The 56,738-nt window shown below is 57.2% G+C and carries 55 protein-coding genes and 2 pseudogenes (2 of these 57 cut by a window edge); 15 read left to right on the top strand and 42 right to left on the bottom strand.

The genetic code is table 11. From position 1 onward, the window contains the following. From EL26_RS09035 to EL26_RS09000, 8 genes and pseudogenes are all read right to left on the bottom strand, one after another. A protein-coding gene (locus EL26_RS09035) for a DUF3109 family protein (protein ID WP_038087091.1) crosses the window boundary here: on the bottom strand, positions 1-393 show its beginning. The gene continues 417 nt to the left of window position 1, outside the view; only the first 393 of its 810 coding nucleotides appear in the window; it begins with the start codon at positions 391-393; its stop codon lies off the left edge, out of view. Beyond that, entirely contained in the window at positions 390-836 is a 447-nt protein-coding gene (locus EL26_RS09030; protein ID WP_038087089.1) for a hypothetical protein, read from the bottom strand. Before EL26_RS09030 ends, EL26_RS09035 begins: the two co-directional genes overlap by 4 nt. Before the next feature lie 196 nt (positions 837-1,032). After that, positions 1,033-1,314, bottom strand: a pseudogene (locus EL26_RS26175) (FGGY family carbohydrate kinase); the annotation flags it as partial. Positions 1,315-1,433: 119 nt separating this feature from the next. Further along, on the bottom strand, positions 1,434-2,138 hold the full coding sequence (locus EL26_RS09020; RefSeq protein ID WP_038087084.1) for an ABC transporter ATP-binding protein: 705 nt from the start codon (positions 2,136-2,138) through the stop codon (positions 1,434-1,436). Between the two features lie 3 nt (positions 2,139-2,141). Continuing rightward, entirely contained in the window at positions 2,142-2,918 is a 777-nt protein-coding gene (locus EL26_RS09015) for an ABC transporter ATP-binding protein (protein WP_038087083.1), read from the bottom strand. Further along, positions 2,893-3,843, bottom strand: coding sequence for a branched-chain amino acid ABC transporter permease (locus EL26_RS09010; RefSeq protein ID WP_038087081.1), 951 nt, complete (start codon positions 3,841-3,843; stop codon positions 2,893-2,895). The genes EL26_RS09015 and EL26_RS09010 overlap by 26 nt, the downstream gene beginning before the upstream one ends. A gap of 11 nt (positions 3,844-3,854) precedes the next feature. Further along, positions 3,855-4,742 (bottom strand): branched-chain amino acid ABC transporter permease, encoded by an 888-nt coding sequence (locus tag EL26_RS09005; protein ID WP_038087079.1) that lies wholly within the window; start codon positions 4,740-4,742, stop codon positions 3,855-3,857. 81 nt (positions 4,743-4,823) lie between these two features. Then, positions 4,824-6,002 carry an ABC transporter substrate-binding protein gene (locus EL26_RS09000; protein ID WP_420802059.1) on the bottom strand — a complete coding sequence of 393 codons (1,179 nt, stop codon included), beginning with the start codon at positions 6,000-6,002 and terminating at the stop codon, positions 4,824-4,826. Between the two features lie 360 nt (positions 6,003-6,362). On the opposite strand from EL26_RS09000, the gene EL26_RS08995 reads away from it, so the two are divergent. Together EL26_RS08995 and menA are read left to right on the top strand one after the other, a co-directional pair. Then, the gene (locus EL26_RS08995) at positions 6,363-6,758 is read left to right on the top strand and encodes a hypothetical protein (RefSeq protein ID WP_038087078.1); all 396 of its coding nucleotides are present in this window, start codon (positions 6,363-6,365) and stop codon (positions 6,756-6,758) included. Positions 6,759-6,785: 27 nt separating this feature from the next. After that, positions 6,786-7,703, top strand: a complete 918-nt coding sequence (menA, locus tag EL26_RS08990) for a 1,4-dihydroxy-2-naphthoate octaprenyltransferase (RefSeq protein ID WP_038087076.1) — start codon at positions 6,786-6,788, stop codon at positions 7,701-7,703. Positions 7,704-7,747: 44 nt separating this feature from the next. Here the strand turns inward: menA and EL26_RS08985 are convergent, their stop codons facing one another. The 3 genes from EL26_RS08985 to EL26_RS25910 form a co-directional block, all read right to left on the bottom strand. Beyond that, a complete protein-coding gene (locus EL26_RS08985; RefSeq protein ID WP_081857077.1) occupies positions 7,748-8,248 on the bottom strand; it encodes a phosphatase PAP2 family protein in 501 nt (166 codons plus the stop codon). A 64-nt stretch (positions 8,249-8,312) separates the two neighbouring features. After that, positions 8,313-9,605, bottom strand: coding sequence for a phenylacetate--CoA ligase family protein (locus EL26_RS08980; protein ID WP_038087075.1), 1,293 nt, complete (start codon positions 9,603-9,605; stop codon positions 8,313-8,315). A 170-nt stretch (positions 9,606-9,775) separates the two neighbouring features. Next, positions 9,776-10,984, bottom strand: coding sequence for a hypothetical protein (locus EL26_RS25910; protein ID WP_038087073.1), 1,209 nt, complete (start codon positions 10,982-10,984; stop codon positions 9,776-9,778). Between the two features lie 169 nt (positions 10,985-11,153). Between EL26_RS25910 and EL26_RS08970 the strand changes: the two genes are divergently transcribed. Further along, complete coding sequence (locus EL26_RS08970; RefSeq protein WP_038087071.1) at positions 11,154-12,404, top strand: MDR family MFS transporter; 1,251 nt, start codon at positions 11,154-11,156, stop codon at positions 12,402-12,404. Between the two features lie 132 nt (positions 12,405-12,536). On the opposite strand, the gene EL26_RS08965 is transcribed toward EL26_RS08970, so the two are convergent. From EL26_RS08965 to EL26_RS08955, 3 genes are read right to left on the bottom strand one after another with little or no spacing between them, the layout of a single operon-like run. Next, a complete protein-coding gene (locus EL26_RS08965) occupies positions 12,537-14,312 on the bottom strand; it encodes an acyl-CoA dehydrogenase family protein (protein ID WP_038087069.1) in 1,776 nt (591 codons plus the stop codon). 25 nt (positions 14,313-14,337) lie between these two features. After that, on the bottom strand, positions 14,338-15,519 hold the full coding sequence (locus EL26_RS08960) for an acetyl-CoA C-acetyltransferase (RefSeq protein WP_038087067.1): 1,182 nt from the start codon (positions 15,517-15,519) through the stop codon (positions 14,338-14,340). Positions 15,520-15,549: 30 nt separating this feature from the next. Further along, complete coding sequence (locus tag EL26_RS08955; protein ID WP_038087064.1) at positions 15,550-17,892, bottom strand: 3-hydroxyacyl-CoA dehydrogenase/enoyl-CoA hydratase family protein; 2,343 nt, start codon at positions 17,890-17,892, stop codon at positions 15,550-15,552. Between the two features lie 290 nt (positions 17,893-18,182). Here EL26_RS08955 and EL26_RS25420 point away from each other — a divergent pair, with 290 nt between their 5' ends. Next, positions 18,183-18,914: a 3D domain-containing protein gene (locus EL26_RS25420; protein ID WP_038087061.1), complete on the top strand. Its 732-nt coding sequence runs from the start codon at positions 18,183-18,185 to the stop codon at positions 18,912-18,914. A gap of 46 nt (positions 18,915-18,960) precedes the next feature. Here the strand turns inward: EL26_RS25420 and EL26_RS08945 are convergent, their stop codons facing one another. The 3 genes from EL26_RS08945 to EL26_RS08935 all read right to left on the bottom strand — a co-directional run bounded on the left by EL26_RS08945 (position 18,961) and on the right by EL26_RS08935 (position 20,554). Beyond that, the gene (locus EL26_RS08945) at positions 18,961-19,284 is read right to left on the bottom strand and encodes an AzlD domain-containing protein (RefSeq protein WP_038087058.1); all 324 of its coding nucleotides are present in this window, start codon (positions 19,282-19,284) and stop codon (positions 18,961-18,963) included. Next, positions 19,260-19,985, bottom strand: a complete 726-nt coding sequence (locus EL26_RS08940; protein WP_038087055.1) for an AzlC family ABC transporter permease — start codon at positions 19,983-19,985, stop codon at positions 19,260-19,262. Before EL26_RS08940 ends, EL26_RS08945 begins: the two co-directional genes overlap by 25 nt. Before the next feature lie 83 nt (positions 19,986-20,068). Next, positions 20,069-20,554, bottom strand: coding sequence for a hypothetical protein (locus EL26_RS08935; protein ID WP_152559217.1), 486 nt, complete (start codon positions 20,552-20,554; stop codon positions 20,069-20,071). Positions 20,555-20,712: 158 nt separating this feature from the next. On the opposite strand from EL26_RS08935, the gene EL26_RS08930 reads away from it, so the two are divergent. Continuing rightward, the gene (locus EL26_RS08930) at positions 20,713-21,162 is read left to right on the top strand and encodes an acyl-CoA thioesterase (protein ID WP_052036167.1); all 450 of its coding nucleotides are present in this window, start codon (positions 20,713-20,715) and stop codon (positions 21,160-21,162) included. A 195-nt stretch (positions 21,163-21,357) separates the two neighbouring features. Here the strand turns inward: EL26_RS08930 and speD are convergent, their stop codons facing one another. Further along, positions 21,358-21,735 carry an adenosylmethionine decarboxylase gene (gene speD / locus EL26_RS08925; protein WP_052036166.1) on the bottom strand — a complete coding sequence of 126 codons (378 nt, stop codon included), beginning with the start codon at positions 21,733-21,735 and terminating at the stop codon, positions 21,358-21,360. A 425-nt stretch (positions 21,736-22,160) separates the two neighbouring features. Between speD and EL26_RS08920 the strand changes: the two genes are divergently transcribed. Then, positions 22,161-22,433 (top strand): hypothetical protein, encoded by a 273-nt coding sequence (locus tag EL26_RS08920; RefSeq protein ID WP_038087050.1) that lies wholly within the window; start codon positions 22,161-22,163, stop codon positions 22,431-22,433. A gap of 68 nt (positions 22,434-22,501) precedes the next feature. Here EL26_RS08920 and EL26_RS23625 read toward each other — a convergent pair whose 3' ends face one another. From EL26_RS23625 to EL26_RS08900, 3 genes are all read right to left on the bottom strand, one after another. Next, a complete protein-coding gene (locus tag EL26_RS23625) occupies positions 22,502-23,308 on the bottom strand; it encodes a PRC-barrel domain-containing protein (protein WP_052036165.1) in 807 nt (268 codons plus the stop codon). Positions 23,309-23,314: 6 nt separating this feature from the next. Next, positions 23,315-24,037: a hypothetical protein gene (locus EL26_RS25415; protein WP_038087043.1), complete on the bottom strand. Its 723-nt coding sequence runs from the start codon at positions 24,035-24,037 to the stop codon at positions 23,315-23,317. 322 nt (positions 24,038-24,359) lie between these two features. After that, positions 24,360-24,767, bottom strand: a complete 408-nt coding sequence (locus tag EL26_RS08900; RefSeq protein WP_038087040.1) for a S1 RNA-binding domain-containing protein — start codon at positions 24,765-24,767, stop codon at positions 24,360-24,362. A gap of 159 nt (positions 24,768-24,926) precedes the next feature. On the opposite strand from EL26_RS08900, the gene EL26_RS08895 reads away from it, so the two are divergent. Continuing rightward, positions 24,927-25,124, top strand: a complete 198-nt coding sequence (locus EL26_RS08895) for a cold-shock protein (RefSeq protein ID WP_038087036.1) — start codon at positions 24,927-24,929, stop codon at positions 25,122-25,124. A 156-nt stretch (positions 25,125-25,280) separates the two neighbouring features. Here the strand turns inward: EL26_RS08895 and EL26_RS08890 are convergent, their stop codons facing one another. Then, entirely contained in the window at positions 25,281-26,012 is a 732-nt protein-coding gene (locus tag EL26_RS08890; RefSeq protein WP_038087034.1) for an ATP-binding cassette domain-containing protein, read from the bottom strand. Between the two features lie 345 nt (positions 26,013-26,357). On the opposite strand from EL26_RS08890, the gene EL26_RS08885 reads away from it, so the two are divergent. Continuing rightward, a complete protein-coding gene (locus tag EL26_RS08885; RefSeq protein WP_038087032.1) occupies positions 26,358-26,564 on the top strand; it encodes a hypothetical protein in 207 nt (68 codons plus the stop codon). A gap of 138 nt (positions 26,565-26,702) precedes the next feature. Then, positions 26,703-28,460, top strand: a complete 1,758-nt coding sequence (locus EL26_RS23620; protein WP_052036164.1) for an ATP-binding protein — start codon at positions 26,703-26,705, stop codon at positions 28,458-28,460. Positions 28,461-28,508: 48 nt separating this feature from the next. Here EL26_RS23620 and EL26_RS08875 read toward each other — a convergent pair whose 3' ends face one another. Beyond that, entirely contained in the window at positions 28,509-30,008 is a 1,500-nt protein-coding gene (locus tag EL26_RS08875) for a tetratricopeptide repeat protein (RefSeq protein WP_038087029.1), read from the bottom strand. A gap of 125 nt (positions 30,009-30,133) precedes the next feature. Between EL26_RS08875 and EL26_RS08870 the strand changes: the two genes are divergently transcribed. Both EL26_RS08870 and EL26_RS08865 read left to right on the top strand, forming a co-directional pair. Next, on the top strand, positions 30,134-33,841 hold the full coding sequence (locus EL26_RS08870) for a fibronectin type III domain-containing protein (RefSeq protein ID WP_038087026.1): 3,708 nt from the start codon (positions 30,134-30,136) through the stop codon (positions 33,839-33,841). Between the two features lie 16 nt (positions 33,842-33,857). Then, positions 33,858-35,522, top strand: coding sequence for an S-layer homology domain-containing protein (locus EL26_RS08865; protein ID WP_038087023.1), 1,665 nt, complete (start codon positions 33,858-33,860; stop codon positions 35,520-35,522). A 526-nt stretch (positions 35,523-36,048) separates the two neighbouring features. Here EL26_RS08865 and EL26_RS08860 read toward each other — a convergent pair. The 4 genes and pseudogenes from EL26_RS08860 to EL26_RS08845 form a co-directional block, all read right to left on the bottom strand. Next, a complete protein-coding gene (locus EL26_RS08860) occupies positions 36,049-37,677 on the bottom strand; it encodes a peptide ABC transporter substrate-binding protein (RefSeq protein ID WP_052036163.1) in 1,629 nt (542 codons plus the stop codon). A 179-nt stretch (positions 37,678-37,856) separates the two neighbouring features. Beyond that, positions 37,857-38,711, bottom strand: coding sequence for an alpha/beta fold hydrolase (locus tag EL26_RS23615; RefSeq protein ID WP_052036162.1), 855 nt, complete (start codon positions 38,709-38,711; stop codon positions 37,857-37,859). Between the two features lie 132 nt (positions 38,712-38,843). Further along, positions 38,844-39,182 (bottom strand): annotated as a pseudogene (gene queF / locus EL26_RS08850) (preQ(1) synthase); the annotation flags it as partial. 97 nt (positions 39,183-39,279) lie between these two features. After that, complete coding sequence (locus tag EL26_RS08845; RefSeq protein WP_038087016.1) at positions 39,280-39,609, bottom strand: hypothetical protein; 330 nt, start codon at positions 39,607-39,609, stop codon at positions 39,280-39,282. Positions 39,610-39,762: 153 nt separating this feature from the next. Between EL26_RS08845 and EL26_RS08840 the strand changes: the two genes are divergently transcribed. Continuing rightward, complete coding sequence (locus EL26_RS08840; protein ID WP_038087013.1) at positions 39,763-40,827, top strand: hypothetical protein; 1,065 nt, start codon at positions 39,763-39,765, stop codon at positions 40,825-40,827. Positions 40,828-40,905: 78 nt separating this feature from the next. Here EL26_RS08840 and EL26_RS08835 read toward each other — a convergent pair whose 3' ends face one another. After that, entirely contained in the window at positions 40,906-41,184 is a 279-nt protein-coding gene (locus EL26_RS08835) for a hypothetical protein (protein ID WP_038087010.1), read from the bottom strand. A 411-nt stretch (positions 41,185-41,595) separates the two neighbouring features. Between EL26_RS08835 and EL26_RS08830 the strand changes: the two genes are divergently transcribed. Continuing rightward, positions 41,596-42,435: a serine/threonine protein kinase gene (locus EL26_RS08830; protein WP_052036161.1), complete on the top strand. Its 840-nt coding sequence runs from the start codon at positions 41,596-41,598 to the stop codon at positions 42,433-42,435. 55 nt (positions 42,436-42,490) lie between these two features. On the opposite strand, the gene EL26_RS24920 is transcribed toward EL26_RS08830, so the two are convergent. Then, entirely contained in the window at positions 42,491-42,742 is a 252-nt protein-coding gene (locus EL26_RS24920) for a hypothetical protein (protein WP_038087006.1), read from the bottom strand. A 110-nt stretch (positions 42,743-42,852) separates the two neighbouring features. Further along, positions 42,853-43,314 carry a cupin domain-containing protein gene (locus EL26_RS08820; RefSeq protein WP_052036160.1) on the bottom strand — a complete coding sequence of 154 codons (462 nt, stop codon included), beginning with the start codon at positions 43,312-43,314 and terminating at the stop codon, positions 42,853-42,855. 152 nt (positions 43,315-43,466) lie between these two features. On the opposite strand from EL26_RS08820, the gene EL26_RS08815 reads away from it, so the two are divergent. Then, positions 43,467-44,567 (top strand): GGDEF domain-containing protein, encoded by a 1,101-nt coding sequence (locus EL26_RS08815; RefSeq protein WP_052036159.1) that lies wholly within the window; start codon positions 43,467-43,469, stop codon positions 44,565-44,567. A gap of 69 nt (positions 44,568-44,636) precedes the next feature. On the opposite strand, the gene EL26_RS08810 is transcribed toward EL26_RS08815, so the two are convergent. The 5 genes from EL26_RS08810 to EL26_RS08790 all read right to left on the bottom strand — a co-directional run bounded on the left by EL26_RS08810 (position 44,637) and on the right by EL26_RS08790 (position 48,836). Next, positions 44,637-45,695 (bottom strand): sulfate ABC transporter substrate-binding protein, encoded by a 1,059-nt coding sequence (locus tag EL26_RS08810; RefSeq protein ID WP_038087004.1) that lies wholly within the window; start codon positions 45,693-45,695, stop codon positions 44,637-44,639. Between the two features lie 23 nt (positions 45,696-45,718). Continuing rightward, entirely contained in the window at positions 45,719-46,786 is a 1,068-nt protein-coding gene (locus EL26_RS08805) for a sulfate/molybdate ABC transporter ATP-binding protein (RefSeq protein ID WP_038087002.1), read from the bottom strand. Positions 46,787-46,790: 4 nt separating this feature from the next. Next, positions 46,791-47,585: a sulfate ABC transporter permease subunit gene (locus tag EL26_RS08800; protein ID WP_038087000.1), complete on the bottom strand. Its 795-nt coding sequence runs from the start codon at positions 47,583-47,585 to the stop codon at positions 46,791-46,793. Beyond that, on the bottom strand, positions 47,582-48,391 hold the full coding sequence (gene cysT, locus EL26_RS08795; RefSeq protein ID WP_038086994.1) for a sulfate ABC transporter permease subunit CysT: 810 nt from the start codon (positions 48,389-48,391) through the stop codon (positions 47,582-47,584). Before cysT ends, EL26_RS08800 begins: the two co-directional genes overlap by 4 nt. 250 nt (positions 48,392-48,641) lie before the next feature. Further along, positions 48,642-48,836, bottom strand: a complete 195-nt coding sequence (locus EL26_RS08790; protein WP_038086991.1) for a YezD family protein — start codon at positions 48,834-48,836, stop codon at positions 48,642-48,644. A 321-nt stretch (positions 48,837-49,157) separates the two neighbouring features. Here EL26_RS08790 and EL26_RS08785 point away from each other — a divergent pair, with 321 nt between their 5' ends. Continuing rightward, positions 49,158-50,600, top strand: a complete 1,443-nt coding sequence (locus tag EL26_RS08785; protein ID WP_038086988.1) for an MATE family efflux transporter — start codon at positions 49,158-49,160, stop codon at positions 50,598-50,600. Positions 50,601-50,609: 9 nt separating this feature from the next. On the opposite strand, the gene EL26_RS08780 is transcribed toward EL26_RS08785, so the two are convergent. From EL26_RS08780 to EL26_RS08750, 7 genes are all read right to left on the bottom strand, one after another. Beyond that, positions 50,610-51,896, bottom strand: coding sequence for an APC family permease (locus EL26_RS08780; protein ID WP_238546082.1), 1,287 nt, complete (start codon positions 51,894-51,896; stop codon positions 50,610-50,612). A 4-nt stretch (positions 51,897-51,900) separates the two neighbouring features. Beyond that, a complete protein-coding gene (locus EL26_RS08775; protein ID WP_038086983.1) occupies positions 51,901-52,956 on the bottom strand; it encodes a M42 family metallopeptidase in 1,056 nt (351 codons plus the stop codon). Between the two features lie 100 nt (positions 52,957-53,056). Beyond that, on the bottom strand, positions 53,057-53,980 hold the full coding sequence (locus tag EL26_RS08770; protein ID WP_038086981.1) for a DNA-3-methyladenine glycosylase family protein: 924 nt from the start codon (positions 53,978-53,980) through the stop codon (positions 53,057-53,059). 91 nt (positions 53,981-54,071) lie between these two features. Continuing rightward, positions 54,072-55,259, bottom strand: coding sequence for an anti-sigma factor family protein (locus EL26_RS08765; protein WP_038086977.1), 1,188 nt, complete (start codon positions 55,257-55,259; stop codon positions 54,072-54,074). Continuing rightward, positions 55,256-55,777, bottom strand: a complete 522-nt coding sequence (locus tag EL26_RS08760) for an RNA polymerase sigma factor (RefSeq protein WP_038086974.1) — start codon at positions 55,775-55,777, stop codon at positions 55,256-55,258. Before EL26_RS08760 ends, EL26_RS08765 begins: the two co-directional genes overlap by 4 nt. Before the next feature lie 98 nt (positions 55,778-55,875). Then, positions 55,876-56,244 carry an amphi-Trp domain-containing protein gene (locus tag EL26_RS08755; RefSeq protein WP_038086972.1) on the bottom strand — a complete coding sequence of 123 codons (369 nt, stop codon included), beginning with the start codon at positions 56,242-56,244 and terminating at the stop codon, positions 55,876-55,878. 49 nt (positions 56,245-56,293) lie between these two features. Further along, positions 56,294-56,738, bottom strand: partial view of an ATP-binding protein gene (locus EL26_RS08750; protein WP_038086970.1) — the 3' end only. Its footprint extends 1,301 nt past the window's final position; the window shows 445 of its 1,746 coding nt (coding positions 1,302-1,746); its start codon lies beyond the right edge, outside the window — the gene reads right to left on this strand; it ends in the stop codon at positions 56,294-56,296.

Here is a 56,738-nt window from a genome sequence, read left to right as displayed (position 1 = left end):
GCAGTTCTCCTCATACGTGCCGATCGTGCGGTGACCGGCCGTTTCCAGATGCTGTTCGTACAGGCCGCGCTTCAACAGATCGCGGACGACCTCGCGCGGCAAGAGCTCGGCGATGCCGTCGAGATGCTCGTCCACTTGGAGCAACAACTCCTCCTCCGGCGGAAACGGGAATCCCCCTTCGCAACAGGAGGCGTGATGCGCCCGGTGGCAATGGGCGCATGCGAGTTGGACGAGCGCTTGCAGCGCGTCGACATCCGCGTCCACGTCAAAGCCGGCAAGCGGTTGAATCGTGCCCGCTTGCCGTCCTTTTTTCCAATATTTGCGGAGGTGGTACGCTTCTCCCTCGGTCAGCACGAGCGGGGTGCCGGTGAAGAGAAAGCTGTGCCGGGTCATTCCGGCTGCGGAACGGGGAAGAGTGTTTGGCCGACGTCGCGCAGGCCGATCATCTCTTCGACCGATTTGTCCGCGCCCATGATGATCGTGCGAAAGACGATGCAGTTGCGCCCTTGCATTTCCACCGCGTAGAGGTCCATGCAACGGCCGATCAAAACGAGCGATTCGTCGCCGATGTAGACCGAGTTGATCAGCTCCAAGATCGTCTCGATGATCTTCTCCGGGCCTTGGGCGCGCAGGTCTTCGTTCAGTTCGTCGAGGCGGCACAGCAAATCGACGATGCCGTAGGTTTGATCTTTGTATTCAAACGAATAGAGGCCGTCGACCGCGTACGGAATCAAGCGGGTCGGCTCCCACATCGCGGTCATCAGCGATTGGCCGAACTGCACCTGCCCGTTCTCCATCGTAACTTCCACCGTGATTTGATTTTGGTTGTCGCTCATGCAATTCACTCCGTTTTCGGCAAGGTGTCCCTATTATAGCATGTTCGGCTTCCAGCATGTTCGGCGAACGAAAAAACGGCCCTCCTCTCAATCGCGAGGGCCGCGGGGGTTGCAGGGCCAGATGTACCGGGGCGTTTTTTAGACGAGCACGTCGAGGATGAGGATCAGCACGAGGGAGACCCGCGAGAGGATCGTCTCCATCGCCGGTAAGCGCGATCAACGAGTGCATCGCCGCGCTGAATCCGATCGCCCGCACGTCGGACGCGCGCACTCCCGATTTGAGCACGGCATGGCGCACGCTTTCGATCACCGCTTGCAAGATCTCCTCCGGGTCTTGTTCCGCCCACGCCGGATGCGGCTGCAAAATCGGATAGTCGACCGCATGCGCGGCTATGACTCCACCACGAGGTCCGAACACGACCGCTTTGGTGGACGTCGTGCCGATATCAAGCCCCATCACCACTTGGTTGACTGTCATGTCATCCCCACCTTTTTCAACCTCTTCCGGATTAGTTTGCGTTTGCACCCGTGAATTATGAAATCAAAACAGCTCCCTCCCCGTCACGGATGGGAAGAGAGCTGTTTTGGAAAAAAGTCTTAGCCGCCGAGGTACGCTTTCTTGATTTCATCTGAAGAAGCGAGTTCTTGCGCGGCGCCGGCGAGCACGATCTTGCCGGTCTCGATGACGTAGGCGCGGTGCGCGATCGAGAGCGCCATGTTCGCGTTCTGCTCGACGAGCAGCACGGTGGTGCCGGACTTGTTGATCTCTTGCACGATGTTGAAGATCTCACGAACCAACAGCGGCGCGAGACCCATCGACGGTTCGTCCAGCAAGAGCAGCTTCGGGCGCGCCATCAGCGCACGGCCCATCGCGAGCATCTGCTGTTCGCCGCCGGAGAGGGTGCCCGCCATCTGCTTCGAGCGTTCGCGCAGACGGGGGAAGCGTACATAGACGCTCTCCAAGTCTTCGGCGATGCCCTTTTTGTCATTGCGCAAGAACGCGCCGAGTTCGAGGTTTTCTTCGACCGACATGTTCGCAAACACGCGGCGGCCTTCCGGACAGTGCGACATGCCGCGCTTGACGATCTCTTGCGCCACTTTGCCGTGAATCGGTTGACCCGCAAATTCGATGGTGCCCGATTTCGGCTTGAGCAAGCCGGAGATGGTTTTCAAGATCGTCGATTTGCCGGCACCGTTGGCACCGATCAGCGTGACGATCTCCCCCCCCTTGATCTCAAACGAGACCCCTTTGAGCGCGTGAATCGCGCCGTAGTACACGTTGATATCCTTGACAGACAACATGGGCTACACCTCCTGGCCCAGATAGGCTTCGATGACTTTCGGGTTGGTGCGAATCTGTTCCGGAGTGCCGGAAGCGATCATCTGCCCGCGGTCGAGCACGTAGATGCGCTCGCACACGCCCATGACCAAGCCCATGTCGTGCTCAATCAAGAGGATCGTGATCTTGAATTCGTCGCGAATCCAGCGGATCAAGTTCATCAGATCGGTCGTCTCTTGCGGGTTCATCCCGGCGGCCGGCTCGTCAAGCAACAACAGTTTCGGCTTGGCGGCGAGCGCACGGGCGATCTCCAGACGGCGTTGTTCGCCGTAGGGGAGGTTTTTGGCGATTTCGTCCTTCTTGCTTTCGAGGTTGAAGATCTTCAGAAACTCGATCGCTTTTTCGCGCATGTCCGCTTCGCCCTTGAAGTGCGTCGGCAGGCGCAGGATCGAAGAGAAGAGATTGTGCTGGGCGTGCATGTTGTACGCGACCATGACGTTTTCCAAAACGGTCATTTCACCGAAGAGGCGGATGTTTTGGAACGTCCGTGCAGCCCCGCGCTTCGTGATCTGGTAGGGCTTCAGGCCGTTGACGCGCGTACCGGAGAAGGTGATGTCGCCGTCGGACGGTTCGTACACGCCGGTCAGCAAGTTGAACAGGGTGGTCTTGCCCGCGCCGTTCGGGCCGATCAGCCCGACAAGTTCTCCGTCGTTGATCTCCAAGTTCACATCGGAGACGGCTTTCAAGCCGCCGAAGACGCGGGAGACTTTTTCTGCTTTAAGGAGTTGTTGTTGTGCCGCCATTTTTGGACGCGCCCCCTTTTTTGAAGAACTTCGTCACGTCGACATTCCCGAGCAGGCCCTTCGGACGGAAGATCATCGTCAAGATCAAGATCATGGAGTAGATGACCATGCGCCATTCCGGAATGTCTTGGAGGTACGTGAAGAGCAGCGTGAGGAGAATCGTGCCGATGATCGTGCCCGCCGTGCTGCCGAGGCCCCCGAGCACCACGAAGACGAGGATTTCAAACGACTTCATGAAGTTGTAGCTGGTCGGCGCGATGCCGTAGAAGTAGTGAGCGGAAAACGCTCCCGCCATCCCGGCGAAGAAAGCGCCGACGACAAACGCGATAACTTTGTACTTGGTGACGTTGATGCCCATCGCTTCTGCCGCGATCTCGTTTTCGCGAACGGAGATCATCGCGCGGCCGTGCGTGGACTTGACGATGTTTTGAATCACGACGACGGCCACCAAAACCCCGAAGAAAATCCACGACCAGTTCGTGACGCGCTCGATGCCGTTAAGACCGGCCGCGCCGCCGACATAGTCGTTGTTCAGCCACACGATGCGGATGATCTCCCCGAAGCCGAGCGTTGCGATGGCGAGGTAGTCGCCCTTGAGGCGCAGGGTCGGGAAGCCGATGATCAGACCGGCGACCGCCGCCGCGAGACAACCGCAGAGAAGTCCGAGCGGGAAGGAATATCCCAAGTTCGTGGTCATGATCGCCGAGACGTACGCCCCGATCGACATGAACCCGGCATGTCCGATCGAGAATTGGCCGGTGAAGCCGTTGATCAAGTTCAGTGAGACCGCCAAGATGATGTTGACGCCGAGCATCACGAGCGTATCAATGTAGAAGTCGTTGAGGATCTCGCCCGAGATCAGTGCTTGGACCACTCCATAGAAGACCAAGCTGATCGCAATACCGATGAAAAACCGCTTGTTCATTGAGTCTCCACCTACACTTTCTCGCGGACGTTTTTACCGAACAGGCCGGTCGGTTTGAAGATGAGGATGAGGATCAAGATGGCAAATGCCACGCCGTCGCGCCAGAGCGACATGCCCGGAATCGACTGCACGCCGGTCTCGACGACGCCAAGCAGCAGACCGCCGACCAGTGCGCCCGGGATGATCCCGATGCCGCCGAGCACAGCGGCTACGAACGCTTTCAAGCCCGGAATGACGCCCATCAACGGGTCGACGGACGGGTACATGATCGCAAACACGACGCCTGCCGCGCCCGCCAGCGCCGAACCGATCGCGAACGTTGCCGAGATCGTGGTGTCGACGTTGATGCCCATCAGGCGTGCCGCTTCCATATCGAAGGAGACGGCGCGCATCGCTTTGCCGATTTTGGTGCGGTGCACGACGTATTGCAGAACCGCCATCAACACGACGGTGACGACGAGGACGATGAGCTGGATGGAGTCGATCGTCACATCGCCCCACAGGGTGTACGTCGATTTGTTCACGATATCCGGGAAGCCCTGCGCTTGGGCGCCCAAGGTGACGATCCCGAGGTTTTCCAAGAGGAACGAGACGCCGATGGCGGTGATCAAGATGACGATGCGGGCCGCGTTGCGCAGCGGACGGTACGCCAGGCGCTCGATGATGACGCCAAGCAGCGCGCAGACCGCCATCGCGATGATCAAGGAGAGGATGAGACCGAGACCGGCTTTGGCGGTGAAGTAACCGGTGTACGCCCCGACGAAGAACACGTCGCCGTGCGCAAAGTTGATCAGTTTGATGATCCCGTAGACCATCGTGTAGCCCAACGCGATCAAAGCATAGATCGAACCGATCGAGATCCCGTTGATGAGCTGTTGAACGATGTAATCGAAAGTCATGGATACAACACCTCTCTTCGTTCAATTAAAAAGGGGAGCATCGTGTCTTTCGACACCGGCTCCCCTTCCAAAAAACACAACCTACGGTTGTACTTTGGTATTGAAAGTTTGCTTGCCGTCTTTGTACTCGAGGACAACGGCTGCCTTGACCGGGTCGTGGTTTTTATCGAGCGAGATTTTACCGGTTACACCTTCGAAGTTTTTGGTGTTTGCGAGTGCTTCTTTGATTTTTTCCTTGTCGGTGGAGCCTGCGCGCTTCACTGCGTCCGCGACCATGTAGGTTGCGTCGTAGCCGAGGACCGCCATCGCGTCCGGAACGGTGTTGTATTTCGCTTTGAACGCGTCGATGAACTTCCGGACTTTCGGGTCCGGATCTTCGGACGTGTAGTGGTTCGAGATGAAGGTGTTGTTCAGGTTTTCTTTGCCTGCGATGTCGACGAGCTGCGGAGCGTCCCAGCCGTCGCCGCCTTCGATCGCGGCGGTGATGCCCATTTCGCGGGCTTGCTTGACGATTTTGCCGACTTCTTCGTAGTAGCCCGGCACCCAGATAACTTCCGGGTTCAGGGTCTTGATGCGGGTCAGAACCGCTTTGAAGTCGGTGTCTTTGGTTTGGTAAGATTCTTCCGCCACGATCTTGCCGCCCTTGGATTCGAATTCCGATTTGAAGGATTTCGCCAAGCCTTTGGAATAGTCGGAAGAGTTGTCGGTATAGATGACCGCGTTCTTCGCTTTCAGGTTGTCAGCCGAGAAGTCCGCCATGACTTTCCCTTGGAAGGAGTCGATGAAGCAAGCGCGGAACACGTAGTCGTTGAGTTTGTTTTTCTTGTGGTCAAACGTGATGTCGTCGTTGGTCGCCGACGGGGTCAGCATCGGGATCTTCTTGTTGTTCGCCACTTCAACCGCTGCGAAGGTGTCGCCGGAGATCGCAGCGCCCATCAGCACGTCGACTTTGTCTTCGGTGATCAGTTTGGTCGCGGTGCGGGTGGATTCATCCTTTTTGGAAGCGTTGTCCGCCGAGACGACTTCAAGTTTCTTGCCGTTGACGCCGCCTGCGCTGTTGATCTCTTCCATCGCGAGTTTGATCCCGTTCAACTGAGAGGTGCCAAACGCTGCGACCGCACCCGTCAACTCCAGGTTCGCGCCGATTTTAATGGTGTCGCCGTTGCTCGAAGAGCTGCCGGTCGATTTCGAACCGCAACCCGCCAGTGCTGTCGTGGCCGTCAGAACTGCGGTTACGGCGATAAATTTCTTGCTCATCATCATCGAAAAAAGCCCCCTTTTACATGGTGAAACTTTGCATTTGTTTCTGTCTCTGAAAGATTAGCTCATAGATTGTAACAGTAGTGTAAAAGTTCAGAATTATCTATGGATTCATAGTACACGAAATATTTTGTGTCTTCACCTGCCATATCCCCCGATTTTTAATCGAATTCTCGAAAATTAAGGGTTTAGGATTCAATTGCGCTTGATTTCGTGCTCCTGTTCCGATTCTATGCGACGGATAAAGGGGAGATGCTAGGAAAGAACAGGATTCCAGCTCTCTCACATATTGTGAAGGGCTGGAATCTCATAGTATAGTTAGACCAGAGAGATCTGATCTCGCGAGGTGAATTTAAGAAAATGAGGATCGTCTATGAAACGCCGTGGTTGGACACAGGTTATTGGCTGCTGATCGTCGGCACGCCTCTGTTGTTGTTCATCGGCTATTTTCTCGCCAAGATCCTGTTTCGGGATCGGGAGTACGACGTGCCGGAAAACGTGGTCGTGATGCCGCAGGATTACAAATGGCGAAATTATACGAATGACTACCGTGTCATTATGGAAATTTCGCGCGCGGTGGTTCAAGTGCAATCGTTTCCTCCTGTCACCTATCAACAGATCTACATGCACCTGGTTTCCGAAGAAGCACACCGCGTGGCGCAGAACATCGGCACCTTTCACGTCTACCGCGAACAAGACATTCGCGCGTATCTGGACGAAGTGGACGCCATCCGCCAAAGCCAGTTTCGCGGTTGAGACCGCCGGTAGAAAGGAACGACCTCCATGCCCGCCTCTTCGATTGACAAACAACCTTCTCTTCTGCAAAAGTGGGTGCGGGCGTTTCGCCCGCCCGCTCTGATTGCAGCGATTTTTCCGGTGCTGCTCGGCGGAGGCTTGGCCCTCTTGGACCGAGGATTTGACGGCTGGACGTTCCTCGTGACGTTGATTGCCGTCTTGTTGATTCAAGCGGGCAGCAACTTGCTCAACGAATACTACGACGACATCCGCGGGGCCGACGCGCACGGCGTCTCCAACGGTGTTTTACACAAGGGCTGGCTGCTTCCGCAAAAGCTTTGGGTCAGCGCTTGGACTTGCTATATCCTCGCTTTGCTCCTTGGCGTTTACCTCGTCAAGGTCGGCGGCTGGCTGGTGCTCGTGCTCGGCATCATCGGGGTACTTGGCAGCATCCTCTATTCGGCGACGCGGTGGGCGCTTTCCTACCATGCGCTGGGCGAAGTGACGATGTTTGTTTTGAGCGGACCGCTGGTGACGCTCGGCACCTACTATGCGATGGTCAAAATCCCCTACGCGTACGTCTTGCTCTCCGGCGTGCCGTACGGGCTGCTGGCGATGGCGGTCACGCACGTGCACAATTTGCGCGACATTCGCCATGACCGCTTGATCGGCAAGCGCACGCTCGCGTCCGTTCTGCCGCAGCGCCCCGCCAATCGGCTGTTCTACATCTTGCTGCTGTTCGTCTACATCATTCCGGTGGTGCTCTGGGCGATGGAAGTCATCCCGACCCTCTCGCTGCTCCCCCTGCTGACGTTCCCGCTGGCGGTGCGCATCATTCGCACCGTCCGCCCGACGACCGATCCGGTGGAGTTGAACATGGCGTTCGGACTGACTTCGTTGTTGGAGCTGTTGTTCGGAATTCTGCAAGTGTTCGGCGTGTTTCTGTACTATTTCACGCATCTCTAAGCAAAAAGCCAACGCTCTTCTCCGGAAGAGCGTTGGCTTTTTGCTTAAAGCATTTTCAACAGCAGATGAACGCCCCACGCGACCAGCGAGCCGATGACAGCGCCGGCGGTGACGTCCAACGGGTAATGCACGCCGACATAGAGACGGCTGTACGCCATCACGGCGGCGAGCAGCAGCATCAGAGCGCCCAAGAGAGGATTGGCAAAACAGACAGCGACGGCGAGCGCAAACCCGCACGCGCTGTGGTTGCTGGGAAACGAGAAGCTCGGCTCGTGCTCGATGAGCGGCACGAAGCCCTCTTGCACGAACGGCCGGTCGCGATGGCGCGCGCGCCCGATCAGTTCGTTGACCCCGCGCGTCGCCGCAGCCGCGACGACCGCCTCCACGTCCGACCACAGCCCCGCCGCGCCGTTTGTCAGCACCAGCACCCCCATGACGAAAAACAGCCAGAGCGGCCCCTTGGCGGCCATGTGCGCCATCCAAGCGTCCACCCGCTTCCGGCGTCCGATGCCCCTGCGAATGTGTGCGAGAAGGTACTTGTCCATACCCCCATGATACCAAAAATACCAAAAAAGGAACCAACGCGCGCCGATTCCTTTTTGGGAGACGTTAGTTCCGTTTGTCGAGGATGCGAACCGCTTTGCCTTCGCTTCGTGGAAGCGTTTGCGGCGGGTGCACTTTCAACCCGATCGTGACGCCGAGCGCGTCTTTGAGCAGGTGGCCGACGCGCTTCGTGAGGCTGTCCGGCTCTGCGGTCGCCGCGAGCTCTTGGAGCACTTCGACGTGCAGTTCCACGTGGTCGAGCGCGCCTTCGCGCGTAAGCACCACTTGATAATGCGGAGCCAATTCTTCGACCGAAAGCAAGACCGCTTCCATCTCGCTCGGGAACACGTTGACGCCGCGGATGATCAGCATGTCGTCGAGGCGGCCCTTGATCCGCGCCATGCGGCGCGTGGTGCGCCCGCAGGAGCACGGCTGTGATGTCAACGCCGAGATATCGCCCGTGCGGTAGCGAATCACCGGGAACGCTTCCTTGGTCAGCGACGTGAACACCAACTCGCCGAATTCCCCCTCCGGCAGCGGCTGGAGCGTCTCCGGGTCGATGATTTCCGCGTAGAAATGGTCTTCGGCGATGTGCAGTCCGTTTTGCTCTTCGCAGCATTCGCACGCCACGCCCGGCCCCATCACTTCGCTGAGACCGTAGATGTCGATCGCTTTGATGCCCCACACTTGCTCCAGTGCGTAACGCATCTCTTCCGTCCAAGGTTCCGCCCCGAAGATGCCGTATTGAAGCGTTGTGGCCGCCGGATTCAGTCCTTGGCGCACCATCTCTTCCGCGATGTTCAGCGCGTAGGACGGCGTGCAGCAGATGCCGCGCGGTTCAAAGTCTTGAATCAACGTGATTTGACGGGACGTCTGCCCGCCGGAAACCGGCACGACGGTCGCGCCCATCGCTTCCGCTCCGGCATGCAAGCCGAGCCCGCCGGTGAACAGACCGTACCCGTATGCGTTATGGAACAAATCACCCGGCCGTCCTCCTGCGAGGCAGATGGCGCGGGCGACGATTTCAGCCCAGTTCTCCAAATCGCGCTTGGTATAGCCGACGACCGTCGGTTTGCCCTTGGTGCCGGACGAGCCGTGGATGCGCGCCACTTCATCGCGGTCGCACGCAAACAGACCGAACGGGTAATTGTCCCGCAGGTCTTTTTTAACCGTAAAAGGCAGTTGCGCGACATCCTCCAGCGAGCAGATCTCATGAGGGTTCACGCCCGCCGCTTCAAACTTCTCCCGGTAAAAAGGCACCCGTTCCGCGACGCGCTTCACCGTTGCACGCAGGCGTTCCACTTGCAACTCCTGTAAGCGCTTTCTTTCCATCGTTTCCATTCGCTCATTGAAGATCATCGCAGTTCTCCTCCTCAACCTTTGAAACTAGCAAAACCAAATCCCGCTTCAATCGTTTGATAGCTACGAATATTCTATTTCTTGATTGATACTGAAATTCCTCTCCGGAACGAAAAAAACCCCTCGACACGTAGGCGAGGGGTTTGACTTGTGGAGCTTTGCAAGGCCGATCAGCGGCCGGCTTCCACCCGGCCGGAGTTGCTGGCGAGGTCGACGGTGACCGAGATGCTCGAAGCCCCCGGATAGATGTTCGACCACGTGCTCGTCGACCCGTTGCGGGACGTCGGGTTCGCTTGGCTCATCCCCGCCATGCCGAGCAGATAGGTCTCGTAGTAGTTGCGGTCTTGACCCGGCGGGTTGAAATGGTCAAACCGCAGCGTGACATGGGTGGCTTTGTCTCCTGTCATCGTCACGTCGACGAACATCGAGCCCCGGTAGAACGAGAGCACGTTGCCGCTCTCTCCGAGCGATTGGTTATAGCGGAAGTAGTTTTGGACATCGGATTTGCTTGCGCCGAGCACGGACTTCAACAAACCTCCGTCGACCAACGTCCCCGCGACAGGCGGGGTCGGTGCAGGGGTCGGCGTCGGAGCTGGCGTCGGTTGCGGAGCGGGAGTCGGTGCCGGCGTCGGTGCCGGACTGGGTGCAGGCGACGGAGTCGGCTGGCTCGGCGTCTGTTGGGTCGGCGCCGGGCTGCCGCTGTTCTGGGAGCCGTTCGGTGTCGTCGACGCCTGCGTGGAGCCGTTGCCGGAATTAGCCCCCCCGGAATTGCCGGCATACGGTGCCTGCGGCACATAGCTTGCGGACGTTGCGCGCGGCGAAGTCTTGCCTTGGTCGCGGGCGATCGCCGTCAACTGGGTTGCCAACGGCTTGGAGATGCCCTGCGTCTGTCCGGAAGCCGCTTGCTGTTCGACAAGGCTCTTGCCGCCGTCGGGCAGCATCGCCAAGTACTCTTGCGGGATCGGTTGGCCGTCTTTGAGCGCTTGCATGACGGTCAACAGCCACGAGAGGTCTTCGCCCTCTGCCGGCGTGTTGTCGCCCTTGAACTCGCCGATGCCTTGGGTCTTGCCGGTCGCGCCGTCGGTTGCGGGCGAGGATGTTTTTTCAAGGTTCGTGAACGGGGAGGCCGGAGTCGTGCTGGAAGCGGCCTTCGCGGGTTCCTCGGTCTTGGCCAGTGCGGTCGGAGCAAATTTGTTGACTAAGAGCAAACCGCCCGCCAAGAGGATGCAAACTCCTCCGATGGACGCCCACAATCCGCCGTACTTGCCCTTGCCCAACACGTTGCCCATCATCATCACCACGGAGAGCACAGCAAAGATTCCGAAGAGAATCATGCCGATCGTGGTCAGAGAGATCTTATCGAGAATCGAAGCTGACACGGGTCTCACTCACCCCCAAAAGTACGCTTGTTTTTCGAACAACTTCGACATATCTCCTGAAAATCCTCTTTGCGTCATTTTATAAACATAAGTGTTTACAAAGTTAGATTATTGTCATATACTGGTGCCAAGAAGAATAACTTGGAAATGGGAACAGGTGGTGGTCAACATGATGAGCAGCCTGTTTGGCGGCTTTGACCAACGAATTTGGATTCGGTTTTGGGGCATGACGTTGCTGAACGTTGGAACCTTCATGATCCGACCGTTTCTCGCCCTGTACTTGTCTAACGGCTTGGGGGCGGGGCTTGGGATCATCGGGTTTGTGCTGATAGTGCGGCCGGTGGGGTCGTTTTTTGGAAATCTGTTGGGCGGGTACTACGCCGACAAGATCGGACGCAAGCCCGTGATGATCGCGGGGCTCTTGCTGGACGCCGTCTCGCTTGGCGGCTATGCGATGACCGACAGCGTGCTGTGGTTTGCGCTGCTCTCCTTCGTGCAAGGGTTCGGCTCTTCGTTTGCGGAGCCTGCCGTCAACGCGATGGTGGCGGACGTGACGACGGAGCAAGACCGGACGCGGGCGTTTTCGCTGATGTACATGGGCAACAACGTCGGCTGCGCGGTCGGACCGCTGCTCGGTGTGTCGCTGTTGCTTGCCCACCCGACGATGCTGTTTGGCATCATGGCGGCGGCGACGGCGGCGTTTGCGGCGGTCGTCGGGCTGTTCATTCCGGAGTCGAAGCCGGAGAACATCGAATGTGTTTCGGACGCCTGCAAAAAGTCGCAAAGCAAAATCGGTTACGGTTTCATCTTGCAAGATCTGAAGCTCATCCTCTTCCTGCTCGGGTCGTTCGTCATCACGCTCGGCTACAACCAGATGTCGTCGTACCTCCCGCTTCATCTGGAAAACATCCTCCCCGAAGCGGCTTGGCTCTACGGGGTGATGCAATCGCTCAACGGCATCCTCTGCGTGGTGCTCTCGATGCCGGCGGCGCGCTTCCTGTCGCGCTGCAACCCGTACCATGTGATGAATGCGGGCGGCGTCGTGTACACGATCGGGATGCTGATTCTCGCCGTCAACCACAGCGCGTGGTGGATGCTGATCGGGTTCACGGTGTTCACGCTCGGTGAAATCATCTCCGCCTCGGTGTCCAAGAAACTGCTCGCCGACTTCGCGCCGGACGACATGCGCGCCCGCTACATGGGAGCCAGCGGTTTTTCGTGGATTGCAGGTGCCACGATCGGCCCGTTGCTCGGCGGTCAATTGATGCAACACTTCGGCGGGCAAGCGATGCTGTTGGTCTTCACGGTGGTCATGGCGGTCAGCTTCCCGATCTACCGCCTGCTCTGGTTGAAGCGCAGGGCCGAACTGCAAGACCCCGGCGCCGCAGGTGCCAAAAACAACTTGCCGCTGACACACTGAGTGCGGACAGCAAGCTGAATTCGCCAGAGACAAACGAGAGCTTACCATCAAATGCGCGTGATGCGTTTCTCAAATCGCAACAAAAAGCCGTCTCCCCTGTGAGAGACGGCTTTTTGTTCCTTCAAAAACGGATTAGCAAACGTAGGATTCTTGCTCGACGATCTTCGCAGCCAGTTCGCGCTTGATCTTGACCGCGTTGATCGGGGTGGAACGAGCGAGTTTCTTGAGGACGGAGAGTTGGGTTTTGAGAACGTCGCCCTCTTCCATCGCCGCAAGGGTTTCCTTCGCGATCGCTTCGATGCGGCCGAACGATTCGTTGGCGAACACTTTTGCCATGGCGATTTTGTTCGCTGCTTTTGCTTCGCCTTCGTTTGCGAGTTGCTTTTGCGCACGCAGGACCGCAGATTCAGCTGCAAAAATTTCGATGGCGATGTCGGCGACGTTCGCCAGGATTTCTTGTTGTTCTTCGAGCTTCAGTTGGTACTTCTGCACGCCGTAGCCTGCCACCATCAGGAAGATCTTCTTCGCGCGGTCGATCAGATCTTCTTCGACTGCGAGCGGGATGTCTTCGTCGATCATCGACGGCATCAGCGCCATCAGCTCGGTTTGCAGTGCTTGCGCCGCTTGCAGGAGCGGGAGTTCGCCCTTCATCGCTTTCTTGACGAGGGTGCCCGGAACGAGCAGACGGTTGACTTCGTTGGTGCCTTCGAAGATGCGGTTGATGCGGGAGTCGCGGTACATTTGCTCGATCGGGTACTCGTTGATGAAGCCGTAGCCGCCGTGGATTTGCACGCCTTCGTCGGAAACGAAGTCGAACGCTTCGGAAGCGAAGACTTTCGAGATCGAGCACTCGATAGCGTATTCCGCGATCGCAGCGGTCACTTCGCGGCCGTTGGAGGTGTCAACGTCCGCCAGACCTGCTTCGATCATGCCGCCGATGCGGTAGATCATCGATTCGGTTGCGTACGCCGCGATGTTCATGTCCGCGAGCTTCTCGCGGATGAGCGGGAAAGAGGAGATTTCCTTGTTGAACTGTTTGCGTTGGTTTGCGTACTTGACGGAGTGCTCAATCGCCAGTTTGTTGGAACCGACGCAGCCTGCCGCCAGCTTGTAACGGCCGATGTTCAAGATGTTGAACGCGATGTGGTGGCCTTTGCCCACTTCGTAGAGCAGGTTTTCAACCGGAACCGGCACATCTTCGAGGATGAGCGGACGGGTCGAGGAGCCTTTGATGCCCATCTTCTTCTCTTCCGGACCGGTGGAGACGCCCGGATAGTCTTTTTCCACGATGAACGCGGAGAACTTGTCGCCGTCAACTTTTGCGTAGACGACAAACACGTCTGCAAAGCCCGCGTTGGTGATGAATTGCTTGGTGCCGTTCAGAACGTAGTGGGTGCCTTCCGCGTTCAAGATCGCGGTGGTTTTAGCACCCAGCGCGTCGGAGCCGGAGCCCGGCTCGGTCAGGCAGTACGCTGCGAATTTCGCACCGGAAGCGAGGTCCGGCAGGTAGCGTTTCTTTTGGTCGTCGTTGCCGAAGTAGACGATCGGCAGGGTGCCGATGCCGACGTGCGCACCTTGCGACAGGGCGAAGGAACCGCCGCGGACCATGTTTTCGGTGATCAGGGTGGAGGAAATTTTGTCAAGGCCGAGACCTTCGTACTCTTCCGGCACGTCGGCTGCCAGCAAGCCGAGTTCGCCCGCTTGGCGCAGCAGTTCTTGGGTCAGTTCGAGGTCGAGCTTTTCGATCTCTTCACGGCGCGGTTCCACTTCGCCGATGACGAAATCAGCGGTGGTTTTCGCGATCATCAGTTGTTCTTTGTTGAAGTCTTCCGGGGTGAACACTTCGGACGGAGAGGTTTTTTCGATCAGGAACGCGCCGCCGCGCTTTTTGGTTTTCAGTTCGCTCATGGTAGTTGCCTCCTCAAGGTTGGGATTAGTTCAAAAGTTCGAATACGCCGGCTGCACCCATGCCGCCGCCGATACACATCGAGACGACGCCGTACTTGCCGTTTCGGCGGCGCAGTTCGTTCAGAATCTGAACGGTCAGCTTCGTGCCGGAGCAACCCAGCGGGTGGCCAAGCGCAATCGCGCCGCCGTTGACGTTGACTTTTTCTTCGTCGAGGCCGAGTTCGCGCACGACGTGGAACGCTTGCGATGCGAACGCTTCGTTGACTTCAAACAGGTCGATGTCGTCGACCGACAGCCCTGCTTTTTGCAACGCTTTCGGGATCGCGACGACCGGGCCGACGCCCATGATGTCCGGGTCCACGCCGCCGATCGCAAACGAGAGGAATTTCGCGAGGGGCTTCAGGCCCAGCTCTTGCGCTTTCTCAGCCGACATGACGACGACTGCCGCCGCGCCGTCAGACGTTTGCGAAGAGTTGCCCGCGGTGACGGAGCCTTGCACGTGGAACGCCGGACGGAGTTTCGCCAAACCTTCCATCGAGGTGTCCGGGCGCACGCCTTCGTCGGTGTCGAACAGATATTCGTGAACTTTCACTTTGCCTTTCTCATCGACCGTTTGGAACTTGACCGGCACCGGGACGATTTCGTCCTTGAACTTGCCGGCTGCAATCGCAGCCGCTGCGCGCTGGTGCGAGCGCACCGCGAACGCGTCTTGCATTTCGCGGGTGACGCCGAAGCGCTGCGCCACTTGCTCTGCGGTGTGGCCCATACCCATGTAGATTTCCGGCATGTTCTCGACCAGCCACGGGTTCGGAGCGAGCTTGTTGCCGACCATCGGCACCATCGACATCGATTCCACGCCGCCGGCGATCATCACGTCCGCTTGGCCGGTGAGGATCGCTTGCGCCGCCAGCGCGATGGTTTGCAAGCCCGACGAGCAGAAACGGTTGACCGTCATGCCCGCCACGTTGGTCGGGAGCCCGGCGCGCATCGCGACGATGCGGCCGAGGTTCATGCCTTGTTCGCCTTCCGGGATCGCGCAGCCGATAATCACATCTTCGACTTCGCGCGGATCGAGTTCCGGAACGCGGTTCAGTGCTTCGCGCACGACCAGAGCCCCGAGATCCTCCGGGCGGGTGTGGCGCAGGGAGCCTTTATGAGAACGACCTACGGCTGTGCGGACAGCCGATACGATCACTGCTTCACGCATGATTCAGTACCTCCTTCATTTCCTTGGCAACTAGTTGCGCAACGGTTTGCCTTTCGTCAGCATGTATTGCATGCGTTGTTGCGAGAGCGGTTCGCCGCACAGCGACAGGAACGCTTCGCGTTCGAGATCGAGCAGGTATTGTTCGCTGACGACAGAGCCGCCGATGACTTGACCGCCCGCGAGCACGTTTGCCACTTTGGACGCGATCTTCACGTCGTGGTCGGACGCAAAGCCGTGGAGCTTCATCGTTTGCGCGCCGAGCTTGAGCAGCGCGTAGCCGTTTTCACCGACGACTTTGACTTTCTTCGGCGTCGGGGCCACGTAGTTCGGAGCCATCGCCAGCACCGCTTGCTTTGCGTCGTGGAGCAAGTAGTCGGAGTTGACGGTCATCTCGTCGGACTTGCGGAAGTAACCGAGCTTCTGACCGTCGCGGAAAGAAGTGGACACTTTCGCGGTCGCAATCGTCTCAAACGCGCGCGTGACATACGGTTGCAGGTCGATCCCTTCCGGCACGTTCTCGATGTTGCGCAGGAGGATTTCCTTGTTGCCGCCGCCGCCCGGAAGCAGGCCGACGCCGACTTCGACGAGACCGAAGTAGGTTTCCGCCGCGCCGATGATCTTGTCGGCCGGGAAGCAAACTTCCGCGCCGCCGCCCAAGGTCATCGCAAACGGTGCCGCTACGACCGGTCGGTCCATATATTTCAGCGCCATCGTCGCGTTTTGGAACTGACGAACGGTGAGGTCGAGTTCATCCCAATCTTCGTCTTGCGCCGCCATGAGGATCATCATCAAGTTCGCGCCCACGCAGAAGTTTTTCGCTTGGTTGCCGATGACGAGACCTTTGTAGTTTTGGGAGACTTCTTGCGCGGCAAAGTGCATCATCGCCACGATGTCGTTGCCGATCGCTTGGTTCGGAGAATGGAACTCAAGCGCCGCCACGCCGTCGCCGAGGTCGATGAGGGAAGCGCCGGAGTTTTTCTTGATCACGCGGCCTTGCTCTTTGAGAGCTGCCAGCGAGATGATTTCCTTCTTCTCTTCCAGGCCTTTGAACTCGCCGGAGAGGGTGTAGAACGACTTGGCGCCCGCTTCTTCTTCATAGAAGGATTTCTTGCCGGATGCCAGCAGGTTTTTGACCCAAGCCGGAACGGTGTGGCCTTCTGCTTCCATGCGGGCAACCGATTTCTCGACACCGATCAGGTCCCATGTTTCAAACGGGCCGGTTTCCCAGTTGAAGCCCCACTTCATCGCGCGGTCGATGTTGACGATGTCGTCTGCGATCTCCGACGCGCGTTCTGCGGAGTAGATCAAAGTGCGCTTCAAGACGTTCCACATGAATTGTGCGGCTTGGTCTTGGCCGTAGACGAGCGTGCGCAGTTTTTCCTTGAGGGATTTCTGCTGCTTCGCCATCTCCAGCGACGCGGATTTGATCTTCGTGCGCGGACGGTACTCCATGGTGTTGTAGTCCAGCGCCAGGATGTCCTTGCCGACTTTTTGGAAGAAGCCTTTCTTGACTTTCTCCCCGATCCAGCCGTTTTCGACCATCTTCTGGAGGAAGGACGGGATGACGAACGTTGCTTTCTCTTCCGGGTCGGACACGGTATCGTGGACGTTGTTCGCCACGTGGACGAACGTGTCGAGACCGACGATGTCGAGCGTGCGGAACGTTGCGGACTTCGGACGGCCGATCACCGGGCCGGTCAGCGCATCGACTTCATCGACGCCGAGGCCGGCTTTCTCCATCTCTTGCGCCGTAACCATCAGGCCGTAGGTGCCGATGCGGTTGGCGATGAAGTTGACGGTGTCCTTCGCGAACACGACGCCCTTGCCCAGTTTCTTCTCCGCGTAGTTCGCCATGAATTCGATTACATTCGGATCGGTGTCCGGACCCGGAATGATTTCGAGCAGTTTCATATAACGCGGCGGGTTGAAGAAGTGCGTGCCGAGGAAGTGCTTGCGGAACTGTTCGCCGCGGCCTTCCGCCATCGCTGCGATGGACATGCCGGACGTATTCGAGGAAACGATCGTGCCCGGGCGGACCGCCGCTTCGATTTTTTCATACACCTGACGTTTGACGTTCAGGTTCTCGACGACCACTTCGATCACCCAATCGCATTCTTGCAGACGATGCAGGTCGTCTTCCAAGTTGCCGATCTCGATGAGATCCAAGACTTCCGGCGCGTAGAGAGCTGCCGGTTTTTGCTTCAACAGACCTTCGCGGCCGCGCTTGGCATACAAGTTGCGGTCTTGCTCCGGATCTTTGGGCACGATGTCGAGCAGCAGGGATTTCACCCCTACGTTGGCGAGGTGTGCGGCGATGCCTGCACCCATGACGCCGGCGCCGAGCACCGCGACTTTGCGAATCTTGCGTTCCATGTGTCCGTGACCTCCTTCAATGGTCCTCTCTATCCCTCAACCGAACAGTCGGTTGAAGTTCGATATAGAAAAGTACAAAGCCTCAGATACAACATTGACTGTTCAGTCTAACTTTCTGATATATCGTATTCTTCGCGGCTCAAAAATATCCTTCCGCAAAGTTCGAAAAATTTGTCGACAGCGAAGTTTTTTTCTCGTTCTCAGATTTTTCAGCCCCTGGTAGGTTTACAGTCTCCCAGAACTGGCAAGTCTAGTGACAGGAAAACGTAACCACTGGAGGTAGAACCTATATGAAAAAAACCCTGCTGGCACTCGTCTTTTCTCTCACTTTGCTCTTCTCGCTGTTTGCAACTCCGAGCTACGCGATGTTCGAACTTTCGTCGCCGTACGGCGCTGCGTATACCCTCCCCTTCGGCAGCCAAGTCTACGGGCCGCCGATCCCGAGCAACCTCCCGCCGGTCATCGCCCGCTCCGGCACCGACCTGTTGAAGAAAGTCCAAGAAGCCGTCCCGGAGACGATCACCTACCAAGTCAAAGCGGGCGACTCGCTCTCCACCATCGCATCTGATTTCAACACCCAAACCCAAACGCTGGTCGAGTTGAACAACTTGCCCAACGCCAACATGTTGAAGATCAATCAGGAACTGAAAATTCCGAACCTTGAACGCAAACTGTTGCAACCGGGCCTCTCCGTCAAAAACGTCCTCAATGCGGACCTGACCGCCTACACCGCCGGATTCGAGTCGACCGGCAAACATCCGGGCGATCCGGGCTACGGCGTCACCGCGTCCGGCAAAGTGGTGCGAGACCAACAGACCATCGCCGTGGACCCGTCTGTCATTCCGCTGGGCACCAAAGTTTATATTGAAGGAATCGGTGTGCGGGTCGCCGAAGACACCGGCGGCGCGATCATCGGCAACCGCATCGACGTCTACATGAGCGATCTCTCCGCCGCCATTCAATTCGGGTACAAAAAAAACATCAAAGTCTACGTCCTCGACTCTTCCGCACAATCTTCATAACGTTTGAAAAAGGCGAAGGGACACTCTGTCCCCTCGCCTGTTCAACTTAGAAAAAATACCGCACCAACGCAATGCCGCCCATTCCCGTGATCACGGTCAAAAACAGATTGCGCGTCTTCCACGCCACCGCAATCGTCGGCAAACTGACCCAAAAATACAAGTTCGACCATGAAAAATCAAGATGCCCCTGCTGCAGCACGAGCGACGGAAGCAACATCGCCGCGAGCACGGCAACGGGCACATAGCGAAGCCACGCCACCACGATCGGCGGCAGCGTCCGCCCGGCGAGCAACCAGACGGGCAGCAGGCGCGGCACGACGGTGACGGCCGCCATTCCGAATAGGGTCAGCCAGATTGTTTTTTCGTCCACGATTCAAGCACCACCCCTAAACTTGCGCCGAGCACGGTCGCCAGCATCACCGACCATGTCGCGAAACCTGCTACTTGAAACACGACGGCGACGATCCCGCTGAACAGCGCGACGCCCACCGCTTTCCAATGGTGAATCTGCAACAGCAACAACGCCACAAACATCGCGGGCAACGCGTAGTCCAGCCCGAACGGCTTCACGTCGGTCAACATCGTGTTCGCCACAAACCCGAGCCAGGAACCGAAAATCCACGACAGGTGCGCCGTGATGTTCACCGCAAATACCTGACTTGCGGCCGGCACGCGTTTGCCAAACTGCACGCTGTGCAGCGCAAACGACTCATCGGTCAGCTCCGCCGCGAACAGCAGCCTCCGCACTTGCGGCCACCGCGCGAGATATGGCGAAACGGCCGCCGACATCAGCAAGTGACGCAAATTGACGATAAACGTCGTGAAGATGATCGACAGCATCGGCTGCCCGCTGGCGAACAACCCGGCTGCGATCAGTTGCGACGATCCCGCGTACACGATCAAGGACATCAACAACGTGGAAAAAAGCGACAAGTGTGCTTGCCCTGCCAGCACCCCGTAGGCGAACCCGATCGGGATGTAGCCCATCACGACGGGCAACGCTTGCAACACGCCGCGCACAACCGGCGAAGAGTCCGGACGCTCCTCGGAATTGACAACGCTCTGTGACATGAGTTGAGGGCTCCTTACTGGGTTCTCTTTTTGAATAGTCTATACAAAAACAGACTTGCACACAACTCGCGCAAGCCTGAATTTTAGACGCGATCAACACGAATCGCGAAGAGATCATGTGTACGCAAACGAATGCGTTCCTGCGGGTACACGCCTTGCAAAAGTTTCCCCGGGCAATAATAGCGGTACGACTCGCCGGCCACGCTCACCGTCACTTGGTAGAGCATGCCGATATAGGGCATCTGCACGCGGCTGACTTCTTCGAGCGTACCGGTGACGAGGTCGAGTTCTTCCGGTGCTTCCAACAGACGGGCATACGCGGCGTAATACATCGCGACCAACATCGTGTTGGCGTACGCCATCAGCGACCCGACGCACACGACCAACCCGACGGCAAACAGGCCGATGACCACGCTCCAGCGGATGTCTTGGCCCGCCGTCGCTTTGTAGATCACGACCGACAACACAGCGGCGATCATGAGGGCGGCTCCTGTCACCGTACGTTTCAAACGCAGGCGTTTGCCTTGCCACTCGATTGCGCGCTGTTTGACTTCGTACATCGTTCTCATGGAGGCTCTCACCCTTTCTGCTCTCTTCATTCTACTACGAACTCCGGCCGAACTGGGCTGAAAAATGGTGGAACCTTGACCTCGCAAGGGTGTGCGGATATCATGGGAGGAGAGCATTTTTGTACGTACCAGTCTAATTTTACTTGGAGGTTCCCGCCATGCATGCAGATGAGCTGAAGGAATTTCGTTTCTATTCCCTGATCAAAGTTCGGTTTGCCGAAACCGACATGAACGGACACATGAGTCACGTCTCGCCGATTATCTATATGGAACAGGCGCGCGCGGAGTTTATGGAGCAATTGAACATCTTCACTCCGGAGATCCTGATGCGCGAGCGCAAGACGTTCGTGCTGGCGTCGCAGTCGATCGACTACAAAGCCCAAGCGTATTACAACGAACGCCTGCGCATCTACTTGCGCGTATCGAGAATCGGCTCGTCCTCGCTCGATATGGAGTACGCGATCGTCAACGAAGAAACAAACCTGCTTTGCTGCAACGCCCGCTCCACCGTTGTCTTCTTCGATGCCAAAGCACAAAAAAGCACTCCCTTGCCGGCGGATCTGGCGGAGCGCATCGAAGAGTTGGAAGCGAAGTATGCGACCGTGTAATCACGGTCGTTTTTTCTTGCCGCAAAACGGGCAAACCAAGGAGGACAAAAAAAAGAAAAAGCCCCTTTCGTCACGTCTCATTGGCGAAAGGGACCACCTCCCAGTGCGAGAATCTGCGATACGGTCGCAATTTATTCTCATCAAAATATTTACTTGTCAGAACAAGTTCGGAACCGAACAGGTCTGGTTGACAGCTTATCGAATGATCTCGATCGGACCTTCCCCACGCTTGAGGAGTTTCGGGTAGGCTGTCTCCGGCTTGAGAATTCCAAGCAAGTAGTTAATGGCCACTTCCGGATCGACGGTGTCGCCGCAGGTATAGCAGTCGAGCGCTGCAAAGCCTTTCTCCGGGTATGTGTGAATAGACAGATGCGACTCCGACAGCAGAACAAGTACAGTTGCGCCTTGCGGTTCGAATTGCTTGTACTGCACGGACAAAACGTGTGCACCGGATTTCTCAGCTGCTTCGACCATACGGGATTTCAGGAATTCCGCATCGTTGATCAGTTCAAAGTCGATTCCCCACGCGTCTACAGCACAATGTCTCCCGAAAGTAGAGTATTCTTCCATCATCTACCTCGGCCCCCTTCCTATCAAACAATTTTTCGTCATTGTTCGCTAGGACCTACGTCATTCACTAGGGGGGAAGGTTAGTCCAAAGAGGTCCCAACCCTTTTCAGTGAATCCTGGTTCCTATTGTTCTTGACTCAACAGCAAAGAGAATATCATGTTTCCAAGGGAACTTCAATAGGTTTCCGAAAAGTTTTTCTGGAGAAATTTCAGGGTAGTATATTGGATGCATGAAAGGGTTTTCTTGTCGATACTTGACGAATATTTATGCAATTTGTCGAGGTTTTCCTGTATAGGTCAAAACCACGCTTCCACGCGTATCTTATGTGAATCGAAGAAGATTTGTCATCCTCGATTGTAAAGATTTTGTGGAAATGCAGTTATCGGCTTTCGAACATACTACAAGAGGAAGAGAGGAGGAGGATCCAATGGAGAACCAGGAGTTGCACGAAGGTGAGCTGCACGGCGAAGTCGGGGCTCATCTCGATGAGCTGTGCCAGTCGATCTGGAACTACTACGAAGACCATCCGGATTCGAAGCCGGTGGAAGTGACGATCAACAACGTCGGCACCGGCATTTTGGCGAAGAAGGACGAAGACGGGCTGTTTTTTGAGGCGAACGGAGATGAGTTCGACATTGAGGAGTTCTTCATGGAGAACAACTTGGAGTCGGACACGGTGAGCTTCCACAAGAAGCAATAAGAAACAACCCCAGGGGCGCTTCCCTGGGGTTGTTCTTGCCTGTTGACGGCTCTTCGGCCGTTTGTACATCAGGTCAGGCGGTTGAGCTTCATGAACAGCGCCGGGCCCGCCGCTTTGACCTGTTCGATCAAAGCTTGGGTGATTTCGGTGCCGCTTGCGGCGATCACGGTGCCGTTGTCGTCCGTGAGGTCTTCGCGCAGGCGCTTGCCGATCAAGAACGCGTACGGGCCGGAGGCGGCGGTGTTCAGCGGCGTCACGTTGTCCGCGACGGTTGCGGCGACTTCCTGTCCGGATGCTTCCACGACGGTCTCTGCAGCCTCTGCGGAGTTTTCTGCGGGGTCCGGAGTTGTGGCTGTTTTTTCCGCGGGTTCTTGGGCGGTTTCCGAGAGTGTGGAGACGATGCGGGACTCTTCCTTGATGACGAGGACATCGCGCCCGAAGGTCATGATGTTGTCGCGATGGAAGACGCGGATCGATTCGGTGTTGCCGTGCTCTGCGAAAGAGCAGGCGGTGACGGAGCCGGTCGCTTCGTCGACGTAATATTCGTGGACGACGCCCATGAGTTGTCCTTGACGAGAGAGGACGCGGGTGCCGATGATTTTATAGCCGAGCAAGACGAGGTCGCGTGCTCCGGCGACGTCGTTCAGGTCGCGGATGGAGTCGCTGGATTCGACGGTCATGGCAAAATCGCCGACGCCGATGACCGAATCGTACGGGAGGACGTGGACGCCGACGGCGTCGCGGTCGTTGTCGACCAGGACGAGGCGGACGGAACCGGAGGACGGTTCGATGACCAGTTGTTTGACGCGGCCGATTTCGGCGCCTTCGATTAGGGAGAAGATCGGCAAACCTTGAATTTGAGCAGAGCTTTTCATAGAGGATTACGCTCCTTGTTTCAATTCTTCCGAGGAAGCTTGCTGGTAGCAATCCGCAATTTCCTCAGCTAACATCGCTGACAGGCCGGCGTCCGTGCAGCAGCCGTACGCTTCCTCAAACACCCGCGCCGCCCCGCAGTAATTCCCCGTCGCTTTCGCCATGTACCCCTCGGCGATCTTCTCGTTCAACCACTCCGGAGAAACGGACACGACAGGCTCTTCAGCAACTTGTGCCTCAACAACTTGTGCCTCAACAACTTGTTCCTCGACAACTTGTTCTTCGACAACTTGTTCTTCGACAACTTGTTCCTCAACAACTTGTTCTTCGACAACTTGTTCTTCAACAACTTGTTCTTCAACAACTTGTTCTTCGACAACTTGTTCTTCGACAACTTGTTCTTCAACAACTTGTTCTTCAACAACTTGTTCTTCAACAACTTGTTCCTCAACAACTTGTTCTTCGACAACTTGTTCTTCGACAACTTGTTCTTCAACGATTATTTCTTCTGCTGCGAGTTCCTCGACAGCGTTATGTACTTCCACCGGCTCTTGGAGGGCTTCCACTGCGTCGAGGGCGGGAGCGGGCAAGTTCTGGGTTTGGGGTTCTTCTTCATATGTATTGCGGCAGAGGCTGAGCGCGAGTACGGCGCAGGAACAGACGGCGGCAATCGCAAGGTGCGAAATCTGCGGAGCCAGCCGCAGCACCAGTTCAAACGCTGCCAACGCCACCGGCAAACTCCCCCACCACCGCCATGCAGCCGACCACTTGCGGGCATACGACACCTCTTGATACAGCCCTGTACACGCCAAAGACAAGCCAACAGCCAATGCATACGTCACAAACATGACTCTCTGCGGCCTCCCTTCACAACGTAAACCAACGGTGCGCCTCTTGATTACTCCTATCTTAATCTCCCTCCACACTTTGCGCGTGAGACAAAAGGATTATTTTAAACTCACCCCCACACGCCTTTAGTCCTACCTCTCAAACATAAAAAAACACCCCGACCTCCAAGAGATCGGGGTGTTTCTCGCAAGGAAGAATCCTCGCTTACGCCATGCCAGCCTTCTTCTTCCATTCGAGAAGTTGGTCTTCCATGGTGTTGAACGGTTCGTTGGAACCTTCGGTTTTGTAGGTCATCGGTGCAGCGGAACCTTTCTTGCCTGCGCCTTTCGGACCTTTGTTACCGCCGCGGCGCGGACGGTCGCCAGCTTGGCCTTCCGGCTTCGGCTGGGTTTCTTTGATGGACAGCGAAATTTTGCCGCCTTCAACGTTGAGAACCTTGACTTGAACAACATCGCCGACTTTGAGAACGTCGTTGATATCATTGACAAAGGTATGAGAAACTTGGGAGATGTGGACGAGACCGGTTTGGCCCTCAGCAACTTCCACAAACGCACCAAACGATTTAATACCCGTGACTTTACCTTCAACGACAGAACCGACTGTGATAGACAAATTGCAACGCTCCTTTTTTGACAAACAAAAGATGTTTCCTATTATACAATTTCTTTCGCGCAAACACCACAAAAAAATGATTTGAAATGCACATGTCTTTTTTGCTACAATTTAGTGTATCAACCCATCCAAGGATGGGTTTCGAGGAGGTTGCATCAAATGCAAGGTACTGTTAAGTGGTTCAACGCAGAAAAAGGTTACGGTTTCATCGAGCAAGAAGGCGGCGAAGACGTGTTCGTACACTTCTCCGCAATCCAATCCGAAGGTTTCAAAACCCTCGACGAAGGCCAACGCGTAGAGTTCGAAATCGTTGAAGGCCCGCGCGGCAAGCAAGCTGCGAACGTCAACAAGCTCTAATTCTCGCGCACTACACGAGAACGTTTCGTTTACATAAAGTAAATAACGTTTTCTAACCTGCGAAGAGGAAACCAAACAGAAAAGTCTCCGGCGATTCACCTCGCCGGAGACTTTTTTGTTGCAGCGCCGCTGAAACCAGCGGCGCTTTTCTATTATTTATTGGACAGCCCACCAGAGATACGCATCGTGCAACGTCGGAGAAACATGGCTGACTTCGCCCTCCGGCGCGGCTTGCGCGATCTCGCGGACACAGACATGCGTTTCATCGCGTTGCTGTTCCAAGACCAATCGTCCGGTTTCTGCCGGCATCTGCTCGGTCAAGTAGACGAACACTTTGCCCTCCACCCACTCATACGCGGTGTTCGTGTCGACGACGACCGCTTGCTTCTCCGGATGCAAGAGGCAGACTTTGTCGGTCAGCCCTTCGACGGCGTGATCCGGCGCCCCCGCCACGACCACCACGCGGTCCTTGGCGATCTCGCGCAACGAGTAGCCGATGAACAGGCGTTCCGATTCACTCAAGTCTTCCAGCACTTCATCGAGCAAGAGCAGCTTCGGATCGTGCAACAACGCCCGTGCGACCAACGCTTGGGCCTTCGCCAATTTCGGCAGCGTTCCGATGCGGCGCTCCGCATGCGCCGTCAAGCGCATCCGTCGCAGCGCCTCCAGCGCCAAATCCGGCGTCACTCCCGTTTCCAGCAGATAATCCAGCACGGTATATGATTCGAAAGCCTCCAACTCCTGTGAGACGTAACACACCTCGTCCGACGCAATGCCCGCGTCCGACTCGATGATCTGCTTCAACAACCGTGTCTTCCCCGCACCACGCGGACCCAACACTGCGTTGAACCCCGTCTCGAATTGCAGACCGTTAACTTCGATCATCATTGCAACTACACCCCCGTTTGCTTGCTCAAAACCTTCAAAATTCGAAATATAAACTCATAATACAACAGGCCATGTACCCAATTTCAGCTCTATTGACTATTTAGACGCTTCAGACAGGCATTCGGTTTCACTTTTTAGCCAAATTTTTTGCAAGAGCAGCGCCTTACCAACAGTCAATCTGTATTATAGACCAGATTCACAATCACAACAATCGACTTCTTGCACCATTTTACGTGTCGAAAAACATTTGTTAACAAGGTAAAGGTTTTCCAGCAAACTCATAGAATATATGGACAGTCCCGCGTCCCTTTTTTCGTATACTTTGTCGAAAGGAAGGGATGAGAGATGACCCAACTTAGCAACGCGTTTCTTCGCAGACGTGAATTGGATCAACTGAAACAGGAGGAACTGGAGGATTTGGAATATCACCTGCAATACCGCCGCAAAGGTCTGTTGCAGAAACTGGAACAACTCAACCGCGACCTCCTCGACATCGAATCCGATCGCCAAAAAGTCGTTCAAGAGCTCAGCAAACGCGGCCTGCACGCATAATTTTCAAGGGGAGACGCATAAGTTGCCGCGTCTTCCCTTGACTAGTATTAAATTGTTGTAAATAATAATACATAGTAAACTAAGAATAAAACCAAAGAGAGAACGGTTCTGATATCGGGTGTTTGGGGAGGGGATATCGTGTATACGTCCAAAGGGTGGATGCGATTCTGCCTTTTTTTGCTGATGACGGCCGGGACTGGCTCTTGGGTGATGGAATGCCGAGAGTTCGGCCGCAGAATCTGGATGGGAGCTCCGATTCCGTGGTGGAGGTACCTGGAATACGGCTTCAACTTATTGTTTGTGTTCACGACGCTCATTTTCGTGGTCAGCTCGATACGCCGCAAAGCGAAAAGCCTGGATGCGGACACGCTGGTGCAGTTGATCACTCCGTTCATGGTCGACGCGACCGCCGCTTCGGGAAGCGATTCGCGAAAAGTTCCCCCCTCCGTTTTTCATTTGCTGCAATCGCTCGATGTGCAGCGAAACTTGATGCGGCAATGTTTTGAGCACGCGCCGTTTGGCGTGCTGTTCTTGGCGCGCCGGCGGTCGACCCTCTACACCAACCCGGTTTTTTTGAAGATGGCGGAACGGTCGACAGCCGATTTGTACAACAAGCCGGAAGAGACGTTTCACTCGCTGTTCTTCAGCGAAGAGAACAACTCCTGGCTCGATGGGCTCGGCAGCGTTCACGACGCGCTGGAACGCCGATTCTGCTATCTGCGCCAACCCGGCGGTTCGATGATTCCCGTGCTGCTCACCGGATTTCCGTTGACCGGTTCCAAGCAGAGCGATCCGGCGGGATTCATCCTGTTCATCGAGGACGTCTCCCCCGCGCACCAATTGCGCATCTTGCAGCATCATCACTCGTTTGTGCTGAACTCTCTGCATCACGGCGTGGTCGTCACCGACCTCAACTTGGAAGTCTCCTACGCCAACGAATCGTTTGGCGAGTTGTTCGGTTTGGAGATCGGCGATTTGCTTGGACAGGCTTTGCACGGCATCTTGCCGCTGGACTCCAATCTGTCCAGCCAATTGGCGCGATGGGCCCGACTGGCGCGGGAGACGGGAGACAGCCAATTTGCGCAATTTGATTTTCGACTCTCCGACGGGCGGGTGCGGCACATTCAGATCACGGTCACCCCGCTGCGGGATGCCGACGCTTCGCTGATGGGGCTGCTCATGCTCTACCAAGACCGTTCGGCGGAAGTGGAGTTGCAAGAGACGATGCGGCGCAACGACCAACTGGAAACCGTCTCGCAGATGGCGGCGTCGATCGCGCATGAAGTGCGCAACCCGATGACCAGCGTGCAGGGCTTTTTGCAACTGATGGCCCGCGAAATCGACCCGGCGCACACGCATTCGATGTACTTGACCGTGATGGAAGAAGACCTGAAGCGCATCAACTCGATCATCACCGAATACTTGAATTTCTCGCGCATGGGCAACGGTTCCAAGGAAGAGGTGCGCATCGGCACGCTCTTGCACAACACCTACACCCTGCTGCAGAGCGAAGCCAACCTCAAGGGCATTCAAATTGAACTCCACCGGATCGAACCCGACCCGTTGATCACCGTCTCTCCGAATTCGCTCAAGCAAGTGCTGATCAACCTCGCCCGCAACGCGATGGAAGCGATGGGCGAAATCGGCGGCGGCTTGCTGACGCTCAGCGTCGAACAAACCCCGGACGGCGTTTGCCTGCTCGTGCAAGACACGGGCCCGGGCATCGCGCCCGATCATCTGGCCCGCATCTTCTCTCCGTTTTACACCACCAAAAACACCGGGACGGGCCTTGGACTTTTCATATCCAAGAAGATCATCGAAGAGCACAACGGAACGCTGCAAGTCACCACGGAACTCGGCGCGGGCACGGTGTTTCGCATCTTCCTGCCCCGCTGATGTTCTCCATAAAAAAGGAACCGACCCCAACGCGGCCGGTTCTTTTTTTCATTCTCGCCCCGCTTTCAGCGTGTTGATGTGAATGTGGAGGTAGACGTTGTCCGGGTCGCGCTCCGCCACCCGCTCCAAGCATTGGATCGCCTGCTCCTGCCGCCCGTCGAGGCGGTACAGTTCAGAGAGCACCACGCTGGAGCTCTGATGCTCCGGCAAGGTTTCAAGCAGCGACTCCAACAGCCCGATCAGCCAGCCACGCCCCTTCTGCTCCACCTCGGGCGGGCACTGTTTTCCGGAAATCCACTTGTGCACGCCGGCAACGAGGCGGGTGGCGAGATCGGTCTGCTCATCTGGACGGTCGTTGAGAGCGCGGATGCCTGCAAACAGCACCTGCACCCAGTCGAGCGGTCGACCCGCTTCCTCCAGCAATTCCGCGTAGTTCACATACACATTCCAATGCGGGTCGAGCGCCCGCATTCCGTCTTGAAACGCCGCTTCCGCTTCTGCCAGCCGTCCCAGCCGCTGCAACGTAACGGCGAGGTTGGCGTGAAACGCGCCGGAGATCGGCGACAGTTCCACCAAGCGGGCAAAGCATTCGGCCGATTCCAGATGGCGTCCCATCTCGTCAAGCACGACGCCCAATTCATTGAGCAACGGAATGTTGTCAGGGTCGCCCGCAAGCCCCAGCCGCAATTGCATCTCCGCTTCGGCAAAACGCTGCGACTGGCGGTACGCGGCGCTGAGGCGATGATGCGAGTGAAACTCGGCGGGTGCCAGCGCTCGCGCCTGCTCCATGACGCGGATGACATCTTGCACCCGTCCGTCCGCATGATACAGCCAGCCGAGCGCTTCCCACGCTTTGTGCATCAGCGGGCGAACGGCGGTCAATCGCTCCAACGCCTGCACGCCGCAGGACAACTGATCTTCAAGCCCGACGTCGAGCGCGGCGCCGATCAGTTGCTCCGCGCCTTCCTCCCACGCCGGGTCGCGCTCCACCGCTGCAAAAAAATCCTCAAACATCGCCTGAGGCGACGCGACTTCTCCCAACTCGGCCGCCAACATCCGATCCAACGCGGTAAAAAACGCCGCATTCGCTTCCCAATGTGGCGAGAGATCCTCACAGCCAAGGGCTTGCGGAGTACCCTGCGGCTCGATTTCCGCCAGCAGTTCCTGCATCAACACGGTGAAAAAAGCCCGGCACTCCGCCAGCGACCCGATCACCGTGCGAATCGTCTCGCGCCCGCTCCGCACGTCTACCACTTGCAGCCCGACCCTTGCTTCATCCTCCCCCATCGTCAACAGCCCGCCGACCACATACTGAGCTTCATATTGCTCCCCGATTTCGCAGAGCTCTTCGACTTTTTGCGTCTGTCCGGAAATCACCAGCTGCGGCCCCTCTTCGCTCTCTAAACAAAACGGAGCGAACACCGCGTCCGCCGCTCCCGCCTCCCCCAACCGCAAACTTAAATAGCGGGGCATCTGGCGGGCAAACGCGCACATCTGCTTCCCTTGCGAATCCGGCAGACTCCACGGCAACAGCAGCACTCGTTTCACAAGCAATTCCCCCCTTTCAAGAAAAAGACGACCAAAAACCCTACTTTCTGACAGGATTCAACCTATTCACCGACGAAGTACACATGAGGTATTTAGAAATTTAATCACAAAAGGAGGAAACCGTGTTGGCTCAGCACCGTCGCACATCGCGCCTCGCGATCGCCCTGCTGACCGTCTTCACCCTGATCTTGGGCCTGTTCCCTGGATTTGCGGAGCGAGTTGCAGCAGCCGATCTGATCACCTTGTCGAGAAGTGATTTCGTGATCGGATATCCGCCGACCACTGTCACAATCACGGGGAGCGATCTCTACAAATTCAAAAGCGACACGATTCTGTATCTGTTCGACTCCAAAAACCAAGACACCAACGCCGTCTCCGGAGTCCAAGTCGTGGACAGCAAGCACCTGAATTTCACGTTGCAACCCGGACTGCAGCCCGGGAAATACACGCTGCTGGTCAAATCGTACACGCAGACGATGATCGGGCTGAATGTCTTGACCAGTTCCGACCCGACGAATGTCACTGTCACTCCTGGAACCGCCGATGATATCCGCGTCGATTGGAGCGATCCGAGCGCCCTCGATATCAACGATATCGTCATTCAGTATAGTCTTATCGACCAGAATTCTTACTCGGGAACGGTTCACGTGCCGCGCGGTACCGGCACCTACACGTTCAAGAACTTGCAGAACAACAAATTCTACAAATTTTTCATCTATGCCATCAAGAGCGACAACACCAAAACCAACGGTGTGGTGATGACCAACGGCGGCATCGGCTACAAGGCCGTGGACACCACGCCGCCGGGCGACATCACCAATCTGAGAGTCGACACGATTCCCAACGGATTCATCCTGCGCTGGACAGACCCGGTCAACCCCGACTTCCCGAACAATCCGGCGCTCTCCGACCTCAGCATGATCACCGTTCAATACGCGGAGCACGGCAGCAGCAACTGGTCGGAGGGCTTCGTGGTCGCCAAGGGCGTCCAGACTGCCACCCTCTCGCCGATGAACACGGCGAAGCGGTACGACTTCCGCTTCACGAAGCTCGACATCAACGGCAACTGGAACTACCAAATCGACAACCACAACGGCTACGGGTACACGTCTGATACGACGCCGCCGAGCGAAGTCACGCAATTGCGTGTTTCCACCGCGTCCGATACCAGCGCCTATATCACATGGTATGACCCGACGACGACAGACTTTCACCACGTGAACCTGTACCTCAAGAGCTCGATGTCCACCGACTGGATTTCCGTCGGTCGCGCGGACAAAGGGCTGCAGAGCTTCCAGCTCAACGGCCTTGCGCCGGGCATCAGCTACCAGTTGAAAGTCAACACGGTCGACCAACTCGGCAACGAATCGATCTACGGCACCACCACGAGCACGTTCCGCACGAATTCCTTAAGCGACCTGAACGACTTGACCAACGTGAACATCCAACAGGAAGTCTCCGGCGGTCTGCAGATGACGTGGTTGTCGGATGCGGTCTCTTCGGTGAACTTCGACCGCTTCAAAATGTACTACGCACCGAACAACTCGGCCGATCCCAAGGACTTCAAGCCGACCGAACTGTCGAACAAAGGCACGAAAACCGCCTCGCTGCGCGACATGCCAACCGGTCTCTACAAGCTCGACATGCGACTCGTGGATTCGTTCGGTCTCATGCAGAGCTTGAAGCCGTTCAACAACAACGGCTCCGGCTACTACGTCTCCGGCACGGGCAACAACTTGCCGTCTGACGTCGGCAACGTCAAAGTGATCGCCACCGACGGGGTCAATCTCGACGTGACGTGGGATGCCGCCACCACCACCGGCACGCATGTGGAAGTCTACATCGCCGAGCGTTCGCAATACCCGTCGTGGAGGCTGCTCAGCAAAGTCGATAAGCGCAACCAGCGCTACACGGCGACCGGCCTCTCGAAAACCAAGGATTACTTCTTCAAACTCGTGGTCTTCGATTCCGCACGCAACTTGGAATCGCCGGGCGTGATTTACGACAACAGCGGCTACGGCTTCAACGTCATCGGCGGAGACCGGTATCCTCCGCAAGAAGTAACGTCGCCGGGAGCGAGCGTCTACATGAACTCGCTCGTGCTTTCTTACACGGAACCGCCGGATTCCGACTTCAACCACGTGAACGCGTATGTGCAACGCATGAACAGCGCCGAGACGAGCAACCCGGTCTTTGTCGTGCGCGGCAGCAACGGCACGACGATCCGCGACTTGATTCCGGGCGAGCGCTACACGGTACGCTTGACCACCGTGGATAATTCCGGCAACGAATCCGCCGGGATCACGCTTTCCAACAACGGCTCCGGCTATCTGATCGGCTCGTCGGGCGACCAACAGTCTACCGAAGTTCGCAACGCTTTGGCGATTCCGAACAACACGTCCTTGACGGTTCGCTTCTCCGATCCCGTCAACTTGGACTATGCCAAAACGTTGGTCTCGATCAAGAAAACCGGCGACAGCAGCTACGGTTCGGAACGCACTTTATACAAAGGCACCAATGAAACGGTGTTCACCGGGCTTGAGCCCAATCAATCGTACCAAGTGCGTCTGATCACCGTGACAACCTCCGGCAAGCAATCGAACGGTCTGACTCTCGGTCAATCCAACGGGATTCCGATGGCACCGATTTCCAACGTCTCGTCTCCGGTCGTCACGCCGGGTCAAAACCGCCTCACCGTGTCGTGGACCGATTCGACTTCGACCTCTCCGACCGCGATTGCCGTCGAGTTGCAAACGGTCGGCTCGACGACGTGGAGCGAGCCGCAATACGCCGTTGTGGGCACAGGATTCCTCGTGATGGACGGCCTTTCCAACACGAAATCCTACCGGGTGCGAATCACCGCGATGCGCAACGAAATCGGAGCGCCGAGCCTTCTTCTCGATGCCACCAACAACAACGGGAACGGGCCGGGCTATTCACCGCGCGAAGAGTCGATTGCTGCAGCGCCTTCCCATCTGCAAAAAAGCAGCTCTCCCAATGACACGCAAGACATTTCGATCACCGGGCGCAACACGAAGCTCAACGGAGTGCACACGGGAGATGTGACGGTTTACGACTCCAACCAAAACATCGTCAACAACGCCGTCAAACAAGTCTCGATCTACAGTTCCACCCGCTTGGACGTGCGCTTGACCCGCCAGCTGAGCACCGGCGTGTACACGCTGAAAGTGCACACCGTCGACGACGGCGACTTGACGACGCAGATCACCGTGCAAAGCGATGCTCCGAAACCGGAGATCTCGTCACTGAGCACGCCCTATGTCGACTACTCCTACAACTCGTTCACGATGACGCTCAACGGCTACGGCTTCAACAGCTCGTCACGCATCATCCTCGACAGCCAAACGATCACGCCGACGTCCGCCGATGCGCAGACGCTGACGTTCACGATGCCGGGCAACTTGCTCCCCGGCGTGCACAAAATCTACGTCAACACGGGCGGCACCACCACCGTGCCGATGAATTTCACCGTCTACCCGTTCAAGAGCGCTCTGGGCTTCCTGAACCTGCCGACGATGCGCAACGGAACCTACCACGGGGAATGGAACGTCACGAACATGGACTCCAACGCCCGCAGTACAAAAGTGATTTTGATCATTCGCCGCAACGGTCAATTTGTGGAGCAGCAAGAGCAAAACCTCTCGTTCTCCTCGTTTGAGACCAAGAAGATCAAACTCGATTTCGGCGGGGCCAACACCCCGTACGCGCTCGGTCCGACCCAGTCGATCTCCGTACAAGCGTTTCTCGTGGACACACTCACACAAAGCGCGCTTGCCGCTCCGACTGTGTACCGTACCGACGTAAATCTGTAACCAGGGAGGACTCGCAATGAACTTCAAACGGATCGCTCTTAGCGGATGCCTGACTGCGGGACTCCTCCTGTCCGGCATACCGTGGAACACCGCCGCATTTGCGGACACCACCCTGAGCCTGCAACAGCAAGGTTCAGGGCTGACCGCAAGCGGCGTCTACACGAAAAACGGCCTCGCGCTTGGCGGCACGCCTGTCTTTCTCAGCGTCCGCGACAGCAGCGGACGCCTCTACTACGCCAATCAAGCGCTGACCGACAACAACGGGCGCTACCAGTTCCAGTGGTCGATGCCCGATCTCGCGGCGAACGGCGTGTACAGCGCGGAAGTGCACATCGAAGGAGATGTGGAAATCTCCACATTTTCGTATACATCCAGGGGCAACCAAAGCGATATCATCCTGCCCGTGGGTGATGGAGCCTACCGATTCACCGGAGAATTGAACTCCGGCGCGAAACAAGCGGTCGTCTATGACGCCGCAACCGGCCTCAGCTATGTAACTCCTGTCGGCAATTCCGTGCAAGTCACGATCGACGCGAATAAAGCCAAATCGCAGCTCTACGGAAGCCAATCGGGAACTACCTACCTGACCCTCTCCATCCCGACCAAAACGGACAAAAACACGGTCACCGTGCCCGGCGATGTCATCCGCCAACTGTCGGCGACGGCAGGAACGAACGCGCACCTGCTCGTTGCCGCTTCCGTCGGTTCCTTCGACCTCCCGCTTGCCGCAGTGCCCGGCGTGTTGCTTGACAACGTCAAAACGAACAGCGACGGAGCGTTGGTCTTCACCATCAACCGCGTTGACACGACCCGCTCCAACTCGTTGTCCGGCGAGTACCAAGCGCTTGGCACGTCTCCTCTGCTCCTGCCGGTGGAGTTTGGCGTCAGCGCCGTGTACAAAGGCCAAAGCTTGCCGATCACCGACTTTGGCAACAATTTCGTCCGCTGCTCAATCGATTTGACCGGTGCGAAGTTGACCAGCGGTTCCGTGACGAGCGCTCAGTTTTTGCAACCGCAGTCCGGGCATCTGGTGCCGACTCCGTCCTCGCTGTTTCGCGACACGGTCGGACACGGCAAACTCGTGATTGCCCGCACCGGTCCGGGGCTGTATGTGCCGATCCAAAACCAAAAGTCGTTTGACGACACGACGTACACCGCGATCAAACCCCGCATCCATGAACTCGCAGCCAAAGCGATCGTCAGCGGCAAGAGCGCCACGACGTTCGACCCGTTCGGCCCGATCACCCGCGCTGAATTCTCGACGCTGATGGTGCGTGCGCTCGGTCTTTCCGACAAACAGGGAAGTTCGAACTTCTATGACGTCCCGAGAGGTCAATGGTTCACCGACTACGTGAACATCGGATCGAGCCTCGGCCTGATCGCCGGATACACGCCAAACCAGTTCTCGCCGGAAGATCCGATCACGCGGGAACAGATGGCGGCCCTGCTCGCCAGAAGCCTCAGCTATGTGCAAACCCGCCCGTATGTCGACACCACCCGTGTCTTGGGCAACATCGCCGATGCCCCTTCTGTCTCGGGCTGGGCACGCGACGATGTGGCGTTGGCGATTCAGACCGGCATCATGCCCAACAGCGGCCTGATCGAACCGCAGCGAAACGCGACACGCGCCGAAAGCGCGGATATGCTCTACAACTTTTTGAACTACTTGAAGTTCCTGTAAGTCTACAAAAGCACCCGATGCCCTCGCGCATCGGGTGCTTTTTTTCACACGTAACCAAAAAGGAACGGGCAAACAAAAAGGGCACCTTCGCTCCTTGGCGACGGCACCCTTTTTAGTCAGTTGTGTGGATCATAGATTTGTACCCACAAATCCGTCCGATCCGGCAGGTTCGACTCGACTCTCACGCTCCCTCTTTTTACAGGCTGGAAGTGAACCGATGGACTCCTGCTTGCTGCGCTCCTTTCCTCTCGTGTTGACGACACTCGCACGGGTGAACGCTAGAATCGGACATATTCGGTGGTTGTTGCCTCCTCTCTCCCCTCCGCCGGCGTCGCCGTGGGGGATTTCTTGTTTTTATTATATCCAAACATTCAGATAATTCAAACACGATTTTTTCGACTGCGTTCTTGTTTTTCGGCGTTTTTTCAATGTTATCTTACGCAGACGACGAATCCCTCATCCTCTCTTCACAATACGGTAAAAAAGCCGGAGACACGCGTGTGTGCTCCGGCTTGGTGCAGCAAGCTTACTTGCCTTCGATATAGGTGTTTTTCAGTTCGTAATCGACGCCGAACGGGAAGGCGACGAGGTCCTTGACGTACGGTTTGGTTGCGAACGCTTTGCCGCGGAAGAAGATCGGGCCGATCGGCATGTCTTTCATCAGCAGTTTTTCCGCTTCGACGAGTTCTTGCGCGCGTTGTTTCGGATCGGCGGTGACTTTGGCGGAGTTGATCAGCTTGTCGTATTCCGGGTTGGAGTACGAAACCGAGTTGAACTCGTTCTTGGTCACGAACATGTCGAGGAAAGTCATCGGGTCGTTGTAGTCCGCGCCCCACAGGGTGACGGAGATCGTGTAGTCTTGCTTTTTCTCACGTTCCAGACGGAGTTTGAACGGAACGTTTTCGATGTCGACGTTGACGCCGAGTTTGGTGCGCCATTGTTCCTTGAGGAACTCGCCGGCTTTCTTCGCAACGTCGGAATCGTCGACGAGCAGTTTCAGCTTGAGGTCGTTTGCGGTCATGCCCGCTTCTTTCAAGCCGTCTTCGAGCATTTGTTTGACTTCGGCATCGGTGTGCTTGGTCAAGGTGTCGCCCGCCGTTTTGCGGAATTCGCCGCCTGCGGAGTCCGAGGTGCCGTCCGGAACGAAGCCGGTTGCGCCCTTGGTGCCGTTGTGGTAGATGATGTCCGCGTACATGTCGCGGTCAACCGCCCAAGTCAGCGCGGTGCGGATCTTGCTGTTTTCCAGACCCTTCACAGCCGGGTTGAAAATCAGGTAGCCGTTGGTGAGTTCGTTTTGAACGGAGTACTCGTCTTTGCGGTCTTTGTATTGGTCGATGAAATCGCGCACGAGGCCGACGCGGTCAATTTGTCCCGCTTCGTACATGTTGACGGCTGCCGAGGTGTCTTTGACGACGTCAAACGAGACCTTGGAGAGCTTGACGGTCTTGGCATCCCAGTAGGTGTCGTTTTTCGCGATGTTGACGCTGGTTTCATGCACCCAGTCCGAAATCTTGAACGGGCCGTTGGAGAGCGAAGTTTCTACAGAGGTCCCGAAGTCTTTGCCTTTGGACTCGACGAATTTCTGGTCGAGCGGGAAGAACGTCGGGAACGCCATTTGGTTCAAGAAGTACGGGGTCGGGTTGTTCAGGGTGACGACGACCGTTTTGTCGTCTTTCGCCTGGATGCCGACTTCGTCAGCAGAGCCCTTGCCGGTGTTGTATTCATTCGCGCCTTTGACCGTTTTGAGCATGAACGCGTATTGGGACGCGGTCTTCGGGTCGAGAGTGCGCTTCCAGGAGTACACGAAGTCGCCCGCGGTTACCGGGTCGCCGTTCGACCATTTCGCGTCGCGAAGGTGGAAGGTGTAGGTTTTGCCGTCCGGAGAGATTTCCCAAGACGAAGCCATGCCCGGAACGGCTTTGCCGTCTTTGTCGAGACGCACGAAGCCTTCCATCGTGTTGGACAGAATGTTAAACGAGTATTGGTCCGTTGCCAGCGCAATGTCGGAAGTCGGAAGGTCGTCGCCCATCGTCAAGTGCAGTTCTTGCGGGGAGTTGTCGCCCTGCCCCGATGCTTCGTTGCTGCTGCCGCAACCGACGAGCACGCTGCCCATGAAAACAGCAGCCATCGCGGTGCCGATCCACTTTTTGTTCATCAGTTTCTCCTCCTGCTATCTATCATTTGAATCTATTTTTCCGTTCTGGTATAGGACTATGATAGGCGAGGCAAATTATATAGTCAATATATGAACTAATTGTCCAAACTTTAGGAACCTTTGCAACAGTAAAAAGAGACCCATTAGCGGGTCTCTTCTAAGTAGCGGATTTCTTCAAATTAGTGAGCTTCTTCAAAAAACCGCAACACTTCGTCCGCCACTTCGTCGGAGTGATCAAACGTCATCAGATGCTCGGAGTTCGGGATGACCACTGTTTTGTGAAAGGGAAGTCCGGCACTGTAGCGTTCGATGTTCGCGAATTTCTGCGGAAGCAACTCCGCTTCTTGGTCGCAAGGCATGAACAGCACAGGACATTGGATCTTCGCGTAATATTCCATCCAATCCCGACCGAAGATATCGTGGAAAATCTCAAAGCGCTGCGCCGTCGTCTGTTTCGGCGCGACGCGACCGTCCTCCGTCTCGCGCAGCACGGCGGCGGCGACGGCACGTTCCTTGAGCAGATTCCACGGCTCCCATTGGCGGAATTTTTGCTCGTACTCTTCCCGCGAGGCGTAGGTCGCCTGCGGATACTGTGTGCGCAGCATGGTTTCCGCCTCTTCGCGGGTCATGCCGTGAAAGCGGGCACCGGGGTCGGTGTCGCTGTTCAGCGCCGCTTCGATGTTGACCAGCGACAAGGCGCGCTCCGGGTACTTCGCCGCAAAGCAAGTGGCTGCGTCGCCGCCGAGCGAGTTGCCGACGAAGTGCGCTTTGTCGATTCCCAGATGGTCGAGCACGGCGCGCAGGTCTTCCGCCATGATGTCCAGCGTGTACCCGCTCTCCGGCTGGTCGGAGTGGCCGAAGCCGCGCAAGTCGAGGGCGATGACGCGGTAGTTCGGAGTGAAGCGCGGGATGATGTCCTGCCACATCACCGTCTGCCCGCCTTGGTACGGCAGCAGGAGCAGCGCTTCGCCTGCGGTGCTGTGCTCTTCTACAAATAACTCGATTCCGTTTGCCGGGATGCGCATCGATTTCATTTACGTTCCACCTCTTCCATATCTTTCTAGCGATTCTAGCAGATTGCGGAAGAAAAAAAAAGAGCCACTTTGGAAGTGGCCCTTTCTCGGGACGGATTAGCCGCGGGTTTTGCGGAATTCCGGGTTGTGCTCGGCTTTGACTTTGGTGTAGATACCGCCGCGAACGTTGAAGTCGCCTTCGACTTCCATCCAACGCGGATCGAGTGCTTCGACAAGGTCGTTGAGGATGAGGTTGGTGACGTCTTCGTGGAAGTGGCCTTCTTCACGGAAGGTCCAGAGGTAGAGTTTCAGGGATTTCAGCTCGATGAGCTTCGGGCCCGGAACGTAGCGGACGGTGATGGTGGCGAAGTCCGGTTGGCCGGTCACCGGGCAGAGCGCGGTGAATTCCGGGCAGCGGATTTCCACTTCGTAATCGCGGTCGGGATGCGGGTTCGGAACGGGATGCAGTTCTTTAGACGGTTTCGTCGACATATGTAAGGACCTCCAAACAAGGTGTAAAAGTCTAAATTTCAATATATATCAGAGCTGGCATGCGGTCAAGGCAAAAAGCCTGCGCGGTGCAGGCTTACTATTGTTGTTGCGTCGGATCGTTGTGCATGGGGTTCATCCCATGGCCTTTTTGCGGTTGGTGGCGGTTGAGTTGGAATTGCGGCGCCGCTTGGCCTAGCTGTTGGTACATCTGGTTGGCGGATTGCTGCAGTTGGCGCAGTTGCGCTTCTTCTTGGCGTTGGTCGAAGTACATTTGTTGCGGGAATCCTTGGGTGCCCAGTTGGTTGGACATCATGCGGGTGGTTTCGTTTTCGTGGCGGATCAGCGAGCCGATCATCTGGCGAACTTGGCGCAGTTCGACTTGAAGACGGGCGATTTCCGATTCGAGTTGGTGCAGTTGTTGTTGCATGACAGTTCCTCCTGACCGTGATCAAGAAATTGCGTTCCTTTCCTACATTGCCCTTTTTGTGCGGGTTTTATAAAAAAGGGATGCATATTTGTTCCAAGGTGCGGGTCAGGATAGGATAGGACGATTTTATTGAACCGCGAGGAGGAAGATCAGATGCAAGAGAGCATTCTACGCATGTCTGGACAGGTGCAGGCGATGCAACAGGAAGTGGCGGAGTTGCAGCAGCTGGCGTCGCAGTTGGCCCAGTCGAACATGAGCCGGTTCCAGCAGTTGCAAGGGATGAGCCGGAACAACAACGATTTCTATCAACTGGCGGGCAATGAGCAAGCGTCCGTGCAGATGTTGTACAATTTGACGCGCGTCTGTGAGGAGATGAACCAGCATCTGCGCAACATCTCGACGATGATGTCGCCGAGGTCACAGCAGGGTCAAGGGCAGAACCAAGGTTTGCAAGGGGTGCAGGGGTCGAACAGCCGCTCGTTCTCGGTACAGTCGGGTACGATGCAGCAGTCCTCGGCCTCGCAGGGTCAGATGTCGCAACAGGCGCCGGAAGGGCCGATCGCGACCGACACCACGCACATCCGCCGCATGACCTCGGCGACTGATGAGAACAACCAGTTGGATGCGACGATGACGCTCAGTTCGGATGCGAACCAAGGCGGGTCGATGCAGTCGGGATCGCAAGGGCAAAGTCAGAATCAAGGTCAAAGTCCAATGCAAAACCAACAAAGCCAACAAAACCAAGGAGGCGGCTCGTCCTCGCTTTCGCAGATGGCGATGATGCAACCGGTCCTGAGCACGTCCCAGTTGCAACAGCAACAACAGCAAGGCGGCATGGGGCAGTCTGCAATGGGACAAGGCTCGATGAGCCAAGGCTATATGGGTCAATCCTCCATGAACCAAAGCGGCGGCGCGGGCAAGGCGAAGGGCTTTGTCAGCACGCAAGGCACGACACAGGGCTCCATGAACCTCGGCGGAACGGGCCAAGGCGCTTCCATGAGCCAAGGCAGCATGAATCAAGGCTCCATGAACGCGATGAACCAAGGCGCCTCCCAACCCAGCCTGAAATCCGGCCACCAACAGCAACAACAGAACCCAAACCAGATGAGCATGCAACAAATCGCCCATTCCATCGAAACCGATCTCAAAGGCAATTCCAACGAACACCGCGAAGAACCGCATCACCAGCTCTACCCGTACAACCGCTTCACCACCTGATCCTCCCGTCTCCCATAAGCCACAAAAAAAGACCCCTCTCCACCAGAGGGGTCTTTTCAATCTTCCTATGTACCGCTCCTAATGCACGTGCCCCTGACGCTTCTTCAACGCCTCTTGATAGTGCTCGTACAACATCTTCTGCCGGTCGCTGTCCTTGATCGTCGACAAGTACGCCTCGCGCAGATCCAGCCGTTCATCCGGCGTCATGATCGTTTCAAAATCGGCGGCAATCAACGCCACAACCTGCTGGCGCTCCGTCGCCGACCACGTCAAAAACTGCTCATACGGCAGCATCATCATATCCAGCCGAAACTGCGCCAACATCTCTTTGGGAAACTCCTCATACTTGATGCCCATGACGACACCCCTTTCGCTTCTCCGTTATCGTATCACAAACGCCCGCGCCATCTCCACAAAAAACCCCCCTGCCGCCGACAACCTTCCACAAGAACAGCGAAAACGAAATCCGCACCCCGCCAACACGCCGGGAGCTTTGGCGGCTGAACCTCTTCCTCTTGCTGTTTCACTCGATCTTCGAAGACACGCTCATGTTCGCCCTCTACCCTGTCCCGCTCCTCGCCATCGCCCTCACCCGCTTCGCCGTCGCGTGGCTGGTCTGCCGCCTGTGAGTTTCCAGTTGTGAGGTTTTGGTGTAGAGTTTTGAATAGATGCTTCCATGAACCGTTCCTCGCTCTCGTAAGATGCTTTCCTTGTACTGAATTTTTTCTGGATTCGAAATATAGGGTGTTGGAAGAAGGGGATTGCTTGATGAGTGTGTTTCGGCGTGTCGGTTTTTGGTTTGATGTGATCCGCACGTGGTGGCTGGACCGACCCTTCCGTCCGGGGCGCGTGCTCGGGAAGCGCTATGTGATTGAAAAGTGTCTCGGCATGGGCAGTTACGGCATCTCGTACCTGTGCCGGGATTTGCAAAGCGGGACGCGCCGCGTGTTGAAGCAAGTGCGCCCGACGAGACGGCACGGGGCGAAAGGGTATCCGATTTTTGAGTATGAGACGTCGATTTTGGAAGGGTTGGATCACCCGGCGATTCCGAAGTTGTATGATCGATTCCAGCATCGCGGACATTGGTTTTTTGCGATGGAATATATGGAGGGCGTCAATTTAGAGGACGCGATTTTTGCAGAGGAACTGAAGTTCACGGAGCGGGAGTCGTTGCAGATGATTCGCGACCTGCTGGACGTCGTGGCGTACGTTCATGAGCGAAAGATCGTGCACCGCGACGTGCGGATTCCAAACGTCATCTTGCAGGACGGCCGGCTCAAGTTGATCGACTTCGGCCTCGCCCGCCGCTTGGGCGACAAACCGACGCAGGTGGCGGAAGATCTGCGGGACTACATGATCGAGAAGCAGATCAAGCGGGAAGTGGAGTTTCGCAGCGATTTCTATTCGATGGGACACTTCTTGTTGTTTTTGTTGTACACAAGCTATGAGCCGGACGCGGAAGAAGAGCGCAGTTGGGAGGAAGAGCTGAACCTGCACCCGCGCACCCGGACGCTGCTGCGCCGCATGCTGCAACTGGAAGCACCCTCCTTCGCGGATGCCGAAGAACTGGCGGCCGCGTTGGAGGAAGCGATTCGCGCCCTGTCTTAGTGTAAGAAAACAACCTCCACCCAACTCGCGGGCGGAGGTTGTTTGGTTATGTGTATTACGAGGAAAAGATGCTGAACGAAAAGCTGTGGTGCTTCCTCTTGTAATGATGGTGTCCGTGATTGGAGTGACCGTGATGGTGATGATGATCGCTGGAGCTGTAGTGGTGTATCACCGGCCGATGATAATGATGGTGGTCACTGGAGCTGTACGAACGATGGTGGTGGTGATGATGATGGTGACGATGGCTGGAGCTATAATGATGCGTCGCTTCGTGCAGGACTTTTTTGATGAATCGACCGAAAGACATTTCCGGTTCCCCCTCAAAAGGTTTTATACCTCTATCTACGGAAGAATTGCAGGAAAGTTTCGCGAAAAAGTGATCGGAACCATCTTCGCTTCCGGTTTTCGTTGTCCGCTTTATTTCTCTTCCGGCCAGTGGAACTGCGGCACGGCCATGATGCCGTCTGTCAGCGTATACTGGGACAGACTGCCCGCTTTGGCTTGGATGACGATGTAGTGCAAATCTTCGGTGGAGTTGTTTCGCCAGCAGCGCACGCCGGCCGGTGCCACGCGCACAGCCGAGCCTTCCCGCACGTCGAGAACTTGGCCGTCAACGTAGAACTGGCCTTGGCCTTTGACGAACAGGTACAGTTCCTCGTTTTCCTTATGCGCGTGCGCGTACGGCACTTGAGTGCCCGGTTTCATCACGCCAAGCGAAACTTCCATCCCGTTCAGGCCGAGTGCTTCGTTCAGAAACACTTTGCCCGGAAATTTGAACTGCGGCAACGGCGAGAACACGTACTCCATCATCTCGTTCCACGGTCCCGCATGCGCCGCCGTAAAGTTTTCGCCTTGCACAAGTCCGCCTTTCATTTCCATCTTAATCCCTCTTTTCTTTGTTTGATGATTTCAGGATACCGAAGTATAAAGTACCAGTAAAATGTTTTTTGCAAACGAGCAGGGGATGAATAGTTCGGCGACGTAGTTACTAGTAATAAGCAGGTGTAGAAATGAAGGGATTTCGATGAGTCATGATTTGGTTTGATAAGTTTTTTATCAACTTGTGTATTCTGGTGACATGCTTGTTCTTCTTGCACCAATTCTTCAAGGACCGCATGATCAAGCAGGGCGATCCGCAGTACAAACAGATCGTGTTCGGATTGGTCATGGGCCTGCTCGGGTGTTTGCTCATGCACTACTCGCTGCTGCTCGCTTTTGGCGCGGTGTTCGATTTGCGGATGATTCCGATCTTTCTCGCCGCCTCGTTTGCCGGATGGCCGGCGGCGCTGGTCACAGCGGTGGTGGAAGCCGTCGGGCGCATCCTGATGTTCTCTTGGTCCCCCACCACATCCGTTGCCGGTCTTGTGCTGCTGGTGACGGCCATTGTCAGCGGGATTGTCGTTCAATTTGTGCCGAACAACGCTCGGCGCTGGATGTACATGGTCTTCATGAATGCGATCATCGTCAGTATCGGCTCGATCTACGCCGTGCCGAACGTGCGCTTGCGGTTGTTGGTCGTGTTGCAATACACGATTGTGCTCGCCGTCGCCTCTCTGTTTACGTACTTGCTGGTGCACCACTTGATCCGCGCGCACGAAATGTTCGTGAAAATTCGCGACTCCGCTGCCGTCGACTTCCTCACGGGGCTGAACAACGTCCGCACGTTTGACGCGGCGATCAATACGATGTTGCAGAAGAATGTTGAGCACGGCGAAGCGCTCTCCTTTCTCATGATCGACATCGACCATTTCAAAAAAGTAAACGACACGTACGGCCATCCCGCCGGCGACGAAGTGCTCAAACAACTGAGCGAGCAACTGAGCCGCGTCTCGCGCAGCCTCGATGTCGTCTCCCGCAACGGCGGCGAGGAATTCTCCGTCATCTTGCCAAAATGCCCGCGCGAGTACGCGTATCAAGTCGCTGAACGCATCCGTTCCGCCGTCGAGCGCCATCCGTTTCAGTTGCCGGACGGTCAGGTGATCGGAGTGACGATCTCCATCGGCCTCGCCGTCTCCACGAAGGAGCAACCGCTTAGCGTTGATGAGTTGGTGCACCTCGCCGACGAGGGTTTGTACCAAGCGAAGCGCACGGGACGCAACCGGGTGTGCGAAGTGCAGTCGACAAACGCTTGATGAAAGCAACCGAACAAGCAAGACCCAACCGCGGCATGCGGTTGGGTCTTATTTGTCGGAGCGGTTTTGTTATTTCCCGGCGAGGCCTTGGTCCCAGATCGCGCCGTCTTGGTAGAGGTCTTTGCGGACTTGGTCCCAGCCGCCGAGGTACTTGATGTCGTAGAGACCCGGCGGAGTTTTGTATTGGCTTTCGTATTGCTTGGCGACGGCGGGGTCGACGGGACGGAAGCCTTTGTCGGCGAACGCTTGTTGCGCTTCCGGTGTCCAGAGGAAGTCGAGGAACGCGTCGGCCGCTTGGCGCACGCCGTGCTTGTCGGCGTTTTTGTCCACGACGGCTGCCGGGTTTTCGATCAAGATCGTGTCGTTCGGAACGATGATGGTGTAGTGCTGGCCTTCGAGGTTGCGGCCGATCAGTTCGTTTTCGTACGTGACGACGACGTCGCCGGTGCCGTTTTCAAACGTGGTCATCGAAGCGCGGCCCGACTTGTCGAGGGCTTTGACGTTTTTCTGGACGCGCTTGAGCAGGTCGGCGGCGTAGGCGGGGTCTTTTTTGCCTTGCGCTTCCGAGTGTTTGAGGCCGCCGCCGTAGATCGCGTTGACGTCCCATTGCGCCCCGCCGGACGTCTTCGGATTCGGGATGAGCACGCCGACGCCCGGTTTCGCGAGGTCTTCCCAGTCCTTGATCCCCTTGGGATTGCCTTCACGGGTGCCCAGTGCGGCGACAGAGTTGGTGATCATGCCGTTGTGCGGCTTCGTGCGCCAGTCGGTCGTGATCAGGCCGGCTTTTTGGATCGTATCGATGTCCGCTTCCAGCGACAGCACCGCGATGTCCGCTTCAAACCCGCCTGCGATGGCGCGGGCTTGGGTGCCGGACGCTTCGTACGATTCTTGGAATTTCACGGTTTGGCCGGTTTTCTCTTTCCATTGTTTTTGGAAGGCGGGGATGATCACTTTGAACGCTTCTTGCGGCGTGGAGTACGCGCCGAGGATGAGGGTGATTTCCTTGGCGTCTTGGCCGCCCGTCGAGTCGCCCGACGAGGATGTGGCGGTGGACGAGCCGCAAGCGGTCAGGACGGTCATCGAAGCGAGCAAGAGCGCGGACAGGGCGAGTTTGGTTTTGTTTTTCATGGGATGGTTCTCTCCTTGTTCTTCTAGATCGCGCGGGTGTTGGCGCGTTTGAGTTCGTTTTCGAGAAAGAGGCTTTGCTCGTCGTGGAAGAGGTGCAGGGAGTGGATGAGCACGGCGACCTGCTCGCCGGGGAGCAGAGTTTCTTTTTCCAACGTGCGGTGGGCGAGCAAGCGGTGTTCGCCCACTTCGACTTCCACTTGCCAGACGGAACCGCGGAACTGGACGCTTCGCACAATGCCGAGAGCGGCGGCGGAGAGGTTGGAAATTTCGTGCTCGCGGCCGACTTCGATCGCTTCCGGGCGGATCAGGACACGGGCTTTCTCGCTGTGCGGACGGGGAGCCGATTCGAAGCCGACGATGTGCGCCGGGTTGTGCAAGAGGTTCGATTCGCCGAGGAAGCCCGCGACAAACGGGGTAAGCGGCTCCTTGTAGACTTGCCACGGCGTGCCTTTTTGTTCGAGGCGGCCTTGGTTTATGATCATAATCTCATCGGCGACTTCGACCGCTTCCTCTTGGTCGTGCGTGACGAAGATCGAGGTGATGCCCACGCGGGAGATCATCTCGCGCAGCCACGTGCGCAGTTCTTTGCGAACTTTGGCGTCGATGGCGGCAAACGGCTCGTCGAGCAAGAGCAGTTGCGGGGACGGCGCCAAGGCGCGGGCGAACGCGACCCGTTGGCGCTGGCCGCCCGAAAGTTGGTGCGGGGCGCGGTTTTCTAAGCCCTGCAAGCCGATCAACTCGATCATTTCGTGGACGCGGTCGCGGATTTCGGACTTGGACTTGCGCTGTACGGTCAAGCCGAACGCGATGTTGTCAAACACGCTCATGTGTTTAAACAGCGCGTAGTTTTGAAACACGAACCCGATGCCGCGCTCTTGCGGGGGGAGGTGGTTGACTTTGTTGCCTTGAAACAGAATCTCGCCCGCGTCCGGCTTCTCCAGACCCGCCAGCATCCGCAAGATCGTGGTCTTGCCGCCTCCCGACGGCCCGAGCAAGCCGATCAGTTTGCCCTGTTCAATCTCGAAATTCACATGGTCAACGGCCGACACGCGGCCGAATTTCTTGCTCAAGTTGCGCACTTCGATCTGCATCCGCCTACACTTCCTTTCTTCTCTTCGCCCATTCGAGGGTCATGAGCACGACGATGGAGAATCCCGCCAGCACGAACGCCAGCGAGTTGGCGGCGACGAAGTTGAAATTCTCCACCTGTTGATAGACAAGCGTAGTCGCCGATTGGGTTTTGTTGATGATGTTGCCGGAGACGACGAGCACCGCGCCGAATTCGCCGAGCGCGCGTGCGACGGTGAGCACGACGCCGTAGAGCACGCCCCAGCGGATCGACGGCCACGTGACGCGCCAGAACGTGCGCCACGAACCTGCCCCCAGCGTGTAGGCGGCTTCCTCTTGATCGGTGCCGATCTCCTGCAACACCGGCATCACTTCGCGCACCATCAGCGGGAAGGTGACAAACAGCGTGGCGAGGATCATGCCGGGCAGCGCGAAGACGATTTTCACCCCGTGATCTTCCAAAAAAGCCCCCAGCGCCGTGTGCGGTCCGAGCAACAAGAGAATCATCAGCCCGCCGATGATCGGCGACACGGCGAACGGCAAGTCGACGACGGCGTTCAGAAACTGCCGGATGCGCCGCGAGATTCCCGTCTCGCGCACGAGCAGCATGGCAAGCAAGACTCCAAACAGCGTGTTCAGCGCGGTGACGGCTCCGACGAGGATGCCGGAGATGAGAAACGCGTGCAGAGCTTGCGGATCGGTCAGCGCGCTCCAAAAGCCGGAGAATCCGGTGGAGAACGCGCTGGAAAGCACTTGCCCCAGCGGAATGATCAAGAGGAGCAGAAACACCAGATAGGTGACGGTGATGTTCAGTTTTTTCATCGGGCGTCCTTCCTCTCCGTCAGCAAGTTGACGCTCCAGAGCACGAGGAACGACAGCGTGAGGAGCAGCACGGAAACGGCGGCGGCACCGCTCGGGTTGGAGCTTTCGACATTGCCGTAGATTTGCACGGACGCGGTCAACGTCTTGCCGGGGATGTTGCCCGCGACGAGGACGACCGCGCCGAATTCCGCGAGGGCGCGGGAGAACGCGAGCATCGCGCCGCCGATCACGCCCGGCCGCATCGCCGGGAAGATCACGCGCCAGAACGTCCCGGAGCGCGTAGCCCCGAGCGTATAGGACGCTTCCTCCTCCGAGGGGTCGAGTTCTTCGAGCAAAGGTTGAATCGTGCGGATCACAAACGGGAATGTCACGAAGATCATCGCGAGCACGATCGCCGGCTGTTGGTAGACGATCTCGATGTTGTGCCCCGCCAGCCAACTGCCCAGCCAGCTTTGCGGTCCCAACAAGAGCAAGATCATCAGCCCGCCAACCGCCGTCGGCAACGCGAACGGCAAATCGACGAGCGAATTCAGCAAGCGGCGTCCAGGAAATCGGTAGCGCACGAGCGCCCACGCCAGCATCGTGCCAAGCGCGGTGTTGATCAGCGTGGCGATCACCGCCAGTTTGATCGTCAGCAGCACGGAATCCCACGCGATCGGCTGGAGAATGCTCTCTGCAAAGTGCGCCCAGCCTCCCGACAGCCCTTGGACGTAGATGCCGAGAATCGGGACGAGAATCAACAAGAGGAAGTACACGAGTACGGTGCTTTGCACACTGCGCCTGAGCCAGCGTTTGTTCTGAATCATGTCCGGTTGGTGCCCCTTTCGCCAGTATTCATAACGTTCTCTTATGGGCGGCATTAGACTTTCTTATCTTCACGATGTACAGCGTATACCGTACACCTGTCCGCTGTGCCAGGGTTCCGGCGATTTTGACAATCATTTTGACAAAAAGAAAAGCTCCAACCCCACCCCGAGCGCACGACAAAGTCAACTCATGCAGTCGGGGTGTGGTTGGAGCCTTCGGTGGTCCGATCGGCTCTTGCAGGATGGGAAGTTAGGATTGGGAGGCGAGTTTGATGGCAGGTTTGTTGCTTTCCAGCGGAAAGCGGTGTTTCTCCACGCGCTCGATTTGCGTGATTTGCGCGTTGTGAACGGTCACTTGCACCGTTCCGAACTGCATGCCCTCCAACGCCCGCAAAATCTGCTGCACTTGCGGCGAGTTGAGGTCGGGTTTCAAGACGTTCTCCATAGGATCACCTCAAGGATTAGATTTCCTAATGCTCTGGATAAGATTCTGTTTTTCCTACAAAATCACTATGAATTATTGGTATTACTATAAAATGGGGGCGTTGTTTTTGTCAATCACCGATTTGGAAAAAAAGACACCGCCCCGAGTGGGAACGGTGTCCGGCCGCGTCTGATCAGTCGCGGGTGCGGTCGGTCTTGCCGCCGTGCAAGTTTCCTTGGCGGCGCATTCCGACCGAATCGTACTTGGCAAAATCGTTCTAGCTCCCTCCTCCCCGCTCATACTGTAAAAAGTACTCACCTGCGGACGAGGGGAGGCCGTCCTGTGACGTTGCCGATTCGGGAATCGGGGATTTTGAGCGCGGCGGATCTGGCGGCGAGAATGTTGGGCCTGCTGTTCCTCTCGCGTTTTTTGACGGAGATGGGGCTTGGGGCGAGCGCTTCGTTTCGGATTCTGTTGCCGATCATCGGCGTGGCGGCGAGTTTCGGTAGTATCGGCGTGCCGCAAGCGTTGACGAGGGTTTTCGCCGCCGGACAAGGGACGCGGCGCACCGCGTGGTGGAGCACGGCGGCGGCGTCGCTGGTTTCGGTCGCGGGACTCGGGGGGCTGACTTGGATTGCAGTCGGACATTACGGACAGGGAGCCGCCGGGCCCGGCACGGACGGCATCTTGCGCGTGGCGCTCGCCGCTGTGCCGCTGTTGGTGCTGACCTGTCTCAACGGCAGTCTGCGCGGAATTCTGTTCGGACTCGGCTTCACGCTCGCTCCGGCGCTCGCGCAAGTGGTGGAGATCGGCTCGCGGCTCTGGGTGCTCACCGCGCTCTGGCCTTTGGTCAAAAACGAACTTCACGCCACCGGTGCGCAAATCGGCATCTACGTGCTCACCACCGGGGAAGCGGCGGCGGCTGTTTTTTTGGGGATCGCGCTGTGGACAGCGGTGAGGAAAAAGCGACGTGACTCCGCGGGTTCATCCCAGGAGTCAACGATAAAAAAGTCTCGGCGCGATAGGAAATTTTCGTCCCAAAGTTCGGCAGGCAAGAAGCAACCGCGCGACCGTGTGTTTTCTTCCCGCGAGTCTGCGAGAGTCCGCACGGTGTTGCGGATGGCGTGCGCTCCGGCGGGACAGGCGTTGCTGGCAAGTCTCGGGTATGCGTTGGAATTGCCGTTCGCCGAAGCGTGGATCGCACAGACGCACGGCGTGGACACGGCGAAGCACCTGATCGCCGATTACTCGGCGGTCGCCCTGCCCTTGCTTTGCGCGCCGATGGTGTTGACCGACAGCTTGGCGACGGCGCTTCTGCCAAGCGAGTCGGCGGTCGGCGTGTCTGCAAGGCGGGCCGCTCAGCAATTGCGCAGCGTGATCCGGGCGGTCGTGCTCGTCGCCCTGCCCGCCGCCGCCGCATTCGTCGTGCTCGCGCCCGCCTTGACGCGGGCGTTCGGCTCGTCGACCGCCGCCGACTTGCTGGTGAAAATCGCCCCGTTCGCCCTGCCGCTGTATTTGCAGGCGCCGCTCTCGTCGCTGCTGCAAGCGCACGGACGGAGCCGGGCGTTGCTGGTCGCGGGAACGCTCGGCGACGGAGCGCGGCTTGGCGCTCTCTATTGGGGCATCCATTCCCTGCATCTGACGCGCGCCGCGCTTCCGCTGGCGTTCGCCGCTTCCGTGTGCGTCCAGACGGGGATGCTCTATCTCGCGACGCGGAACCTGACGACGAAACGCATCTCAAACAAGCGAGAATCGATCCGAAGAAGCACAAAAAAAGTCTTGTGAAGAGATTCTTCACAAGACTTCGTTTTTTTGCCGCACGGTGAGACTTTCCCGATTCCCCCGCCAGCGCAAGTACAGGACACAAGCTCCCGTCACCAACACCGGCACGATCAAGTAGCCCTGTGCAAACGGCGCGACGGCGAGGCAGAACAGCGCGGAGAGCAGCGACGTCCAGCGCCCCACCGGGTCGTTCCAGAGCAGTTTCACACAGGCGAACGTCGTGATGATGTAGACGAGGATGCCAAGCGTCACCGGCACGAGAATCAGCTTGTCGACCGACACGTGAAACGCATAGCAGACGAGCAGCGTCGCCGAGTTCGTGAGGAAAAAATACCAGACGGCGCGGTGCGGGACATCGCGGTTGCTTTTCGCTTCAAACCAGCGCGGGAACACCCCGTCACGGGCGAGAGCGTACGCCAGCCGCGAAGACGACGCGAGGTAGACGTTCAGCGTGCCGAGGCAGACGATGCAGGTGATCACCGCCGTGACCGCTCCCGCTCCGACGCCGAGCGCTTGGCTCATCAAAACCGCCAGCGGCGCGCTCGATTCGTTGCCGTCGCCCGACGTGCCCGTGCCGATCGTCACAAACGCCAGCAGCGTGTAGACCGCGCCGACCAAGACGACCGAGATCCACGTGCTGCGCATGACGTCGCGCTTGGGGTTTTGAAACTCCGGCACCAAGTGCGTGATCGACTCCCAGCCGAAAAACGCCCAGAAAATCAACACGCACGCCGCTCCGATGCCGCCGATCCCCTGCGGGGCAAACGGCGTGAAGTTCGCGCTTTCCACGTGCGGCATCGAGAAGACGATCGTCAACACGAGCAAGAGCAACACCACGCCGCTCAAGAGCAGCGACAGATTGCCGCCCGCTTTCATCCCGAGCAACGCCGTGATCATCGCGCAGACGAGAAACAGAAACGACATCAGATACACCGCGTCGTGCCCCAAGTGAAACGCCGACGCGATGTAGCCGGCTCCCGTCACGCCGACGACCGCTTGCCCGACAGAGACCCAGACCATGAAGTACCAACCGACCAGCGCGCCCATCGTGCGGCCAAACGCATTTTTGACAATCACCGAGATGCCGCCGAGGTCCTGGTAGCGCAAAGCAAGACGTGCAAACGTATACGCAAGCGGAAAACTGAGCAGCGACAACAACAGCCAAGACACGATAGCGGACGGACCGGCTGCCCGCACGGTGTAGCCCGGCAAAATCAAGATGCCCGACCCGAGCACCGCTCCCATGTAGAGAGCGACGCCCTGGACGAACGTGATGGACGGACGATGCGGCGCGCTCAAGAGATCAGCCCTTGACCAAGTCGCTCATCAGATAGGCGGTGATCAAACGCACGGAGTTATCGAGCGCGTCGCGGTGGCAACGCTCGTTGGCGTGCGACGCGTCGATGCCTGGGCCGATCAGTCCGTGCTTGACGTCCACGCCGGCGCGAAGCGCTGCCGATGCGTCCGAGCCGTAGTACGGGTAGAGGTCGACTTGGTAGTAGATGTTGTTGGATTTCGCCAGCTCCACGAGGTGCTTGCGCAGTTCGTAGTGGTACGGGCCGGACGAGTCCTTCGCGCAGATCGAGACGCAGTATTCGTCGGTGGTTTGGCCGCGCCCGATCGCGCCCATGTCGATGGCGAGCATCTCCACCGTCTCCGGCGTGATGTTCGAGTTCGCGCCGTAGCCGATCTCTTCGTTGTTGGAGACGAGGAAGTGCGTGGTGTACGGCAGTTCCTGGCCGGCGTCACGAATCGCTTTGATCGCGCCGAACATGCAGGCAACCGATGCTTTGTCGTCGAGATGGCGGGTTTTGATGAAGCCGTTCGGCGTCACTTCGCAACGCGGCGCAAACGAGACGAAATCGCCGACGTCGATGCCGAGCGCTTTGACGTCTTCCGCGTTTTTGACGACGGCGTCGATGCGCACTTCCATCGTGTCTTCGTTGCGTTCGATGCTGCGCGCGTCCTTATAGACGTGCACCGACGCGTTGGTGGAGAGGATCGTACCGGTGTAGATGTCGCCCGCCGATGTTTCGATCTCGCAGTATTCGCCCTCGATCGAGTTGAACGTAAATCCGCCGATCAGCGAAAGTTTCAGACGGCCGTTCGATTTGACTTCCTTGACCATCGCGCCGAGGGTGTCGACGTGCGCCGTCAACGTGCGGTGCACGGAGTTGTCCTTGCCCGGCACGGTGACGAGCAGCGCTCCTTTGTTGTTGCGCTTATGAGAGACGCCCAGTTTCGAAGCTTCTTCTTCGACGAAGCGGATGACGCGCTCCGTGTTCCCGGACGGACTCGGGATGTTTACCAGATTTACGAGCAGGTCGAGCACATAATCGACGTTCGCGTGGATCGTCATGAGAGCAGCACTCCTCTTCGTGTATGTAATGGCTTGAGCAGCTTCTTGAGTCTTCTCAGATTCTACCATAAAAAGCGCTCGCTTGATATGGAACGACCGGTCAAGGAAGCAGCGTCATCCACAGGTAAAACGTGGCATACGCCTTCCACGACCCGAAGCGCTCCGAAATTCGCAACACTTCGTCAAGGCTTGGTTTTTGCGGAAGGTTCTGCACGTGTTTGATCGCGTTGTGCAACCCCGCGTCCGCCAGCGGAAACGCGTCCGGGTGGCGCAAGCACCGCATGATCACATAATGCGCCGTCCATGGGCCGATGCCGCGAAGTTTGACGAGTTCCCGTTCCAAATCGCTTAGCTCTCCCAGCTGAAGGAGGCGCGATTTGGAAAGCCGACCGTCCGCTATTTCCTGCGCAATACCGATCAGGTACTCCGCTTTCCGGGTCGTGATCTGCAAGTCGCGCAATTCCTCAACCGACACGACGGCGAGTCTTTCCGGCGGGGGAAACAGCCAGAATCGCCGCCCCTCCCAGTCCCGATGGGTGCCGAACGTCTCGACGAGCCGCCGCTTTAACGTATACGCAAACCCGAGATTGATCTGTTGCCCCAAGATCGCCCAGCAAAGCGCTTCAAACAGATCGGGGACGCCCACAAGGCGAAGGCCAACGTATTTCTGCGCCACGTCGCGCAGCAGCGGTTCGTTCTGCGCCAGTTGATAAAAAGGGCTCAAGTCGCGTCCCAAATCAAACCACTCCCGCACGTACTGCGCCGCTTCCAGCCGCAAAGCCGACGAGTCAGGGGGATTGTCCACAAATCGCACACAGAGCTCCCGGTCATCCGCCGAGCTGATTTCCAGCAAAACAGGCTCGGCCTCCTCGTCCCCCGGCTTCAACAGTGTATAGAGTTTGCCGTCCTCCACCTGAAACAGACACTCGTTCGCCGAGCGCGTCAGATACGCTCGGGTGGCAGAAAAACGAAAGTCCGGCGGCGTCTGGAGCAGTACATGCGTTTCACGGTCTGCATAGATCATCTGCGGTGCTCACCTCTCTTACCGCCAGTGTACCAAAAAACAACCATAGCGCGGAGGGGAGCCCGAACTATGGTTGTTTAGTTTTAGCCGCTTACGGCCCTGTGGAGATGTTGTCGATCTGCCAAGGCCCGCCCTTGCTCTCTTGCGTCATATAGAAGAACATCGCGTTCGGCCCGCCGTCCACCTCGTACGTTTTCATCGCGTACGGCTGGCGGTTTCGAACGAGGAACAGCGCGGTCGCGTCCACGGTGCCCGTGGGGATGTCTTCCACAAATTTCACTTGGTATTTCGCATTCGGCTCAATCATCGGCCCGTAGTAGTTGCCGGTGACGATCGGAGTCGACGTCGTCGAACCGGCGCCGTTGGTCATGAGATAGAATTGGTAGTTGAGGCTGAGCAGCGTGCCCATCGTCGCATGGTCGCCGCGGTTGTTGGCGTCGAGATACTTGGTGATCACTTGGTCGGGCGTCCACGACACCGTGTCGGCGCTGCGGGTCTCCAACTTCTGCTCTTTCGCCCACTCGCCCCACAACTGGTTGGTGATCTCGCCGAACAGTTTGTTGTCGATCGCCGCCATCGCGCTGCCGCCGACCGTCCGCAGCCAGATGCCGACCAACCGGTTCTGATCAAACACCGCCACGACTTCGCAGTCTTGGTAGCCGTCGATGCGCCCGCCCGCAAACGTCTCGTTCAGCGGCAACGAGTAGACGTCCACCTCGTGTCCGAGGTGCGTCGTCATGTCGAGGTTCACCTCTTGAGAGAGGACGTTGGCGTAGGCGTAGTACAAGTTCTCCTGCGTACCTTGCGCACTTCCTGCAAACGAGGCGGGCAGGGTCGTTTTTACAATCGAGGGCTCTTGGGATTTCAAGGTGTAGTGATAGGTGCCAAGCATCGTTTGAATCTGTTCCACCGGAGCAGCCTGCTTGGGCGTCGTCTGCGGCAGGAGGCTCGGGTCCGACACGTCGCTTTGGTTTTTGCCGGTCTCCAACAGCGACGGAATTTGCGTAAGTGCCAGCGCGAGGCAGGCGGCCACCGCTCCGGCGGACAACCACTTGGTGAAGCGACGGCGTTTGTGAGCGGTGATCGCCGCTTGAATGTCAGCCGTAGACGGCAACAGCGAACGAGAGGGCTTCGGAATCGGCACCGCTTCCACGGCGAGTCCGAGCTCTTGGAGCGTCGCTTGTTCGGCGCGGCATCGCTCACAGGTTTGCAGATGCTCCTGCACCTGCTGCGTGATCTCCCCGCACCACATCAATTCTTGGATCTCCTTGCAAGTCACAGCGCTTCACCTCCCGCCGGGCGTAGTTGTTCCCGCAGGCGGTCCCGCAAGCGGAACAGCCGCGTTTTGACCGTTGCTTCCTTCATCTCCAACATCTCCGCCACTTCCTTGACCGACAAGTCCTGCTCAAAGCGCAAGACGAAGATCTGCCGGTCGAGAGCGGGCAAGTCCTTCAGCAAGTGCTGCACCGACAATTTCAAAGACAGCGAGCCTTCAAATCCCTCCGACGTCGAAGAGGACTCTTGAATTTCCACCGTCGTCACGTTTTTCTTCTTGCGCAAAGCGTCGCGTTGCGCGTTCAGGCAGATGCGGTACACCCACGACTGAAACGCGCAATCGCCGCGATAGGAATGCAGATGGCGACAAACTTTCAACAGCGCTTCTTGCGCAAGGTCTTCCGCATCTTGTTGGTGCCCGGTCAGGTGGTAACTCACCCGGTAGACGAACGGCTCCAAGTCGCGCAGGAACTCCGTCATGACTTCGGCACTCTGCAAGGCGCGCTGAATCTGATGCTCCACCCGCTCACCCCCTTCTTCCGAACTCTCGTATCCAGTAAGACGCACCGTTTCCCCGGCAGGATTCAAGCTTTTGAAAAAAAACACCCGACCCCGTTGGGTCAGGTGCTTCTCTTGGGTTGTGCGTCGACCGGCCCCGGCAGGTCCAAGGGACCCGGCGGCATGTCGGGTTCGCCCGGCCGCGGCAAGATCTGCAGGTCGTCGTCCTCGACATCATCCGGCTCTTCCGCAAGCGAGGGGTCGCTTTCGTCATACCCCGTCCAATTCAGTTTCAACGTCAAGCTGTGCTCGTTGCCGGCTTTCTTGTAATCTTGCCGCACAAACACCACGCTGGCAACCGGAATCGGAATGCCGTCGAGGGTGACAGTGTTCTCGGCGTCCAGTTGATTCGCCCACTGACGCAAGTGATCTGCCACCTCTCGTGCGGACATCACGTCCCGGCGCTTGATCCGAATCTCGGAACTGCTCATCGGGCATCCCTCCTGCGGCTAGTGTACCCAAACTCCTGACAGTTCAGAATTAGGAATACGGAAGTTGAATCGTAAACGTACTGCCTTCTCCGATGTTCGAATTCACATGAATGGTGCCGTTGTGCCCCTCGATGATCCGGTGCGAAACGGCGAGGCCGAGGCCCGTGCCGTTTTGCTTGCGCGTGTAGAACGGCTCAAACACGCGCTCGACCGTTTCCTTATCCATCCCGACGCCGGAATCGCGGAAATGCACGGCGACGTGCGAGATGCAGTTCTGCATCTCGATCTCCAGCCGCCCGCCTTCGAACATCGCGTCAAACGCATTGTTCGTCAAGTTCAAGAACACTTGCAGCATCTGGTCGCGGTCCAACGCCACCCGCCCGCTCAACTGCTCCGCTTTGATCACGGAGAGTTCGACGTTCTGCATGATCGCTTGCGGCTGAATCAGCGCGACGAGGTCGTCGATCAGCATCGGCAGCGAGTCGATTCGAAGC

The sequence above is a fragment of the Tumebacillus flagellatus genome (genome assembly GCF_000714935.1).
GTDB lineage: Bacteria > Bacillota > Bacilli > Tumebacillales > Tumebacillaceae > Tumebacillus > Tumebacillus flagellatus.
Note: the sequence above shows the minus strand (reverse complement) of the source record. Positions and strands in the feature narration are given on the sequence as shown.

Bases quoted from the DNA above. Each gene is read 5' to 3' on its own strand.
- EL26_RS09030 (WP_038087089.1), bottom strand. From the start codon at position 836: ATGAGCGACAACCAAAATCAAATCACGGTGGAAGTTACGATGGAGAAC.
- EL26_RS09020 (WP_038087084.1), bottom strand. From the start codon at position 2,138: ATGTTGTCTGTCAAGGATATCAACGTGTACTACGGCGCGATTCACGCG.
- EL26_RS09015 (WP_038087083.1), bottom strand. From the start codon at position 2,918: ATGGCGGCACAACAACAACTCCTTAAAGCAGAAAAAGTCTCCCGCGTC.
- EL26_RS09010 (WP_038087081.1), bottom strand. From the start codon at position 3,843: ATGAACAAGCGGTTTTTCATCGGTATTGCGATCAGCTTGGTCTTCTAT.
- EL26_RS09005 (WP_038087079.1), bottom strand. From the start codon at position 4,742: ATGACTTTCGATTACATCGTTCAACAGCTCATCAACGGGATCTCGATC.
- EL26_RS09000 (WP_420802059.1), bottom strand. From the start codon at position 6,002: ATGATGAGCAAGAAATTTATCGCCGTAACCGCAGTTCTGACGGCCACG.
- EL26_RS08995 (WP_038087078.1), top strand. From the start codon at position 6,363: ATGAGGATCGTCTATGAAACGCCGTGGTTGGACACAGGTTATTGGCTG.
- menA (WP_038087076.1), top strand. From the start codon at position 6,786: ATGCCCGCCTCTTCGATTGACAAACAACCTTCTCTTCTGCAAAAGTGG.
- EL26_RS08985 (WP_081857077.1), bottom strand. From the start codon at position 8,248: ATGGACAAGTACCTTCTCGCACACATTCGCAGGGGCATCGGACGCCGG.
- EL26_RS08980 (WP_038087075.1), bottom strand. From the start codon at position 9,605: ATGATCTTCAATGAGCGAATGGAAACGATGGAAAGAAAGCGCTTACAG.
- EL26_RS08970 (WP_038087071.1), top strand. From the start codon at position 11,154: ATGATGAGCAGCCTGTTTGGCGGCTTTGACCAACGAATTTGGATTCGG.
- EL26_RS08965 (WP_038087069.1), bottom strand. From the start codon at position 14,312: ATGAGCGAACTGAAAACCAAAAAGCGCGGCGGCGCGTTCCTGATCGAA.
- EL26_RS08960 (WP_038087067.1), bottom strand. From the start codon at position 15,519: ATGCGTGAAGCAGTGATCGTATCGGCTGTCCGCACAGCCGTAGGTCGT.
- EL26_RS08955 (WP_038087064.1), bottom strand. From the start codon at position 17,892: ATGGAACGCAAGATTCGCAAAGTCGCGGTGCTCGGCGCCGGCGTCATG.
- EL26_RS25420 (WP_038087061.1), top strand. From the start codon at position 18,183: ATGAAAAAAACCCTGCTGGCACTCGTCTTTTCTCTCACTTTGCTCTTC.
- EL26_RS08940 (WP_038087055.1), bottom strand. From the start codon at position 19,985: ATGTCACAGAGCGTTGTCAATTCCGAGGAGCGTCCGGACTCTTCGCCG.
- EL26_RS08935 (WP_152559217.1), bottom strand. From the start codon at position 20,554: ATGAGAACGATGTACGAAGTCAAACAGCGCGCAATCGAGTGGCAAGGC.
- EL26_RS08930 (WP_052036167.1), top strand. From the start codon at position 20,713: ATGCATGCAGATGAGCTGAAGGAATTTCGTTTCTATTCCCTGATCAAA.
- speD (WP_052036166.1), bottom strand. From the start codon at position 21,735: ATGATGGAAGAATACTCTACTTTCGGGAGACATTGTGCTGTAGACGCG.
- EL26_RS08920 (WP_038087050.1), top strand. From the start codon at position 22,161: ATGGAGAACCAGGAGTTGCACGAAGGTGAGCTGCACGGCGAAGTCGGG.
- EL26_RS23625 (WP_052036165.1), bottom strand. From the start codon at position 23,308: ATGAAAAGCTCTGCTCAAATTCAAGGTTTGCCGATCTTCTCCCTAATC.
- EL26_RS08895 (WP_038087036.1), top strand. From the start codon at position 24,927: ATGCAAGGTACTGTTAAGTGGTTCAACGCAGAAAAAGGTTACGGTTTC.
- EL26_RS08890 (WP_038087034.1), bottom strand. From the start codon at position 26,012: ATGATGATCGAAGTTAACGGTCTGCAATTCGAGACGGGGTTCAACGCA.
- EL26_RS08885 (WP_038087032.1), top strand. From the start codon at position 26,358: ATGACCCAACTTAGCAACGCGTTTCTTCGCAGACGTGAATTGGATCAA.
- EL26_RS08865 (WP_038087023.1), top strand. From the start codon at position 33,858: ATGAACTTCAAACGGATCGCTCTTAGCGGATGCCTGACTGCGGGACTC.
- EL26_RS08860 (WP_052036163.1), bottom strand. From the start codon at position 37,677: ATGAACAAAAAGTGGATCGGCACCGCGATGGCTGCTGTTTTCATGGGC.
- EL26_RS23615 (WP_052036162.1), bottom strand. From the start codon at position 38,711: ATGAAATCGATGCGCATCCCGGCAAACGGAATCGAGTTATTTGTAGAA.
- EL26_RS08845 (WP_038087016.1), bottom strand. From the start codon at position 39,609: ATGCAACAACAACTGCACCAACTCGAATCGGAAATCGCCCGTCTTCAA.
- EL26_RS08840 (WP_038087013.1), top strand. From the start codon at position 39,763: ATGCAAGAGAGCATTCTACGCATGTCTGGACAGGTGCAGGCGATGCAA.
- EL26_RS08835 (WP_038087010.1), bottom strand. From the start codon at position 41,184: ATGGGCATCAAGTATGAGGAGTTTCCCAAAGAGATGTTGGCGCAGTTT.
- EL26_RS08830 (WP_052036161.1), top strand. From the start codon at position 41,596: ATGAGTGTGTTTCGGCGTGTCGGTTTTTGGTTTGATGTGATCCGCACG.
- EL26_RS24920 (WP_038087006.1), bottom strand. From the start codon at position 42,742: ATGTCTTTCGGTCGATTCATCAAAAAAGTCCTGCACGAAGCGACGCAT.
- EL26_RS08820 (WP_052036160.1), bottom strand. From the start codon at position 43,314: ATGGAAATGAAAGGCGGACTTGTGCAAGGCGAAAACTTTACGGCGGCG.
- EL26_RS08815 (WP_052036159.1), top strand. From the start codon at position 43,467: ATGATTTGGTTTGATAAGTTTTTTATCAACTTGTGTATTCTGGTGACA.
- EL26_RS08810 (WP_038087004.1), bottom strand. From the start codon at position 45,695: ATGAAAAACAAAACCAAACTCGCCCTGTCCGCGCTCTTGCTCGCTTCG.
- EL26_RS08805 (WP_038087002.1), bottom strand. From the start codon at position 46,786: ATGCAGATCGAAGTGCGCAACTTGAGCAAGAAATTCGGCCGCGTGTCG.
- EL26_RS08800 (WP_038087000.1), bottom strand. From the start codon at position 47,585: ATGAAAAAACTGAACATCACCGTCACCTATCTGGTGTTTCTGCTCCTC.
- cysT (WP_038086994.1), bottom strand. From the start codon at position 48,391: ATGATTCAGAACAAACGCTGGCTCAGGCGCAGTGTGCAAAGCACCGTA.
- EL26_RS08790 (WP_038086991.1), bottom strand. From the start codon at position 48,836: ATGGAGAACGTCTTGAAACCCGACCTCAACTCGCCGCAAGTGCAGCAG.
- EL26_RS08775 (WP_038086983.1), bottom strand. From the start codon at position 52,956: ATGACGATCCACGCGAACGTCGATTATGTGCTCGACCTGCTCGTAAAT.
- EL26_RS08770 (WP_038086981.1), bottom strand. From the start codon at position 53,980: ATGATCTATGCAGACCGTGAAACGCATGTACTGCTCCAGACGCCGCCG.
- EL26_RS08755 (WP_038086972.1), bottom strand. From the start codon at position 56,244: ATGAGCAGTTCCGAGATTCGGATCAAGCGCCGGGACGTGATGTCCGCA.